This is a genomic window from Cellulosimicrobium sp. NPDC057862 (assembly GCF_042797035.1).
Taxonomy (GTDB): Bacteria; Actinomycetota; Actinomycetes; order Actinomycetales; family Cellulomonadaceae; genus Cellulosimicrobium.
Genome location: NZ_JBHVMH010000004.1, coordinates 1 through 57,671 on the forward strand (window position 1 = coordinate 1; position 57,671 = coordinate 57,671).

The following is a 57,671-nucleotide window of genomic DNA, read 5'->3' on the forward strand; positions in this document are numbered from 1 at the left end:
GATCTGGCTGGACCGGTACAACCTGGAACGACCCCACACCGGCATCGGCGGCCTACGCCCCATCGACCGCGTGAACAACGTCCCGGGTCAGTACAGCTAGCGCGCGGTGCCGTCCTGCGGGCCCGTGCCCCACGGCGGTGCCTCGCCCGCGGACGCGACCTCCTCGACGATCTCGTCCGCAGGCGCCTCGACCGCGTCCTCGACGGGACCGGCGACGTCGCTCGCGGCGGCCGTCGCGTCCGGGCCGTCCTGGGCGTGCAGCGCCCGCGTCCGCAGCAGGCTCGCGACGGTGGTGACGGCGAGCGCACCGATGATCACGACGAGCGACAGCCAGATCGGGACGGTCGGCACGGCGTCGAGGTGCTCCCCGCCGTTGAGGAACGGCAACGTGTTCTCGTGCAGCGCCTCGAGGATCAGCTTCACGCCGATGAACCCGAGGATCACCGCGAGACCGATCGGCAGGTAGACGAGCCGCTCGAGCAGGCCGCCCAGGAGGAAGTAGAGCTGGCGCAGGCCCATGAGGGCGAAGACGTTCGTCGTGAAGACGATGAACGGGTCCTGGGTGAGCCCGAAGATCGCGGGGATCGAGTCGAACGCGAAGAGCAGGTCGGTGCTGCCGATCGCGAGGAACACGATGACGAGCGGCGTGAAGACCCGCTTGCCGTCCTCGATCGTGCGCAGCCGGCCGCCGTCGTACTGCGTGCCCAGCGGCAGCACCTTCCGCAGCGCCCGCACGGCGCGGTTCTCGTGGTACTCCTCGGGCTCGTCCCCGCCGGCCACGAGCTTGATCGCCGTGTAGATGAGGAAGGCACCGAAGAGGTAGAACACCCACACGAACTGCGCGATGATCGCCGCGCCCGCGAGGATGAACGCCCCGCGCAGCACGAGCGCGACGATGATGCCCACCATCAGGACGCGCTGCTGCTGGTCTCGCGGGACCGCGAACCGCGCCATGATGATGACGAACACGAAGAGGTTGTCCACGGAGAGGCTGTACTCCGTCAGCCACCCCGCGTAGAACTCCCCGGCCGGTGCCGCACCGCCGACCGCGCCCACGATCGCCCCGAAGACGAGGGCGAGCGCGACGTAGAAGCCGACCCACAACGCGCTCTCGCGCATCGAGGGGACGTGCGGGCGACGCCCCACGACGAACAGGTCGACGAGGAGCAGCACCGCGAGCGCCGACAGCGACGCCCACTCGAACCAGACGGGAAGCTCGTGAACCATCAGCGTGAGCCCTCCGAGCTCTCGACGGAGCGCCGACGGTCGGCACGGTCCTTGGCGAGGCTCGCGACCGTGGTGATCGTGAGCACGACGACGATGAACCCGAGCGACAGCGCCGTCGAGATCTCCGGGATGGCGGTGATGTGCTCACCGCCGTTGATGAACGGCACCTCGTTCTTGTGCAGCGCGTGGATGAGCAGCTTGACCCCGATGAAGCCGAGGATCGCCGCGAGGCCGTACGCGAGGTAGACGAGGCGGTCGAGGAGGCCGTCGATGAGGAAGTAGAGCTGGCGCAGGCCGAGCAGCGAGAACGCGTTGGCGGCGAACACGAGGTAGGTCTCCTGCGTGAGCCCGAAGATCGCGGGGATCGAGTCGACCGCGAAGAGGAGGTCCGCGCTGCCGATCGCGATCATCACGATGAGCATCGGGGTGATGTAGCGCTTCCCGTCGATCTTCGTCGTCATCTTGTCCTCGACGTACGTCTCCGTCGTCGGGAACAGGCGGCGGGTCAGCTTGAGCGCACCGTTCTCGTGGAACTCCTCGTCGTGGCCCGAGCCCGCCTTGACCTGCGTCCACGCGGTGTAGAGCAGGAACGCGCCGAAGATGTAGAAGATCCAGCTGAAGTTCTCGATGAGGGCCGCGCCGAGGAAGATGAAGATCGTCCGCAGGACCAGCGCGATGGTGATGCCGATGAGCAGCACCTTCTGCTGGTAGAGCCGCGGGACGCGGAAGCTCGTCATGATGAGGACGAACACGAAGAGGTTGTCGACCGACAGGCTCTTCTCGGTGATGTAGCCGGCGAAGTACTCACCGCCGTACGTCGAGCCCCAGACCGCCCAGACGATCCCGCCGAAGGCGACCGCGACGGCGACATAGCCCGCGGACCACCAGGTGGCCTCGCGCAGGCTCGGGGCGTGGGGCGTGCGCACGTGCCCGACGTAGTCGACGGCGAGCATCGCAAGGATCACGCCGACGGTGACGAGCCAGACCCAGACGGGGACGTCCATGCAGAAACCTCCGGTACGTAGCACTGAGTACCGAAGGTCTCTTCCGCCACGCACCGCCACGCGCACCCGCACGGGACGCGGGCTGGTGGTTGCGGGACCGGTGACACCGGGCCGACGACTGCGCCGGCCGTGATGACGACATCACCGTGTGGGAATACTCCCCCTCGCTGAGGAGCCAGCATAGGCCATGGCTCCTCCTGACGTGACAACACCGTGCCACCGTGGACTGTTCCTCGGTGGCCCGTGAGCGGCGCGCCCGTCGTCTCAGCGGCGGCCCCTCAGGCGGTCGCGGCCTGCATCTGCCGCAGCTCCTTCTTGAGTCCCGAGATCTCGTCGCGCAGCCGGGCGGCGAGCTCGAACTGGAGCTCGCCCGCGGCCGCGTGCATCTGGTCGCTCAGCTCCTGGATGAGCTCGGCCAGGTCGCTCGCCGCCGCGCCGGCGAGCCGGTTGCCCGACGACGCGCCCTCCTTGGGCCCGCCGGGCACCGGTGCCTTGCCCTTCGCGCCCTTGCCCGGCTGCCGGTACCCGCCCGCCAGGAGCTCGGCCGTGTCGACGTCCTCGCGCGCGAGCATGTCCGTCACGTCGGAGATCCGCTTGCGCAGCGGCGTCGGGTCGACCCCGTGCTCCGTGTTGTACGCGATCTGGCGCTCGCGCCGGCGTTCGGTCTCCTCGATCGCCGCGGCCATCGCCGGGGTGATCTTGTCCGCGTACATGTGCACCTGCCCGGAGACGTTGCGGGCCGCGCGGCCGATCGTCTGGATGAGGGACTTGGGCGACCGCAGGAAGCCCTCCTTGTCGGCGTCGAGGATCGCGACGAGCGACACCTCGGGCAGGTCGAGGCCCTCGCGCAGGAGGTTGATCCCGACGAGGACGTCGTACTCACCGAGGCGCAGCTCGCGCAGCAGCTCGACGCGCCGCAGGGTGTCGACCTCCGAGTGCAGGTACCGCACCCGCACGTCCTTCTCGAGCAGGTAGTCGGTGAGGTCCTCCGCCATCTTCTTGGTGAGGGTCGTGACGAGGACGCGCTCGTTCCGCTCGACCCGCTCGCGGATCTCGTGCAGCAGGTCGTCGATCTGCCCCGTGGTCGGCTTGACGAGCACCTCCGGGTCGACGAGGCCGGTCGGCCGGATGATCTGCTCGACCACGCCGTCCGCCATCGAGAGCTCGTAGTCGCCGGGGGTCGCCGACAGGTAGACGGTCTGGCCGATCCGCTCGACGAACTCCTCCCAGCGCAGGGGGCGGTTGTCCATCGCGCTCGGCAGGCGGAACCCGTGGTCGACGAGGCTGCGCTTGCGCGACATGTCGCCCTCGAACATCGCGCCGATCTGCGGCACGGTCACGTGCGACTCGTCGATGACGAGGAGGAAGTCCTCCGGGAAGTAGTCCAGCAGCGTGTTCGGGGCCGATCCCGCCTCGCGGCCGTCGATGTGCCGCGAGTAGTTCTCGATCCCGGACGCGGTGCCGATCTGGCGCATCATCTCGATGTCGTACGTGGTGCGCATGCGCAGCCGCTGCGCCTCGAGCAGCTTGTTCTGCCGCTCGAGCTCGTCGAGCCGCTCGGCGAGCTCGGCCTCGATCGAGGAGATCGCGCGCTCCATGCGCTCCGGCCCCGCGACGTAGTGCGTCGCCGGGAACACGTGGATGCTCGGCTCGGACCGGATCACGTCGCCCGTGAGAGGGTGCAAGGTCTGGATGCTCTCGATCTCGTCGCCGAAGAACTCGATGCGGACCGCGAGCTCCTCGTACACCGGGATGATCTCGACCGTGTCCCCGCGCACGCGGAACGTGCCGCGCGTGAACGCCATGTCGTTGCGCGTGTACTGCATGGTCACGAACTGCCGCAGCAGGTCGTCGCGCTCGACCTGCATGCCGACGTCGAGCCGGACCATGCGGTCGACGTACTCCTGCGGCGTGCCGAGGCCGTAGATGCACGACACCGACGCGACCACGACGACGTCGCGCCGGGTGAGCAGCGAGCTGGTCGCGGAGTGCCGCAGGCGCTCGACCTCGTCGTTGATGGACGAGTCCTTCTCGATGTAGGTGTCCGTCTGCGCGATGTACGCCTCGGGCTGGTAGTAGTCGTAGTACGAGACGAAGTACTCGACCGCGTTGTTGGGCAGCAGCTCCCGGAACTCCGTCGCGAGCTGCGCCGCGAGGGTCTTGTTGGGCGCCATGACCAGCGTCGGGCGCTGGAGCTCCTCGATGAGCCACGCCGTCGTGGCCGACTTGCCCGTCCCGGTCGCGCCGAGGAGCACGACGTCCTTCTCCCCCGCGCGGATGCGCTGCGAGAGGTCCGCGATCGCCGTCGGCTGGTCGCCGGACGGCTGGTACTCGGAGATGACCTCGAACGGGGTGGTCGCACGCTGGAGATCGGTCACGGGACGCATGAGTCCACGGTACGTCGAGCCACCCACACGAACCCTTCCGCGCGCGGTCGACGCACCCCCTCGGAGCCACGACCGGAAATCACCCCGACGTAATTTGGAAGGTGTCATTCGGAACCTCTAGGGTCGCCTCGACCCTGCCGCTCCCCGACGCCCGTGGAGCAGCCTGACCGCACGGACCACGGGCGACGGAGTCCGCCAGCAGTAAGTCAGCGCCGCTAGCGAACCCTCGACCTGGAGCCGACACCATGCGCCTTCACCCCGCGCGCCCCCGCGGAATCCCCCTGCTCGCCCTCACCGCGCTCACCCTGACGACCGTCGGCCTCGCCGCGCCCGCGACCGCTGAGCCGCTGGCTGCCGCGCCGACGGTCACCGCCGACGACGTCTGCACCGCGGACCCGTCCACGCGACCGGTCGGTGTGTACGAGCTCACCGCCGTGGAGGACGCGGGCGTCGGCATCTGGGCGGGGGGCGGCCTCACCGTCACGACGGCGACAGAGCTCGAGGGCCGCGTCGTCGTGGGCGGGGACGCCGACCTCTCGGGAGCCGGGAGCCTCAACGTGGGGACCGCGGGGGGCGGCGGCTCGGCCATCACCCCGGCCGGCGGGACCGACATGCTCGTCGTCGGGGGCGACCTCGCGACCGCGACGAACACCCAGGTGGGCTTCCACGCGTCGAGCGGCGGCAACGTCGTCGTCGGGGGCGAGATCACCGGCGCGACCCCGAGCACCGAGAGCCGCAACGCCCCGGGCCGCCCGGGCACCGTCACGCAGGGCGTCGGCCGCGAGGCCGCCCTGCGCCCCTACACCGCGCTCCCCGGGCTCGTCACGGGCATCGCGACCGACGCCGCCGACGGCGCCGTCGCCGCCGCACCGGAGGGCGGCGTCCTGACGGTCGCGGCGGGCGGACGGTACACGCTCACCGCCGCCCAGGCGTCTACCCTGACCACGCTGTACGTCACCGGGAGCGGTCCGGTGCTCCTCACCGTCACCGGGTCCTCGGTGGACGTGCCGGGGCTCAAGCACGTGGAGTACGGCGGCGAGCGCGTCTACCAGAACAGCCAGTACCTCTCCGCGCACTTCCTGTGGAGCTTCCCGGACGCGACGCAGGTGACGCTCGGCACGAACGACCAGTTCCCCGGGACGGTCGTCGTGCCGCGCACGGACGCGACCCTCACCGTCGCGACGTCGACCAACGGGCGCATCCTGTCCAACGGCGCCGTGGAGTACACCGGGGGCGCCGGGATCGAGCACCACAACTACCCGTTCGCCGGACCGTGCGAGTCGACGCCGTTCGTCGAGGAGCCCAAGCCGGAGCCGTCGCCGGAGGGTCCCCACCCGGGCGAGGGCGTGACCACGCCGCCGACGACCACCGAGGAGACCCCTGCCACCGAGGAGCCGGGCGAGCCTTCCGCTGAGGCGACCCCCGCAGCCGAGACCCCGACCCCCGGCCCCGACGCGACCCCCGTGTCCGCCGAGCAAGGTGCCGGCACGCCGGAGAGCGGCCTCGCGACGACGGGCGCCTCGGTCGTCGTGCTGGCCGTGGTCGCCGCGCTGCTGCTCGCCGGAGGCGCGACGATCCTCGTCGTGGCACGCCGGCGCGCGACGCGCTGACGCTCGGGGCACGAGCACGCACCGAGGGCCCGGCAGGACGACCTGCCGGGCCCTCGGCGTCACTGCGCCCGGCTCAGCTCTCCGTGCCGCCCGCGAGGACCGGCTCGGAGGTGCCGAGGAGCGCGTGCCGCACGACTGCGGCCACGGCCGCGACCTGGTCCTCGATCGGGACCACGTCAGCGTCGGGGACGTGGACGAATCCGGCGCGCCGCCCCGGCCCGGCACCCCAGTGGTGCATGAGGGCGTAGAAGACGTCGTTGCACACATAGGTCCCCGCGGTGCTCGACACGGCCACCGGCACACCCGCCGCGCGGATCGCCGCGAGCGACGCCTTGAGCGGGAGCGTCGACCAGTACCCGACCGGCCCTCCCTCGGCGACGGGGACGTCGACCGGACGGTCGCCGACGTTGTCGGGGATGCGCGCGTCGCGCACGTTCACCGCGACCCGTTCGAGGCGCACACCCGGCGCACCGCCCGCCAGGCCGAGCGCCACGACGACGTCGGGCTCGTGCTCACGGATCGCCGCGTCGAGCACCGGCCACGCCCCGGCGAAGGTCACGGGGAGCCGGACAGCGACTACCCGCTCGCCCACGAGCTCCTCCCCGCGCTCGGCGAGTCGCGCGGCAGCCTCCCACGACGGGTTCGTGAGGGCGCCGTCGAACGGCTCGAACCCGCTGACGACGACGGTCACGCCTCGTGCTCCTCGATCTCGGCCTGGACCTCGGCGTCGACCTCGGCGCAGACCCGCACCCAGAGCTCGTCGACCTGCTCGCGCAGCGCCTCCGGCGAGCCGGAACCGTCGAGGGTCACGTCCGCCGCGGCGAGCCGCGCCGCGTCGTCCGCCTGGGCGGCGAGACGCGCACGGGCCTCGTCCTCGCTCAGCCCGCGCCCCTCGACGAGCCGGGCCACCCGCACGTCCGCAGGCGTGTGCACGACCACGACGCAGTGGAAGCGCGCGGGGTCGCCCGTCTCGACGAGGAGCGGGATGTCGTGCACGACGACGGCGCGCGGGTCGGCCGCGCCGGCCGCCGCCTCGTGCTCGGCCGCGAGCCGGCGCACCTCCGGGTGGACGATGGCGTTGAGGCGTGCGCGCGCGGCGTCGTCTCCGAACACGACGCGACCGAGCGCGGCGCGGTCGAGCGCGCCGTCGGCGTCGAGGACGCCCGGCCCGAACGCCTCGACGACCTCGTCGAGGCCGACCGTCCCGGGCGCGACCGCGTCGCGGGAGAGCGCGTCGTAGTCCACGACGACGGCGCCGAGCTCGGCGAAGCGTGCGAGCGCGACGGACTTCCCCGCCGCGATTCCTCCGGTCAGGCCGATGCGAAACATGCGCCCCATCCTGCCAGCCGGTGGGCGACCTCGCGCCGGGACCGCTCAGCCCGGTGGGAGGGCTCAGCCGTGCGCGCCGGCGCCGTCCGCCGGTCGGTCGCCGGCGCGCGCACCGTCCCGCTGCTCGCCCGCGACGGCACGCAGGAGCCGCAGGAGCTCGGCACGCTCGGCGGCGTCGAGGCGCGCGAGGAGCGTGCCGGCGCTCGACGAACGCTCCGCTCCCACCTGAGCGACGACCTCGCGCCCCTGCGGGGTGAGCTCGACGAGCGTCGCTCTGCGGTCGTGCGGGTCGGGGGTGCGTCGGACGAGCCCGGCCTGCTCGGCGTCGTCGACCTTGGACGTCACCGAGCGCGGGGCGACGTCCAGCGCGGACGCGACCGCACCGAGCCGGCAGGGCTCGTCGCAGCGGGCGAGGAACCGCAGCATCCGGTACTGGCCGGGCGTGGTTCCCGCCGGCTGGGCACGCTCGCTCGCCTCGCGTCGCACGCTCCGGAGCGCCGCGTGCAGGAGCGCGAGGAACTCTCCCGCCTCGTCCGTGGAGGCCGGGCCACCGACCACGCCCGGTGCGGGGCGCGCGCTCGCATCGCTCGTCACGAGGCCGAGCGTACCCGGCAGGACGGGGTCTTGTTGAGATCACTCATTGTGAGTTAAACTCACTATCGTTGTCGCGCGAGCGGTCCACGCGACCGAGCCCCCAGCCGGCCGCGCCGGCCGGCGCCACGCCGCCGCGGACGACCGCGCCCCTCCCCACCCTCGGAGGCCCCATGTCTTTCACCTCACCTCTCCCCGGCTCCGGCGGCGGGCGCGGCATGCGCTCGTTCCGCCAGGACTCCTCCGTCGCGTCCCGTCGGCTGCACCGCGGCACGATCCGACGCGTCCTCACGTTCGCCCGGCCCTACCGCCGCCAGCTCGCGGCCTTCCTCGTGCTCATCTCGATCGACGCCGCTGCGGGCGCGGCCACGCCGCTGCTGTTCCAGCGGATCATCGACGACGGTATCACCGCGGGCGACGTCGGCGTCGTCGTCAGCCTGTCCCTCGTCGCCGCCGGCCTGGCCGTGCTCTCGGGCGCGCTCGGCGTCGCCCAGCGCTGGTTCTCCTCGCGCATCGGCGAGGGCCTCATCGTCGACCTGCGCACGGCCGTCTTCGACCACGTGCAGCGCATGCCGCTCGCCTTCTTCAGCCGGACCCGCACCGGCGCGCTCGTCCAGCGGCTCAACGGCGACGTCCTCGGCGCGCAGCAGGCCTTCACGTCGACGCTCTCCAACGTCTTCTCGAACCTCCTCACCGTCGTGTTCGTCCTCGCCGCGATGCTCTCCATGTCCTGGCAGCTCACCCTCCTCGCCCTGACGTTGCTGCCCGCGTTCGTGCTCCCGGCCCGCTGGGTCGGCAAGCGCCTCGCCGCGATCACGCGCGAGAGCTACGAGCTCAACGCCGAGGCGGCGCAGACCATGAACGAGCGGTTCAACGTCGCGGGCGCCCACCTCGTCAAGGTCTTCGGCGACCCCGCCCGCGAGTCGTCCCGGTTCGCCGCCCAAGCCGGCCGCGTGCGCGACATCGGCGTGAAGCAGGCCATGTACGGCACGGTCTTCCGCGTCGGGCTCACCGTCGTCGCCTCCGTCGCCGTCGCGATCGTCTACGGGCTCGGCGGCGTCATGGCGATCTCGGGCTCGCTGACGGTCGGCACGGTCGTCGCGCTCACCGCCTACCTCGGGCGCCTCTACGGACCGCTGACCGCCATGTCCAACGTCCAGGTCGACGTCATGACCGCCCTCGTGAGCTTCGAGCGCGTGCTCGAGGTGCTCGACCTCGAGCCGACCGTGACGGACGCGCCCGACGCCGACGACCTCGCCGACGACCTGGAGAAGGCCGGCGCGAGCCTCGAGCTCGACGGCGTGACGTTCCGCTACCCGGGCGCCGCCGAGGTCTCCCTCGCCTCGCTCGAGTCCGTCGCCGTCGAGGGGGCCGACCCCACGACCGACACGCTGCGCGACGTCTCCTTCTCCGTCCCCGCGGGGGCGATGGTCGCGCTCGTCGGATCGTCCGGCGCGGGCAAGACGACCGTGTCGCAGCTCGTCACGCGCATGTACGACCCGACCTCGGGGCACGTGCGGATCGCTGGGCGCGACCTGCGCGAGGTCACGCAGGAGAGCCTGCACGACGCCGTCGGCGTGGTCACGCAGGAGGCCCACCTCTTCCACGACTCGATCGCCGAGAACCTCCGGTACGCCAAGCCGGACGCGACGGACGCCGAGCTCGAGGCCGCGCTGCGGCGCGCCCACGTGTGGGACGTCGTCGCGGCGCTGCCGTCAGGGATGGACACCGTCGTCGGCGACCGTGGCTACCGGATGTCCGGCGGGGAGCGTCAGCGCCTGGCCATCGCGCGCGTGTTCCTCAAGGCGCCGCGGCTCGTCGTCCTCGACGAGGCGACGGCGCACCTCGACTCCGGTTCCGAGGCCGCGGTCCAGGCCGCGCTCGCCGAGGCGCTGCGCGGACGGACGTCGCTCGTCATCGCGCACCGACTCTCGACGGTCCGCGAGGCGGACCTCATCGTCGTCCTCGACGCGGGACGCGTCGTCGAGACGGGCACGCACACCGAGCTGCTCGCTCGCGACGGCCGGTACGCCGAGCTGTACCACACCCAGTTCGCCGACTCCCCGGTGCCCGTGGCCTGACGCCGAGCATGCGGTTGCTGACCACCGAACATGGGGTTGCCGCCCGTCCTGGGTCCAGGACGGGCGGCAACCCCGTGTTCGGCGGGGCAGGGTCGGTTGCCGGGCACGGCGAAGGGCCCGCCACCCCTTCGGGTGGCGGGCCCTTCTGCGACCTGCGACGTCTCCGCCGGAACGGCGGAGGGCGTCAGGAGATCAGTTGCCGGTGAGCTTCTCGCGGAGCGCGGCGAGCGCCTCGTCCGACGCGAGCGTGCCCGTGGCCTCGGCGGCCGGGGCCGACGAGTAGGACGTGCTGCTCGAGGACGACGAGCTCGAGGAGCCCGAGTCGCCCGACGCGGCGTCGAAGTCGGCCTTGACGGCCTCGGCGACCTGCTTGCGGTGCGCCTCCCAGCGCTCGTGCGCCTTGGCGTACTCCGCCTCCCAGGCCTCGCGCTGCGTCTCGAAGCCCTCGAGCCACTCGTTGGTCTCCGGGTCGAAGCCCTCGGGGTACTTGTAGTTCCCCTGCTCGTCGTACTCGGCGGCCATGCCGTAGAGCGCGGGGTCGAAGTCGTCCGACTCCGGGTCCACGCCCTCGTTGGCCTGCTTGAGCGAGAGCGAGATGCGGCGACGCTCGAGGTCGATGTCGATGACCTTGACGAAGACCTCGTCACCGACGTTGACGACCTGCTCCGGCAGCTCGACGTGGCGCACGGCCAGCTCCGAGATGTGCACGAGGCCCTCGATGCCGTCCTCGACGCGCACGAACGCACCGAACGGGACGAGCTTGGTGACCTTGCCCGGCACGACCTGACCGATCGCGTGGGTCCGGGCGAACGTCTGCCACGGGTCCTCCTGCGTCGCCTTGAGCGACAGCGAGACGCGCTCGCGGTCGAAGTCGACGTCCAGGACCTCGACCGTGACCTCCTGGCCGACCTCGACGACCTCGGAGGGGTGGTCGATGTGCTTCCAGGAGAGCTCGGAGACGTGCACGAGACCGTCGACGCCGCCGAGGTCCACGAACGCACCGAAGTTGACGATCGAGGAGACGACACCGGGGCGCACCTGGCCCTTCTGCAGCGTCTGCAGGAAGGTGGAGCGGACCTCGGACTGCGTCTGCTCGAGCCAGGCACGGCGCGAGAGCACGACGTTGTTGCGGTTCTTGTCGAGCTCGATGATCTTCGCCTCGATCTCCTTGCCGACGTACGGCTGGAGGTCGCGGACGCGACGCATCTCCACGAGGGAGGCCGGGAGGAAGCCACGGAGGCCGATGTCGAGGATGAGACCACCCTTGACGACCTCGATGACGGTGCCGGTGACGACGCCGTCCTCCTCCTTGATCTTCTCGATCGTGCCCCAGGCGCGCTCGTACTGCGCACGCTTCTTGGACAGGATCAGACGGCCTTCCTTGTCCTCCTTCTGGAGGACGAGGGCCTCGACCGCGTCGCCGACGTTGACGACCTCACCGGGGTCCACGTCGTGCTTGATGGACAGCTCGCGGGAGGGGATGACGCCCTCGGTCTTGTAGCCGATGTCGAGGAGGACCTCGTCGCGGTCCACCTTGACGATCGTGCCTTCGACGATGTCGCCGTCGTTGAAGTACTTGATGGTCGCGTCAACGGCGGCGAGGAAGTCCTCCTCGGTGCCGATGTCGTTGACGGCAACCTGGGGTGCGGACTTCGCGGGGGTAGAGATGGTCATTGAGTTCGATGCTCCGATGCGGACAGGTGTAGTCGAGCGGGTAGGGTTCTCGGCGCGCCGCTGCCGCTGCCCCGTGGACGTCATGGTTGGCGTCGAGTTCGGGACGAAGGCAGGCGCAACGCACCGCCGTCCACCTTATCCGGGTGTCACCCCGGTGGTCAACGCGAGGACGGACGCCGCTGCGTCCTGCGCCCGGCCGCCTCAGGCGAGCACGCGCGCGACGCGGAGCAGCTCCTCGGGCACGCGCTTGGGCCGCCCGGCCACCTCCGCCAGCGACACGAGCTCCACGCGCTCCCCGCGCAGCGCCGTCATCACGCCCGACGTCCCCGCGCTCACCGCGTCGACCGCGGCGACGCCGAACCGGCTGCCGAGGATGCGGTCGGTGGGCGTCGGCTCCCCGCCGCGCTGCACGTGCCCCAGCACGGTGAGGCGCGTGTCGAACCCCGTGCGCTCCGCGATCTCCGCGCTCACGCGCTCGCCGATCGACCCCGCGACGATCTCGCCGAAGCGGCCGAGCTGCTGCGTGAACTCCATCGACGAGCCCTCGCGCGGGACGGCGCCCTCGGCGACGACGACGATCGAGAAGTTCGCGTGCGCCCGGTGCCGGTGCCGCAGGAACTTCACGAGCTGGTCGATGTCGAAGGGCTCCTCCGGCGCGAGGACGACCTCCGCGCCACCGGCGATGCCGGAGTTCACCGCGATCCAGCCGGCGTGGCGTCCCATGACCTCGACGACCATAACGCGGTTGTGGCTCTCCGCCGTGGTGTGCACGCGGTCGAGGGCCTCGGTCGCGATGTTCACCGCGGTGTGGAACCCGATGGACAGGTCGGTGCCCTCGACGTCGTTGTCGATCGTCTTGGGGATCGCGACGATCTTGACGCCCGCCTCGGCGACGCGGCTCGCGGCGTGCAGCGTGCCGTCGCCGCCGATGCAGATGAGCGCGTCGAGGTGCTCCGCCTCGACCGTCGCGAGGACGGCGTCCATGCTGCCGTCCTCCTCGCGCGGGTGGAACCGCGCCGTGCCGAGCAGCGTCCCGCCGACCGGGAGCACGTTGCGGATGTCCTGACGGCCGAGCGGGTGCACGTCACCGTCGACCACCCCGCGCCACCCGTTGCGGAAGCCGATGATGGTGTGCCCGTACTCCCCCGTCCCCTGCTTGACCACGGCCCGGATCGCCGCGTTCAGGCCGGGGCAGTCACCTCCGCCGGTGAGAAGTCCGATGCGCACCTGTTCCTCCGTCTCGTCGTCGCGTCGCGCGTCCTCGCGCGCGTGCCCGGCGTCGACGGAGGTGCCGACCTCCGCGGCACCGCGTCGCCCTCAACCCTAGTCAACCCGGCGGCGTGGGTCACCGTCCGTCCCGGTCCTCGGGCACGCCGACGACCAAGGTCCCGCGAGTCCGGGCCGTGCGGCGCGCGACGGCGCCCCGGGCACCGTCACGCCGGGAGAATGGCCGCATGAGCGCGACCCCTCCCCCCGTGCCACCTCGGACCTCCGCCCCGGACGACGTCTCCCCGCCCGGTCCGACGGCCGACGCCGGCTACCGGGAGGTGCCCCCTGCCGAGGGCGGGCGCGCCGGGCGCGGGTGGTGGGACGCGAACGCCGCCGAGTACCTGGACGAGCACGGGGCGTTCCTCGGCGCGGCGGACTTCTGCTGGTGCCCCGAGGGGCTGCGCGAGCGCGACGCCCGGCTGCTCGGCGACGTGGCGGGACTCCGCGTGCTCGAGGTCGGCGCCGGCGCGGCCCAGTGCTCGCGCTGGCTCGCCACGCAGGGGGCCCACGTGGTCGCGACGGACGTCTCCCGGGGGATGCTCGCCGCGGGGACGGCGCTCGACCGGGCCACCGGTGTCCGGGTCCCGGCGGTGCAGGCGGACGCACGCCGCCTGCCGTTCGCGGACGACGTCTTCGACGTCGCGTTCACGTCGTTCGGCGCGATCCCGTTCGTCCCCGACGCGGACGCGATCCATCGCGAGGTCGCGCGCGTCCTGCGGCCCGCTGGCACGTGGACGTTCTCGGTGACGCACCCCACGCGCTGGGCCTTCCCCGACGACCCGAGCGAGCACGGGCTGACCGCGAACCGCTCGTACTTCGACCGCAGGCCCTACGTCGAGACGGACGACGCCGGCCGTGTCGTCTACGCCGAGTACCACCGCACGCTGGGCGACCACGTGCGCGAGGTGGTCGCCGCCGGTCTCGAGGTGCTCGACGTCGTCGAGCCGGAGTGGCCCGCCGACAACTCACAGGTGTGGGGCGGGTGGGGCCCGGTGCGTGGCGCCTACCTGCCCGGGACGGCGATCTTCCGCACGCGCCGCCCGGGCTGACGCCGCGGGGTCAGTGCCCCGCGTCGTGCCACGTCGCGCCGATGCCGACCGAGACGTCGAGCGGCACGTCGAGGTCCGCCGCCGCGCCCATCTGCGTGCGCAGCACGTCCTCGACGACGTCCCGCTCGCCCGGCGCGACCTCGACCACGAGCTCGTCGTGCACCTGGAGGAGCAGGCGCGAGCGCAGGCCGCGCTCGTCGATCGCGCGCTGCACGTTGAGCATCGCGACCTTGATGATGTCGGCCGCGCTGCCCTGGATGGGCGCGTTGAGAGCCATGCGCTCCGCCATCTGGCGCCGCTGCCGGTTGTCGCTCGTCAGGTCCGGGAGGTAGCGGCGGCGGCCGAGGATCGTCGCGGTGTAGCCGGTCGCGCGCGCCTCGTCGACGACACCCGTCAGGTAGTCGCGGACGCCGCCGAAGCGCTCGAAGTAGTCGTCCATGAGCTTCTGCGCCTCGCCCACCTCGATGGTGAGCTGCTGGGACAGCCCGAAGGCGGACAGACCGTACGCCAGCCCGTACGACATCGCCTTGATCTTGGACCGCATCGCGGGCGTGACCTCGGACGCCGGCACCTCGAAGACCCGCGAGCCGACGTAGGAGTGCAGGTCCTCTCCCGAGCGGAACGCCTCGATGAGCCCCTCGTCACCGGAGAGGTGCGCCATGATGCGCATCTCGATCTGGCTGTAGTCGGCGGTCATGAGCGTCTCGTAGCCCTCGCCGACGACGAAGGCGCGCCGGATGCGCCGGCCCGCCTCGGTGCGGATCGGGATGTTCTGGAGGTTCGGGTCCGTCGAGCTGAGACGTCCCGTCGCCGCGATCGTCTGCTGGAACGTCGTGTGGATGCGGCCGTCGTCCGCGACCGACTTGAGCAGACCCTCGACGGTCTGGCGCAGGCGTGAGGCGTCGCGGTGCGCGAGCAGGTGCTCGAGGAACGGGTGCTGCGTCTTGACGAACAGGTCCGCGAGCGCCGACGCGTCGGTCGTGTACCCCGTCTTGATCTTCTTCGTCTTGGGCATGCCGAGCTGGTCGAACAGGACCTCCTGGAGCTGCTTCGGCGAGCCCAGGTTCACCTCGCGCCCGATGACCGCGTACGCCTCGGCCGCGGCCGTCGCGACGAGGTCGCCGAAGTGCTGCTCGAGCTCGCGCAGGTACTCGACGTCCGCCGCGATACCGCGCTGCTCCATGCGTGCGAGCACCTGGGAGAGCGGGAGCTCGAGGTCGGTGAGGAGCGTCGTCGCGCCGCGGTCCTCGAGCTCGCCCACGAGGACGTCGCCGAGCTGGGCGACGGCGAGCGCGCGCACCGCGTCGCGTTCCTGCTCGCCGCTGCCGTCGAGCGAGAGGTCGAGCGCGCCCTGCGCGTCGTTGCCCGCCTCGGTGTCGGGGCGCAGCTCGCGGTGCAGGTGCCGCACGACGAGGTCGCCGAGGTCGTAGCCGCGCTGGTCGGGGTGGCACAGGTAGGCCGCGAGCTCGGTGTCGAACGTGACGCCCGCGAGGTCGTAGCCACGCGCCGCGAGCTCGTGCCACGCGGCCTTCGCGCCGTGCACGACCTTCGGCCGCTCCGGGTCCGCGAGCCACGTGGCCAGCGCCTCGTCGTCGGCGCCCGCGACGTCGGCGAGCTCGAGCGCGACGGCCGCCCCGGCGTCGTCGGACACGGCGAGCCCCCACGCGTCCCCGCCGCCCGGCACCGCCTTGCCGGCCACCTCGACCCCGAGGCGCCCGGCACCGTGCTCGCCGAGCCACGCGCCGAGGCCGCCGGGCAGGACGTCGGCGAGCTCGACGTCGAACCCGGCCTCCGTCTCGACCTCGCCCTCGGGCGCGATCGCGAAGAGCCGGTCGCGCAGGACGCGGAACTCGAGCGCGTCGAGGACGCGGTGCGCGGCCTCGCGGTCCCAGGGGCGCGTCACGAGGTCGTCCGGCCCGAGAGGCAGCTCGAGGTCGCGCAGGAGCGCGTTGAGCTGCCGGTTGAGGCGGACCTGGTCGAGGTGCGCGCGCAGGTTCTCCCCCGCCTTGCCCTTGATCTCGTCCGCGTGCTCGAGCAGCCCGTCGAGGTCCCCGTACGCCGTGATCCACTTCGCGGCGGTCTTCGGACCGACGCCCGGGATGCCCGGCAGGTTGTCCGACGTCTCGCCCACGAGCGCGGCGAGGTCCGGGTAGCGCTCGGGCGGCACGCCGTACTTCTCGACGACCGCGGCGCTGTCCATGCGCGCGAGCTCGGAGACGCCCTTCTTGGGGTAGAGCACCGTGACGTCGGGGCCGACGAGCTGGAACGAGTCGCGGTCGCCCGAGCAGACGAGGACCTCCATCCCGGCGTCCGCGCCCTGCGTGGCGAGCGTCGCGAAGATGTCGTCCGCCTCGTAGCCCTCGCGCTCGAGCGTCGGGATGTGCAGCGTCTCGAGGATCTCCTTGATGAGCGGGACCTGACCGCGGAACGGCTCGGGCGAGGACTCGCGCGTGCCCTTGTAGCTCGGGAGGATCTCGGTGCGGAACGACTGGCGACCCGCGTCGAACGCGACCGCGACGTGCGTCGGCTCCTCGTCCCGCAGGAGGTTGATGAGCATCGACGTGAACCCGTACACCGCGTTCGTGTGCTGCCCCGTGGTCGTCGAGAAGTTCTCCGCCGGGAGCGCGAAGAACGCGCGGTAGGCCATGGAGTGTCCGTCGATGAGCAGGAGGCGAGGTCGCGCGGAGGTCGTCACGGGTGCCAACCTACAGTCCATGACCGACACGCACGGCCCCGACCGGGCCACCGACCCCACCGCGCCCGCGCCCTCCGCGACGGAGGCCGCCGAGGCCCCGCGCCACGCCTACGAGGCCATGGGCCTGCGCACCGCGGGCACGCTCATCGAGCGCATGGGCATCGAGCTGGAGGAGGTGAGCGCCGAGCGCGTCACCGCCCGCATGCCCGTCGCGGGCAACACCCAGCCCGCCGGGCTGCTGCACGGTGGCGCGTCGGTGGTGCTCGCCGAGACGCTCGGGTCGATCGCCGCGCAGCTCCACGGCGGGCCCGGGCGCGCCGCCGTGGGGATCGAGGTCAACGCGACGCACCACCGAGGGGTGCGCGACGGCTGGGTCCACGGGGAGGCCGTCGCGGTGCACCGGGGCCGCACGACGGCGAGCTACGAGATCGTGGTGTCCGACGACGAGGGGCGTCGCGTGTGCACGGCACGCCTCACGTGCATGATCCTCGGCCTGGACTGACCAGGACGCCTCGGCGCCCAGCGGCCGGTCCTGGCCGGCGGACCGCCGTCGCTCAGCCCGGCAGGGTCTCGCGGGCCTCGACCGGCGTCACCACGCCGCTGCGGCTGCGGTACTCCGCCTGGAACTCCCGCAGGTCGACGGGGCCGGACATCGTCTCGGTCCGGGCGCGACGGCGGCGCGCGATGAGGTCCTCGAGCGACCTGGTGCCCCGGCGGGTAGGCGTGAGGTCGGTCGCGAGGCGGCGCTGGAGCACCGCCGTCGACACGACACGGTGACCCGCGACGGGACCGAAGCCGAGCCGCGCCAGGAAGCGCTGGACGCCGCGCGAACCGGGGATCGGCACCGAGTAGACGTGCGTCGCGCCCGAGGCGGCGGCGAGGTCGGCGGTGGCGCTGAGCAGCGCGTGGCCCACGCCGCGGCGGCGCGCGTCCTCGCCGACGTAGACGGCCTCGACGTACAGGCTGGGCTCGTCCGCGAACAGGTGCGGGTCGAGCACCCGCGCCAGCACGAACCCGACGGGGCGGCCGTCGTGCAGGGCGACGAGGACGTTGCCGCCGGGCAGGGTCAGCAGCACCGACAGGTGCCGGACCAGGCGGTCCTCGTCGGGCGCGCAGATCTGGGCGCCGGACGCCGACTCGCGGCGGGCCTCCGAGCACAGCACAGCGATCCCCGGCAGGTCGTCACCGACCGCGGGCCTGACCTCCACTGCTGGGCGCACTGCGCTCCTCCTCGTTCGTACCGTGGGACCGACGGCACCGAGGGACGTGGGGCGTGAGATGGTTCCACGTCGCTCGGACGGCGCCGTCGGCCGTCGACTGAGCACTACGTGGCGACCGCGTGTCCACCGCCCCGGGAACTACTGGACGCCAGTCCAAGACGATAGCCCGCCCGGAGCGCCGTGACAAAGGTCCTGATCAGGACCCCGGCCACGGCCGATCGGTCGCCGATGCGGGCTCAGGCGCCGCCGACCTGCTCGATGACGGCGTCCGCGACCTCGCGCATGGTGAGGCGACGGTCCATCGACGTCTTCTGGATCCAGCGGAACGACTCCGGCTCCGACAGGCCCATCTTCGTCATGAGCAGGCCCTTGGCCCGGTCGACCCGCTTGCGCGTCTCGAAACGCTCCGCCAGGTCGGCGACCTCGGACTCGAGCGCCGTGATCTGCGAGTAGCGCGAGATCGCGATCTCGACCGCGGGCAGCAGGTCCGCCGGCGTGAACGGCTTGACGACGTAGGCCATGGCCCCCGCGTCGCGCGCCCGCTCGACGAGCTCCGCCTGCGAGAACGCCGTCAGCAGGACGACGGGCGCGGCGTGGGCCTTGCCGATCTGCTCAGCGGCGGAGATGCCGTCGAGCTCGGGCATCTTCACGTCCATGACGACGACGTCGGGCTTGAGCTCGAGCGCCAGCTTCACCGCCGTCGCGCCGTCGCCGGCCTCGCCGACGACGTCGAACCCGGCGTCGCGCAGCGTCTCGACCACGTCGAGGCGGATCAGGGCCTCGTCCTCGGCGACGACCGCGCGACGCGCGGGACGGCCCGACGGGGCGGGGGTCGCGGCGGGCTCGGGCTCGATCATCGGGGGCAGGTCGAGCGGCTGCTTGTCCTCGGGCTGCGCTGTCTGGTCACTCACGGGGTTCACTGTAGTGCGCCGCACCCCCTGCCGCCCCCGCGTTTCGCCCTCGGAGGAGTGTGATTCTCGTGAAGGCGCACGGGTGTGGTTCGATGGTGCACGCGCTGCGGACCGGTCGCACCGGTGCCGACGCGCACCGCCCCGGTAGCCCAACCGGCAGAGGCGTTCGGCTCAAACCCGATCCAGTGTGGGTTCGAATCCCACCCGGGGCACCCTCTACCTCCTGACCTCGTCCCGGCGTCGTGACGCGCAGGAAACCGCAGGAAACACCCTCGACACACCTCGCTCGTACCGTCCCGAGCAGGGCACGTTCCTCGCGCCCGGGACGGAGGTGACGGTGCTCGAGCACGTGGACCCGTTCGTGGGGACGGGTGCGACCGATCTCCCGACTCCGACCGGCCTCGCCGCGACGTGGTGGTCCCCCAAGCCGCTCGTCGGCAACACCCATCCCGGCGCGACGCACCCGCTCGGCATGGTGTCCGCCTGCGCCTACTCGGGCGCCTATCCCACGGGATACGGCCGCTACGACATCGGGACGGAGGGGTTGCCGGACGCGCTGTTCGACCGTCCGGTCGCCTCGGGCTTCACCCACTTCCAGCAGTCCGGCACGGGCGCGATCCGCAAGTACTACAACTACGTGCGCGTGACGCCCATGCTCGAGCCGCTCGACGCGCTCGGCCGGCACTGGGACCTGCTCGACGAGGAGGCCTCCCCCGGGTACTACGCCGCAACGCTCGGCAACGGGGTCCGGTGCGAGGTCACGGTCGGGCCCAAGAGCGCCGTCCACCGCTACACGTTTCCCGCGCACCCCGACGCGCGCCTCGTCGTCGACCTCTCGCTCGGCGGCCTGGCGATCCCGTACGGCGCGACCGTCCCGCTCCGCGCCCACCTCGCGACGCTCGGGCCGGGCACGGCCGCCGGCGAGATCGTCGTCGAGGGTGCGCCGCTCGCCGTCCACCTCGAGTGCGACGCGCACCCGTGGCGGCAGATGCTCTGGTACGACCGCCGGCTCATGCCCGGCAGCACCCGCCTGGACTTCGCGGACATCCGGCCGACGACGCTGCGCCCCTTCGGCCTCCTCTGGGCGGGCCCGACGACGGCCGGACAGGTCGTCGAGGTCAGGCTCGGCTTCTCGCTGCGCGGGCCCGAGCAGGCGCGGGCGAACCTCCGTGCTGACTGCGGACCCGGCCCCGCGGCGTTCGCTCCTCGCCGCGGGGGCACCGCGACGACCTGGGCGCAGCACCTCGACCGGGTCGAGGTCGAGTGCCCCGACCCGGCGCGCCGCACGGTCTTCGCGACGGCGCTCTACCACGCGCTGCTCAAGCCGTGCCTCGCCCCGGACGAGAGCCCGTTCTGGCCGGGCGACACACCGTTCACCTTCGACGTGTCGACGATGTGGGACATCTACCGGACCCAGCTCCCGCTCCTCACGACCCTCTGGCCGGACCGCGCCGTCGAGCTCGCGACCGCGCTCCTGCACATCTGCGAGGAGGAGGGGAACTTCCCGATCGGGTACCGGATGGCCCGCGGTGCCGACCGGTTCTCACGCCAGGCGAGCGCGCTCGCACACACGTTCCTCGCCGACCTGTGCGCCCTCGACGTCCCCGGCATCGACTGGGACTGGGCGCTCGTGCACCTGCACGACGACCTGCGCCGGACCTACGGCGAGGACTACCTCCTCCACGGCGTCACGCACCCGATCAGCCACACGCTCGACCTCGCGTTCGGCTACTGGTGCACCGCGCGCGTGGCACGCCGCGTCGGAGACCACGCGCTCGCCGAGGAGCTCGCGCTGCGGGCGCGCGGCTGGACCGCGGCGTTCGACCCCGCCACCGGGCTCCTGCGCGACTCCACCTTCTACGAGGGCGGCCGGTGGAACTACTCCTTCCGCCTGGTGCACGACATGGCGGCCAGGATCGCGCTCGCAGGCGGCGACGACGCGTTCGTCGCGCTGCTCGACCGGTTCTTCGGGTTCGGCGCCCCGCCCGTCACCCAACCCGGGGAACGGCCCGGCGCCGCCGAGATGGCCGCCGGGTACGCGCTGCACCGGTTCGAGGGCCTCAACAACGAGCCCGACATGGAGGCCCCCTGGGCCTACCACTACGCGGGCCGCCCGGACCGGACCGCCGAGGTGGTGCACGCCGCGGTCCACCAGCGCTTCAGCACGGGCCCCGGTGGCCTCCCGGGCAACGACGACTCGGGGGCGCTCAGCTCCTGGTACGTCTGGGCCTCGCTCGGCCTGTTCCCGGTCGCCGGGCAGGGGCTCTTCCTCGTCAACGCGCCCTCGTTCGCCGAGTCCCGCCTCCGCGTCCCCGGCGGGACGCTGACGATCGAGACCACCGGCTTCGTCGAGCCCGGGCCGGGCACACCACCGCAGTTCGTGCGCGCCGCGTGGCTCGACGGCCGTCCGCTCGACCGCACCTGGCTCCCCGCGACGCGCGTGCGCGGCGGCGGGCGCCTCCTCCTCGAGCTCGGTCCGCACCCCACCGACTGGGGCACCGCGCCCGAGCACCGGCCGCCGTCGTACCCCGACGGGAGCCCCGCACATCACCCGACCGACCAGACCTCGGAGACGTCATGACCACCACGCCGCGCCAGTCGCCCGCCCGCCGCCTCGTCGTCGTCGTCCGCGCCGACCCCGTGATCTGCGGGCACTCCGGCGAGGCCCGCAACCTCGCCGAGGCCGCCCTGCACCGCGGCTTCACCGAGGTGCGGATCGTCACCTGGCCCGTCGAGCGGCTCGAGGCCGCCGGGCTCCCCCTCAAGCCGCTCGACTCCGTCCTCCCGTACAGCGCGGGCATCACGGTCGAGCGGCCCGAGCCCGTCGGGGACTACAAGGTGCCCGACGGCCGGTACCTCGCCGGGCTCACGGGTCGCCTCGTCGAGCTCTTCACCGACGGCGTCCCCACGGTCTGCCTCTCGCTCTATCTCAGCCCGCACGCGACCGCCGTGTCCGACGCCGTCCGCGTGGCGCGCAGCACCGGGCTCCCGGTCGAGGTCGCCACGATCGCCGAGGCCGTCGGTTCCGACGTGACGAACGTGGTGCGCTCGTGCGTCGAGGAGGGGCGCTTCGGCGCCGCCGCGCACGTCCTGTCCGGGTACCTCGCGAGCGACCTGTGCGTCGCCGTCTCCCGGTACACGCGCGACCTCGTCGTGGCCTGCGCCCAGGAGATCGACGACCGGCACGGGACGTTCTTCGCGGAGCAGTGCGCCGAGCGCGTGCAGATCTCCTACCCGGCGATCGACACGAGCGCCTACACCGACCTCGACGCCACCATCACGCACGAGGTGCTCGTGCACCGCGGCATCGCCGACCGCCCGTACGTGCTCTTCCTGTCCCGGCTCGCGGCGGCGAAGGGCGTCGACGACCTCATCGACGGCTTCGCGTCGTCCGCCCGGGCAGCGGGTGCGCGCCTCGTCGTCGCCGGACGCGGTCCGGCGGAGGCCGACCTGCGTGCGCGCGCCGCCGCGAGCGGCGCGGCCGACCGAATCGTGTTCCTCGACGACGTCGACGACGCGACCAAGCCGCACCTCATGGCTGGCAGCGCCGCGTTCGTCCTGCCGAGCAAGCCACGCCCCGAGTTCGTCGAGACGTTCGGCATCGCGCTCGCCGAGGCGATGCTCGCGGGCGGCGGGCCCGTCATCACCACGGACACGGGCGGCATCGGCGAGGCCGTCGGGCCGCACGCGTCGATCGTCCCGACCCGCTCCCCCGCGTCGATCGCCGCGGCGCTCGACGAGGCCCTCGCCCTCGACGCCGACGCCCGGCACGCCACGGCCCAGGCGGCCCGGGCGTACGCGCTGCAGTTCGACCGGGCCGCCGTGCTCGACGCGATGCTCGCCCGCCTCGCGACGTCGCCCACGGCCCCGCACTGGGTCAGCGACCTGCGGCCGGTGCGGGTCTGAGAGCTCCAGGCCCAGGGGTGACAGGGGCGGCGTCCGACGGACCGTACCGCGCGACGAGGTCCCGGAACGACGCGGCGGCGACCGCTCGCGCGGCCGCACGGTCGCCGTCGCGCCGGTCCCCCGCCGCGGACGCGAGGGCCAGCTCGTCGGACACGAACCGCACGAGCGGGGCGGGCACCGCGCCCGCGCCCATCTCGCGGGAGACCGCCTTGAGTGCGACCAGGTCCGACGCCGCGCGCACCACGTCGTCCGGCGCCCCGCCGTCCACGAGGAGGGTCGCGAGATCCATCGGCGGCACGGCCACGTCCGGTCGCACCCGCAGCCACCGGAGCGTCGCGGCGGGCCGGACGGTGTAGAACACCTTCTTCAGCGGCACCTCCGGGACGGTCCACCACCGGTCCCGCTGCCCGAGCGCGACGTGGAGGTAGTGCCTCCGCAGCGCGTCACGGTCGACGACGTGCGCCGCGAGCGCCAGCAGCTCCGCCCGGAACTCGGCGTCGCCCCGGTACACGATCGGCGACCGCAGCCACTCCAGCAGCGTCGCGTTCCCCCGCACGAGCAGACGCACGGCCTTGAGCAGGTCCCACCCGTTCACGTCGAGCACCGCGTCCAGCGGCGTCTCGACGACGTCGCGCCGCGGCCACGGGTCCAGGTAGTCCGCCTGCGACCGCACGTACACGAACCGGCAGTCGTAGTCCGAGTCGGGCGACGGGAACCCCCACGCACGGCTCCCGCTCTCCACCGCGAGCGGGATCGCGACCCGCTCGTCGCGCTCGACGGCGTCCAGCCGCGCGTCGACCCGACGCACGACCGCAGGGTCCAGGGAGTCCGGCACGGCACGCATCCCGCGAGGGTAGGCGGACCGAGAACCTCGTGTCGTGCACTTTCCGACACGGTGCGGGTCGGAGGGTGACGTCACCCGGGAGCGGGGCCGGAGAGGAGGAGGGCGCGGGTCGTGGTGGGGGCTGGTCCGAGGGAGACTCCGGAGTGAGCTTGCGAACGCAGGAGAATCCCGACCGACGGTGCGGGAGGCCGCGAGGCACGGGCGGCCGGAGGGTAGACCCGCGCCCTCCTCCTCGGAGCGCCTCGCGAAGGCGACCGAGTGAGCCCGCCCCGGAACGCCGGACGGCGGCGCCCCCACGAGAGGGGCGCCGCCGTGCGACGTCGTGCGCGGTCTACGCCCTCAGGGGCGCTCTCGCGTCAGGCGCGCGTGTCGGAGTGGTCGCCGATCTTGTGCACGAGGATCGAGTTCGTCGTACCCGGCTGGCCCACGGGGGCGCCGGAGACGACGACCACGAGGTCGCCGACCTCGGCGAGGCCGTTGGCCTGGAGGGTCGTGTCGACCTGGCCGACCATCGCGTCGGTGTTCTCCACCTCGGGCACCTGGTACGTCTGGGTGCCCCACGTGAGCGACAGGACGTTGCGCACGTGCTCGCGCGGCGTGAAGGCGAGCAGCGGGATGGACGAGCGCAGGCGCGACATGCGGCGCGCGGAGTCGCCCGACTGCGTGAACGTCGCGAGGTACTTCGCGCCGAGGATCTCGCCGATCTCGGCGGCGGCGCGCGTGATGGCGCCACCGCGCGTGTGCGGGGTCGAGCCGAGCGGCGCGATGCGCTCGCGGCCGGCCTCCTCCGTGGCCTCGATGATGCGGGCCATGGTCTGCACCGTGAGGATCGGGTACTCGCCCACGCTGGTCTCGCCCGAGAGCATGACCGCGTCGGCGCCGTCGAGGACGGCGTTGGCGCAGTCGGACGCCTCGGCGCGCGTCGGGCGCGGCGAGTTCGTCATGGACTCGAGCACCTGCGTCGCGACGATGACGGGCTTGGCGTTACGACGCGCGAGCTCGACGATGCGCTTCTGGACGAGCGGGACCTGCTCGAGCGGGAGCTCGACCGCGAGGTCGCCGCGCGCCACCATGACGCCGTCGAACGCGTCGACGATCTCGGCGAGGTTGTCGACGGCCTGCGGCTTCTCGATCTTGGCGACGACGGGGACCGTGCGGCCCTCCTCGTCCATGATCCGCTTGACGTCCTCGAAGTCCTTCGCGGACCGCACGAAGGACAGCGCGATGATGTCCGCGCCGAGCTTGAGCGCCCAGCGCAGGTCGTCCTGGTCCTTCTCGGACAGCGCCGGCACGGAGACCGCGACGCCCGGGAGGTTCAGGCCCTTGTTGTTCGACACCGGGCCGGCGACCTCGACGCGCGTGACGACGCGCGGGCCCTCGACGGCGGTGACGCGGACGAGCACCTTGCCGTCGTCGATGAGGATCGGGTCGCCGACGCGCGCGTCGCCGGGCAGGCCCTTGTGCGTCGTGGAGACGAGCTCCTTGGTGCCGACGACGTCCTCGGTCGTGATCGTGAAGGTGTCACCCTCCTCGAGCCAGTGCTTCTCGTCGCCGCCGAAGCGGCCCAGGCGGATCTTCGGCCCCTGGAGGTCGACGAGCACCGCCACGGACCGGCCCGACTCGGCGGCGGCCTCGCGCACGCCGTGGTAGACGGCCGCGTGCTCCTCGGCGCTGCCGTGGCTGCGGTTGATCCGCGCCACGTCCATCCCGGCGTCGACGAGCGCGCGGAGCTGCTCCTTCGACTCGGTCGCGGGTCCGATGGTGCAGACGATCTTTGCTCTGCGCATATCTCCAGCCTCTAGTCTTCCGACCGGCCGGGGGCCGGTCGTCGCGGGGTGCCCCTCCCTAGGATGCCCCGCTCATCGTCCCGGCGCCGGACACCCGACGTCGGGGTGCACGTCAAGCGCGCAAGGACACGGTGTTCGCGCGCACGGGCGCGGGCAGCTCGGTCCCTCCCTGAAGGTAGGCGTCGACGGAAGCCGCCGCCGCCCGACCCTCGGCGATCGCCCACACGATCAGCGACTGCCCACGACCCGCGTCGCCGGCCACGAAGACCCCCGGCAGCGACGACGCGAAGTCGTCGCCGCGCGCCACGAGGCCGCGGCTCGTGAGGTCCGTGCCGGCCTGGGTCGTGATGGTCGCCGTCTCCGGCCCGGTGAAGCCCATCGCGACGAGCACGAGGTCCGCGGGGATCTCGCGCTCGGTGCCCTCCTTGGGCACGCGACGGCCGTCGGGCAGGTACTCGGTCTCCGCGACGCGCAGCGCGCGCACGGCTCCGTTCTCGTCACCGAGGAACTCGACGGTCGACGCGAGGAACTCGCGCTCGCCGCCCTCCTCGTGGGACGAGGACACCTCGAACACGATGGGGTCCGTCGGCCACGGCTGGGTCGCGGACCGCTCGAGCGGCGGCTGCTTGCCGATCGCGAGCGTCGTCACGCTCGCCGCGCCCTGGCGCAGCGAGGTGCCGAGGCAGTCCGACCCGGTGTCGCCGCCACCGATGACGATGACGTGCTTGCCCGTGGCCGTGATCTGGTCGGCGACCTCGCGCCCGGCCACGACGGCGTTCGCCTGGTGCAGGAAGTCCATGGCGAAGTGGATGCCGTCGAGCTCGCGGCCGGGGATCGACAGGTCGCGCGGGACGGTCGCACCCGTGGCGACCACGACGGCGTCGTACCGCGCGCGCAGGTCGTCCCACGTGATGTCGACGCCGATCTCGACGCCCGGGCGGAAGCGCGTGCCCTCGGCCTCCATCTGCGCGACGCGCCGGTCGATGTGCAGCTTCTCGAGCTTGAAGTCCGGGATGCCGTAGCGCAGGAGGCCGCCGATCGCGTCGTCCCGCTCGTACACGGCGACGGTGTGGCCGGCGCGCGTGAGCTGCTGCGCCGCGGCGAGCCCGGCGGGACCGGAACCCACGACGGCGACCGTCGACCCCGTGAGGCGCTGCGGCACCTGCGGCGTCACCAGACCGCGGGCGAACGCCTCGTCGATGATCGAGACCTCGACGTTCTTGATCGTCACGGCCGGCTGGTTGATGCCGAGCACGCAGCTCGACTCGCACGGTGCCGGGCACACGCGACCGGTGAACTCCGGGAAGTTGTTCGTCTCGTGCAGGCGGTCGATCGCGTCGGCCCACTGGTCGCGGTAGACGAGGTCGTTCCACTCGGGGATGAGGTTGCCGAGGGGGCACCCCTGGTGGCAGAACGGGATGCCGCAGTCCATGCAGCGTCCCGCCTGCTCCTTGAGGAAGACCTGGCCCTCCTCGAGGTGCGCGTGCACGTCCTTCCAGTCTCGCAGGCGCACGGCGACCGGGCGGTTGGGCGGGAGCTCGCGCTCCCGCACCTTCAGGAATCCGCGGGGGTCAGCCACGGGCCACCTCCAAGATCTGGTCCCAGACGCCCGGGGCCGCGGGGTCGAGCCCGGCCGACTCGGCCTTCTCGAGCGCCGAGCGCATGCGGGCGAAGTCGGTCGGCAGCACGCGCGTGAAGCGCTGGACGGCCGCGGGGAAGTCCTCGAGGAGCTCGGCCGCGAGCGGCGACCCCGTCTCCTCGTGGTGACGCCGCACGAGCTGCTCGACGAGCGCCACCTCGCCGTCCTCGAGCGGGCTCAGGCCGAGCTCGCCCGTTGCGAGCGCGCTCGTGTTCACGGCGCCCTCCCGCAGGTCGAGCACGTACGCGGTGCCGCCGGACATGCCGGCGCCGAAGTTGCGGCCCGTCGGACCGAGCACCAGCACCGTGCCACCGGTCATGTACTCGCACCCGTGGTCGCCCACGCCCTCGACGACGAGCGTCGCGCCCGAGTTGCGCACGCCGAACCGCTCCCCGACGCGACCGCGCAGGAAGATCTCGCCGGACGTCGCGCCGTAGCCGATGACGTTGCCCGCCACGACGTTGCTCGACCCGGTGAGGACCGCGTTGCGGTCCGGGCGCACGACGATCCGCCCGCCCGACAGGCCCTTGCCGACGTAGTCGTTCGCGTCGCCGAACAGACGCAGCGTGACGCCGCGCGGGAGGAACGCGCCGAGCGACTGGCCGGCGGACCCGGTGAGGGTCACGTCGATCGTGTCGTCGGGCAGGCCCTCGCCGCGGAACCGCTTGGTCACCTCGTGGCCGAGCATCGTGCCCACGGTGCGGTTGACGTTGCGCACCGGCAGGGAGATGCGGACCGGCTCGCGCCGCTCGAGCGCGTCCTCGGCGAGGGCGACGAGCTGGTTGTCGAGCGCCTTCTCGAGGCCGTGGTCCTGCGTCGTGGTGTTGCGCAGCGACGCACCTTCGACCGGCACCGGCCGCTCGAGCACGGGCCCGAGGTCGAGCCCCTGGGCCTTCCAGTGGTCGACCGCCTTGCGCGTGTCGAGGAGCTCGACGCGGCCGATGGCCTCCTCGATGCTCCGGAAGCCGAGGCGCGCGAGGTACTCGCGCACCTCCTCGGCGATGAACTCGAAGAAGTTCACGACGAACTCCGGCTTGCCCGTGAACCGGGCCCGGAGCTCGGGGTTCTGCGTCGCGACGCCCACCGGGCACGTGTCCAGGTGGCACACCCGCATCATGACGCAGCCCGACACGACCATGGGGGCGGTCGCGAAGCCGAACTCCTCGGCACCGAGCAGCGCCGCCACGACCACGTCGCGGCCGGTCTTCATCTGGCCGTCGACCTGGACGACGATGCGGTCGCGCAGGTTGTTGAGCACGAGCGTCTGCTGGGTCTCGGCGAGGCCGATCTCCCACGGCGTGCCCGCGTGCTTGAGCGACGTCAGCGGGCTCGCGCCCGTGCCGCCGTCGTGACCCGAGATGAGGACGACGTCCGCGTGCGCCTTGGACACGCCCGTCGCGACCGTCCCGACGCCGAACTCGGAGACGAGCTTGACGTGGATGCGCGCCGCCGGGTTCGCGTTCTTCGCGTCGTGGATGAGCTGCGCGAGGTCCTCGATCGAGTAGATGTCGTGGTGCGGCGGCGGCGAGATGAGCCCGACGCCCGGCGTCGAGTGCCGGGTCTTGGCGACCCACGGGTACACCTTGTGGCCCGGGAGCTGACCGCCCTCGCCGGGCTTGGCGCCCTGGGCGAGCTTGATCTGGATGTCGTCCGCGTTCGTCAGGTACTCGCTCGTGACGCCGAAGCGCCCCGACGCGATCTGCTTGACCTTGGAGCGGCGCTCCGGGTCGTACAGGCGCTCCGGGTCCTCGCCCCCTTCGCCGGTGTTCGACCGGCCGCCGAGGCGGTTCATCGCGACCGCGAGGGTCTCGTGCGCCTCAGCCGAGATCGACCCGTAGGACATGGCGCCCGTGTTGAAGCGCTTGACGATCTCGCTCACCGGCTCGACCTCGTCGAGCGGGACCGCGGGGCGCTCGCCCTCGCGCAGCGCGAGGAGGCCGCGCAGCGTCATGAGCCGCGAGGACTGCTCGTCCACGCGGTGCGTGTACTGCCGGAAGATGTCGAACCGGCGCTCGCGCGTGGCGTGCTGGAGACGGAAGACCGTCTCCGGGTCGAACAGGTGCTCCTCGCTGTCGCGGCGCCACTGGTACTCGCCGCCCGTCGTGAGGCGGACGTGCGGGCGGTGGTTGCCGGACTTGGGGTACGCGTCGACGTGCCGCGCCGCGACCTCGGCCGCGACGACGTCGAGCCCGATGCCGCTGAGGCGCGACGTCGTGCCCGTGAAGAACGCCTGGACGAGGTCGTGGGACAGACCCACCGCCTCGAACACCTGGGCGCCGCGGTACGAGGAGATGGTCGAGATGCCCATCTTGCTCATGACCTTGAGCACGCCCTTGCCGAGCCCCTTGATGAGGTTCGCGACGGCCTTCGCCGGGTCGACCGTGAGGTAGCCGCGCCGCGCGAGGTCCTCGACCGTCTCCATGGCGAGGTACGGGTTCACCGCGGCGGCGCCGTAGCCGATGAGCAGCGCGACGTGGTGCACCTCGCGCACGTCGCCGGCCTCGACGACGAGCGACACCTGGGTGCGCGTGTGCCGGCGCAGCAGGTGGTGGTGCACCGCGCTCGACAGGAGCAGCGACGGGATCGGGGCGTGCTCGGCGTCCGAGTCGCGGTCCGACAGCACGATGAAGCTCGCGCCGGCGGCGACGTGCGCGTCGACCTCGGCGAAGATCTCCTCGAGCCGGGCGAGCAGCGACTCGCCGCCGCCCGCGACGCGGTACAGGCCCTTGATCGTCACCGCGCGGAAGATGCCGGCGAGCTTCGGGTCCTTGTCGACGCGGATGATCTTGGCGAGCTGGTCGTTGTCGAGCACGGGGAACGGCAGCATGAGCTTGCGCGCGTGCTCGGGCGTGTCGACGAGGAGGTTCGGCTCCGGGCCGATCGCACCGCCGATGGACGTGACGAGCTCCTCGCGGATCGCGTCGAGCGGCGGGTTCGTCACCTGCGCGAACATCTGCGTGAAGTAGTCGAACAGCAGGCGCGGGCGCTTCGCCAGGACGGCGATGGGCGTGTCCGTGCCCATCGCGCCCAGCGGCTCCGCCCCCGTGTTCGCCATCGGGGTGAGGATGACCTTGAGCTCCTCCTGCGTGTACCCGAAGGCGCGCTGGCGGCGCTCGACGGACGCGGGGCTGTGCGCGACGTGCTCGCGCTCGGGGAGCTGATCGAGGTAGACCGCGTTCTCCGCGACCCACTGCGCGTACGGACGCTGCGCGGCGAGCTGGGACTTGATCTCCTCGTCCTCGATGATCCGGCCCTGGCCGGTGTCGACAAGGAACATGCGCCCCGGCTCGAGGCGGCCCTTGCGGACGATCGTCGCGGGGTCGAGGTCGAGCACGCCCGCCTCGCTCGCGAGCACGACGAGGCCGTCCTCGGTCACCCAGTAGCGCCCCGGGCGCAGGCCGTTGCGGTCCAGGACCGCCCCGATGAGGGTGCCGTCCGTGAAGTTCAGGCACGCCGGCCCGTCCCACGGCTCCATGAGCGTCGAGTGGTACTCGTAGAACGCGCGGAGCTCCGGGTCCATGTCGGCGTGGTTCTCCCACGCCTCCGGGATCATCATGAGCACGGCGTGCGGCAGCGAGCGGCCGGACAGGTGCAGGAGCTCGAGCACCTCGTCGAAGCTCGCCGAGTCGCTCGACCCCTCCGAGCACACGGGCAGGAGCGGCGCGAGGTCGCCGACGGCGTCGCTCGCGAGGGTACCCTCGCGCGCCGCCATCCAGTTGCGGTTGCCGCGCACCGTGTTGATCTCGCCGTTGTGCGCGATCATCCGGAACGGCTGCGCGAGCGGCCACGACGGGAACGTGTTCGTCGAGAACCGCGAGTGCACGAGCGCGATCTCGCTCGCGTACCGCGGGTCGGACAGGTCCGGGAAGAACGGCTCGAGCTGCGCCGTCGTGAGCATGCCCTTGTACGTGAGGGTCCGTGCCGAGAGCGAGGCGAAGAACAGGCCGAGCTCGTTCTCAGCCCGCTTGCGCAGGCGGTACGTGCGGCGGTCGAGCTCCACCCCGGACAGCTCGCGCGCGGGGTCCGCGACGACGACCTGGCGGAACAGCGGCATGGACGCGCGGGCGCTCGGGCCGACGAGGTCGGCGGTCACGGGCACGTCGCGCCACGCGAGGACCTCGAGCTTCTCCTCGGCCGCGATCGCCTCGACGCTGCGGGCCGCCTCCGCGGCCGCGCCGGCGTCCTGCGGGAGGAAGGCCATGCCGATGGCGTAGTGCCCGGCGGGCGGGAGCTCCGCGTCGACCACGTCGCGCACGAACGCGTCGGGGATCTGCGTGAGGATCCCGGCGCCGTCGCCGCTGTTCTCCTCGGCGCCGACGGCGCCGCGGTGGTCGAGGTTGAGCAGGGCCGTCAGGCCCGCGTCAACGATGTCGCGTCCGGGCGTGCCGCGGAGCGTCGCCACGAAGGCGACGCCGCACGCGTCGTGCTCGGCGGCGGGGTCGTACAGACCGGATGCCGTGGGAGGGGCGGACAGGGCGGGTGCCCGGTGCGCGTCCCGATACTGCGGCGTGGTCATCAACACCGTCCTCACAGGCGCCCGACCGAGACGGCCGGGCTGGTTCCAGCTGGGGGATTCGGGACGTCGTCGGCCCTATGGACATGACAGAACCCACCGGGCGGTCGCCCGGCGGATTCGCCTATGAATGACGGATGCTCAGCGACCGGGGTCTGGTCGCGCGGCATCTGCCTGCTCGGACTCCTCCGAGTCGTCGGAGTCCTCGGTCGTCGAGGGGTCCTCGTCGTCGGTCGACTCCTCGACCGGCTCCTCGGACCCCGTGGTGGACGCCTCGTCCGGAGCGTCGAGGGACACCGTCTCCTCGCGCCCGGGGTGGCGACGCCCGACAACGATAAACGCAATCAACGCACCGACGCCGACCAGGATCGAGGTCCAGACGTTCAGCCGGAGGCCGAGGACGAGCTCTGCCTCGTCGATGCGCAGCATCTCGATCCACACACGACCGAGCGTGTAGACGAAGACGTAGAGCCAGAATACCCGACCATGACCCAGCCGGAACCGACGGTCCAGGTAGATCAGGAGCAGGGCAGCACCGATGTTCCAGACCATCTCGTAGAGGAACGTCGGGTGGAACAAGGTGCCCGGCGGATAGCCCGCCGCGGCGGCCACGGAGTCGTCGACGCGCAGCCCCCAGGGCAGCGTCGTGGGCCCGCCGAAGAGCTCCTGGTTGAACCAGTTGCCGAGGCGGCCCACGGCCTGCGCGAGCAGCAGCCCGGGCGCGAGGGCGTCGGCGAACGCGGGGAAGCTCACGCGCTGGCGGCGGCACCCGATGTACGCGCCGACCGCACCGAGCGCGACCGCGCCCCAGATGCCGAGGCCGCCCTCCCACACGTAGAGGGCGCGGACCGGGTCGCCGTTCGGACCCCAGTACGGGTCCGGGGTCGAGAAGACGTGGTAGAGCCGACCGCCCACGATGCCGAACGGGACGGCCCAGAAGGCGATCTCGAGGACGTCGTCCGCCTCTCCCCCGCGCTCCACCCAGCGGCGGCGCGTGAGCCACAGGGCCACGGCGATGCCCGCGAGGATCGCGAGCGCGTACGCCCGGATCGGGAACGGCCCGACGTACCACGTGTGCTGCGGGGGGCTCGGGATCGCCGCGGGCAGGGCGCCCGCGGCCTCCACGAGCTGCCCGACGGCGAGCGCGGCGCTCATGCGACCACCTCTCCGGACGTCGTCGTGGCGGCCGGGACGTCGTCGCCGGCCCCTTCCCGCCCCGAGCGCACGCCCGCGGCAAGCCCCGCCGCGACGGTCTTCAGAGCGGCGATCCGCTCGTCCCACGGCGCGTCGGCCAGCAGGGGGCGGACGAACGCGGAGCCGACGATGACGCCGTCGGCGTAGCGCCCGACCTCGGCGGCCTGCTCGCCGTTGGACACGCCGAGCCCGACGCACACGAGGTCGGCCCCGGCCGCGCGCGTGTCTGCCACCAGCCGTGCCGCCTGCGGCCCGACGGCCGCCCGCACGCCCGTGACGCCCATCGTCGAGGCCGCGTAGACGAACCCGCGCGACGCGCGCGCCGTGAGCCGCAGCCGCTCGGCGGTCGAGCTCGGCGCGACAAGGAAGACGCGGTCCAGGCCGTGCGCCTCCGAGGCGTCCAACCAGGCGCGGCCCTCGTCGGGGATGAGGTCCGGCGTGATGAGTCCGGCGCCCCCGACGGCGGCGAGGTCGCGCGCGAACGCGTCGACGCCGTAGCGCAGGACCGGGTTCCAGTAGGTCATGACGAGCACGGGCACCCGCCCGCCCGTCCGCTCCGTGACGGCCGCCACGACGCGGAAGACGTCAGCGACGCGCACTCCGGCGTCGAGCGCGGTCTGGGCCGCGGCCTGGATGACCGGGCCGTCCATCACCGGGTCGGTGTACGGGATGCCGAGCTCCAGCACGTCCACGCCCGACTCGACGAGCGCGAGCGCCGCCTCGATCGAGCGATCCACGGTCGGGAAGCCGACCGGCAGGTAGCCCACGAGCCCGGCGCGGCCCTCCGCGCGGAGCTCGAGCAGGCGACGCGCCGTGAGCGACGTCGTCCCCGCGGTCGGCGCCCCGGGGGCGTCCTTGGTCTGTGCCGCGCTCACAGCTGTCCCTCCGTGCCCGTCGCCGTCTCGGCGATCGCGTCGTCGTCCACGAGGTCGAACCACCGGGCGGCGGTCGCGACGTCCTTGTCCCCGCGCCCCGAGAGGTTCACCAGGATCACGTGGTCCGTGCGGCCGGCCTCGGCAGCCCGGCGGCCGACCCGCAGCGCGCCCGCGAGCGCGTGCGCCGACTCGATCGCGGGGATGATGCCCTCCGTGCGGCACAGCAGGCGGAACGCCTCCATGGCCTCGGTGTCGGTCACGGGCTCGTAGGTCGCGCGACCGAGGTCGTGCAGCCACGAGTGCGCCGGGCCGACGCTCGGGTAGTCCAGCCCCGCCGAGACGGAGTGGCTGGGGAGGGTCTGGCCGTCGTCGTCCTGGAGCAGGTACGAGCGCGCGCCGTGCAGGACGCCCGGGGCGCCGCCGCTGAAGCGGGCCGCGTGCCGACCGGTCTCCACGCCCTCGCCCCCGGCCTCGAAGCCGTAGAGCTCGACCGCGTCGTCGTCGAGGAACGCGTTGAACAGGCCGAGCGCGTTGGACCCGCCGCCGACGCACGCCGCGAGCGCGTCCGGCAGGCGACCGATGCGGTCGAGGATCTGCGTGCGCGCCTCCTCACCGATGACGCGGTGGAACTCGCGCACCATCTCGGGGAACGGGTGCGGGCCGGTCACGGTGCCGAGGAGGTAGTGGGTCGTGTCGACGTTCGCGACCCAGTCGCGCAGCGCCTCGTTGATCGCGTCCTTGAGCGTGCGCTGCCCGATCGTCACGGGGACGACCTCCGCACCGAGCAGGCGCATGCGGGCCACGTTGAGCGCCTGGCGCTGCGTGTCCTCCTCGCCCATGTACACGACGCACTCGAGGTCGAGCAGGGCCGCGGCCGTCGCCGTCGCGACGCCGTGCTGGCCCGCCCCGGTCTCGGCGATCACGCGCGTCTTGCCCATGCGCTTGACGAGCAGCGCCTGGCCGAGCACGTTGTTGATCTTGTGCGAGCCGGTGTGGTTGAGGTCCTCGCGCTTGAGGAAGACGCGCGAGCCGCCCGCGTGCTGGGCGAAGCGCGGCACCTCCGTGAGCGGGCTCGGACGCCCGGTGTACTCGCGCTGGAGACGCGCGAGCTCGTTCACGAACGCCGGGTCGTCGAGCGCCTTGCGGTACTCGGTCTCCAGCTCGTCCAGCGCGGCGATGAGCGCCTCGGGGACGAACCGTCCGCCGAACTCGCCGAAGTAGGGACCCTCCTGGGTCGCGAGGGAGCGCGTCAGGTCGGCGCGCACGGAGTGCTCGGTGCTCCGGGAGGTGGTCGAAGGTGTCGAGTCGGGCACGGGGCCGGTCCTCCTGCGTGGTGGGGTGTGCTGGGCCGGGGCGCGGCGCCTGCGGCGTGACGGACGGTGCCGTCGTGCCTCAGGGCCGCACGGACCACAGCGACGGGTGCGAACCGGCCGCGACGAGGTCCGCGACGGACGAGCGCGGGGCGTCGTCGGTCACGAGCGCCTCGCCGACGAGCACCGCGTGCGCACCGGAGCGGGCGTAGTCCATGACGTCGTGCGGGCCGCGGACGCCGGACTCGGCGACGCGGACGACCTCGTCCGGGATGGCGGGCGCGAGACGCGCGAACGTCGTGCGGTCCACGTCGAGGGTCTTGAGGTCGCGCGAGTTCACGCCCACGACGCGCGCACCGGCGTCGAGCGCCCGTGAGACCTCGTCCAGCGTGTGCACCTCGACGAGCGCGGTCATGCCGAGCGAGTGGACGCGCTCGACGAGCGACGTGAGGACCGTCTGCTCGAGCGCGGCGACGATGAGGAGGACGATGTCGGCGCCGTGCGCCCGCGCCTCCCACACCTGGTACGGCGTCACGACGAAGTCCTTGCGGAGCACGGGCACGTCGACACGGGCGCGCACGGCGTCGAGGTCGGCGAGGCTCCCGTTGAACCGCCGCTGCTCGGTGAGCACGGAGATCGCGGCGGCGCCGCCCTTCTCGTACTCCCCCGCGAGCTCGGCCGGGTCGGAGATCGCGGCGAGCGCGCCCTTGCTGGGGCTCGAGCGCTTCACCTCGGCGATGACCGCGACGGCGTCGTCCGCCTTGAGGCGGCTCACGACCTCCAGCGCGCCGTGGACGCGGGACGCACGTTCCTTCAGCTCGTCGAGCGAGGTCGCCGCCTGACGTACCGCGAGGTCCTCGCGCACGCCCGCGACGATGTCGTCCAGAACCGTCATCGTCCCACCACTCCCCGTGTCGTCCCGCCCCCCGGCCGGGCCGGTCGGCCATCGTGCACCCACAGGTTCGGGCCGACCCGTTGACAGGGAGGTACCTGCCATCGTAGAGCCGACCCCGAGTGACGATGACCACGGCCCAGCCCCCGAGACGGTCGCCGCGGCGTCGCCCGACCGCCTCAACCCGCGACCGGGCCGAGCCACGGGACGAGGGCGGGCACGTTCCGCAGGACGCCGAACAGCACGAGGACACCCAGCGAGGCCCACGCGAGCCAGGCCGGGAGGCGGGGAGCCGGGCGCCCGCGCCAGGCCCGGACGAGCCACGTGCCCCACAGCGCGACGAGCAGCGGCGCGACGACGACCCACAGGGGGTTCATGGACCAGGCCGCGGCGAGGTCGAGGTGCACGAGGTCATGGGTGGCGCGCAGGCCGCCGCACCCCGGGCACGCGAGGCCGGTCAGCGCGAGCAGGGGGCACGTGACGTAGTGCCCCGGGCGGTTCGGGTCGACGGTACCGACGTAGGCCGTCGCCGCCGCGACGAGCGCGCCGACCGCGAGGGGTGCCTGCGCCGCGCGCGGGACCCGTCGACGTCGCACGGCCTCGGACGTCACGTGCGCACCCGTCAGTACTGGTCCGGGATCGTGCCGACCCAGGCGAAGAAGGCAGGGAAGAAGAGGAGGAGCAGGAGGACACCGACGACCGACAGCCCGATCGCGACCCAGCCGAGGATGATCCCCGCCGTCGCCATGCCGTCGTTGTCCGCCTGCCCCTCTGCGACCGCGCGCTTCGCGGCGTTGCCGACGATCACCGCCGGGATGCCCGTGAAGAAGCCGCAGCTCAGCACGAACGCGGCGATCCCCAGCACCAGCGACCAGATGGCCAGGCCGTTCTTGGGGTAGTACGGCGGCGCTCCGTAGGCGCCGGCCGGGTACTGCTGGCCGGGGTACTGCTGGCCCGGGTACTGCTGGCCGGGATACTCCTGGCCGGGGTACTGCCCGGCGGGGTACTGCGGCTGCGCCGCGTAGGGCATCCCCGCGGGGTCGCCCGTCGGGGGCTGCGGGCCGCCGGGCGCCGACGAGCCGTACGGCGCCTGCGACCCGTCCGGCGGGCCTGCGGGGTCGTACGGGCCGGGTCCCGGCGGCTGCGTCACCGCGTGGCCCGCTTCTGGCCGTAGCCCGCGTTCCGCAGCACGAGCCCGCCGATCAGCGCGACGGCCACGACGCCCATGCCGACCCAGAACAGCCAGACGGCGGCGACGACCACCCCGATCGCGGCCACGAGGGCCCCGACCATGATGCCGATCATCGTGAACCAGGCGGCGACGGTGTGGCCGTGGTTGGTGGGCGGAGCCGCGGGCGGCAGGTAGGCGATCTCGGTGGTCTGCTGGTTCTCGGCCATGAGGGTCGTGCCTTTCGTCAAGATGTGGTCAGAGCCTATCGGACCGGGCCGGTGCCCGTCCCCCGCGCGGTCGAGCGCCGCGGCGACGCGAGAGGGGTGTCCGCGCTGCTCAGCGGTCCGTGGGGTCCTCGCCGCGGGACAGCGCGTCCCACGCGTCGTGGTCGGTGAGGTCGTCGGGCGAGGCGGGCTCCGTGGCACCGGACGGGTCCGAGGGTCCTTCGGGCGCCGTCGTCCCCGCTGCCGCCGAGGCGGCGGGAGGCGTCGCGCCGGTCGCGCGCTCGTGCCGCGTCGACGCGCCGGCCCACGACCGCGAGCCGACGGCGACCCACACCACAGCGAGCACCGTGAGGACGCCGAGCGTCGCGGCGAGCCAGGGCGCGACGGTCAGGTCGACCGGTGCGGTGAGCTCCGTGACGCCCGTCGCGTCCGCGACGGCCGACCGCGCGCTCGGCTCCGGGTCGAGCGCGACGCCGAGCGCGGAGACGGTCGCGACGACGCCGCTCGCGGCGGCGACGGCGAGCACGACCCACCGGCCCACGCGGCCGACGAGCCCCAGCGCGAGCGCGGCGGCGACGAGCACGAGCGCCGACGCGCTCACCCCGGGCGCAGCCGACGTCCCGGCGACGGTCACCTCGACCTGCGGGTCGAGCGCCGTCGCGCCGGTCGTGCTCAGCCAGGTCGGCATGGCCGTCGCGAGGGTCGCACCCCCGAGCAGGAGCAGGACCCAGATCGCGGTGCGCCGGCTCGGCCCGGCCGGGCGGCTCACGCGAGCCCCCGCAGCCGCGCGGCGACCTGGACGGCCCGGACCGCGGCGGCGGCCTTGTTGCGCGACTCCGCGTACTCGAGCGCCGGCACCGAGTCGGCGACGATACCGCCGCCGGCCTGGACGCTCGCCCGACCGTCGCGGATCAGCGCGGTCCGGATCGCGATGGCCATGTCCATGTTCCCGTCGAAGTCGAAGTACCCCGCGGTCCCACCGTAGATCCCGCGCGACGCGGGCTCGAGCTCGTCGATGAGGGCGATCGCGCGGGGCTTGGGCGCACCCGAGAGCGTGCCGGCGGGGAACGTCGCGCGGAAGGCGTCGAGCGCGGTCGCGCCGTCGCGCAGCGTCCCGACGACCGTCGAGCACAGGTGCATGATGTGGCTGAACCGCTTGGTCGCCATGAACTCGACGACCTCGACCGACGTCGGCTCGCACACCTTGACGAGGTCGTTGCGCGACAGGTCCACGAGCATGATGTGCTCGGCGAGCTCCTTGGGGTCCTGGAGGAGCTCCTCCCCGAGCGCCACGTCCTCCTCCGGCGTCGCGCCGCGCGGGCGCGAGCCGGCGATCGGGAACGTCGTGACCCGGCCGTCCTCGACCTTCACGAGGGTCTCCGGGCTGGACCCGACGACCGCGAAGTCCCGTCCGTCCGCGTCCGTGAGCTGGAAGTAGTACATGTACGGGCTCGGGTTGATCGTCCGCAGCGCGCGGTACACGTCGAGCGGGTCCGCCGGGCAGTCGAGGTCCAGGCGCTGGGACAGCACCACCTGGAACACCTCGCCCTCGCGGATCGCGTCCTTGCCGGCGACGACCGACGCCTCGAACTCCTCGCGTGTCGAGCGGAACTCGAGCGCGGGCTCGGCGACGTCCGGCGCCACGACCGACGCGACGTGCGCGCCGCCGGCGACCAGCCGGGCCTGCATCGTGTCCAGCCGCGCCACGGCGTCCGCGTAGGCCTCGTCGACGCGCTCGTCCGTGTCGTCGAAGTTGATCGCGTTGGCGACGAGCCACACGCTGCCCTCCGCGTGGTCGACGACCGCGAGGTCCGTCGCGAGGCACAACGTCAGCTCGGGCACGCCCAGCTCGTCGGGCGCGTCCGACGGCAGGGTCGGCTCCCAGTGCCGGATGACGTCCCAGCCGATCGCGCCCGCGAGCCCGCCGGTGAGCGGCGGCAGGCCTTCGACCGCCGGCGTCCGGAGCACGTCGAGCGTCGCCTCGAGCACCTCCACGACGTCTCCCTCCAGCGGGACGCCCGCGGGCACGTCGCCGGACCACACCGCCCGGCCGTCCCGCGCCGTGAGCGTCGCTCGGGAGGCCACCCCGACGAACGAGTACCGCGCCCAGCGGCCGTCCGACTCCGCAGACTCCAGGACGAACGTGCCCGGCCGGCCCTGCGCCAGCGTGCGGTACAGACCGACGGGCGTGACGTCGTCGGCGAGCAGGCGCCGGACCACCGGGACTACCCGTCGGGACGTGGCCTGCGCGCGGAAGCCGTCGAGCACGGGCCACGTCTCGCCCCACGCGGGACCGCCCGCGGGGACGGTGGTGGTCTCGGCCGGGTCGACGGTCGCGCTCACTGGTTCTCCTCCTCAGGATCGGGGTCGGGCGTGGTCGAGGGGTCGGCGGTGCCGGGCGGCAGGTCGCCGACGACGGCGCCCAGGTCTCCCCCGGCCTCGAAGCAGGTGCGCGTGCCGGTGTGGCACGCGGCCCCGACCTGGTGGACGCGCACGAGCAGCGCGTCCCCGTCGCAGTCGAGGGCGACCGAGCGCACGACCTGCACGTGGCCCGAGGTGTCGCCCTTGCGCCAGTACTCCTGGCGGGACCGGCTCCAGAACGTGACGCGTCCTGTCGTCAGCGTCCGGTGGAGCGCCTCGTCGTCCATCCAGCCGAGCATGAGCACGTCACCCGTGTCGTGCTGCTGGACGATCGCGGCGACCAGGCCTGCGTCGTCGCGCTTGAGCCGGGCGGCGATCTCGGGGTCGAGCGCGGTGCGGTTCGACGTGTCGGTCGTGGGGCCGGTCGTGGAGTCGGGCACCCGAGAATCCTGCCAGACGCCGGGGCGACCTCGGTCCCCCGTCTCGCCGCCGTCCCGCCACCGTCTCGAGCCGTCGCACCAGGTCCGCACGCGCCTCAGCGGGTCTGGGAGACCCAGGCGTCGTGCATGCGGGCGTAGACGCCGCCGGCGCGCGCGAGGTCGTCGTGGTGGCCGACCTCGACGACGTGGCCCGCGTCCACCACGACGACGAGGTCGGCCGCCTCGGCCGTGGAGAGCCGGTGGGCGATGGTCAGGGTGGAGCGGCCCGCGGTGAGGGACGCGAGCGCCCGGGCGATGCGGACCTCGGTGGCGGGGTCGACGGCGGACGTCGCCTCGTCGAGGACGAGCAGGTCGGCCTCGGCGAGGTAGGCCCGCACCAGTGCGACGAGCTGCCGCTCCCCCGCGGAGAGCGACTCGCCGCGCTGACCGACCGGGGAGTCGAGACCGTCCGGCAGGTCCGCGACCCAGTCGGTGAGCCCGAGCCGCTCGACGGCGGCCTCGATCCGGGCACGGCGAGCGGCGTCGGGTTCCTGCTCGGCGGCGCCGCGCAGCCCGTACGCCACGTTGTCGGCGAGCGTGCCGTCGAAGAGGAAGCCCTCCTGGGGCACGAGCACGACGCGCTCGCGCAACGACGCGACGGCGAGGTCGCGCAGGTCGGTGCCGTCGAGCAGCACGCGCCCCGCGGTCGGGTCCATGAGCCGGGTGACGAGCTTGGCGATCGTCGTCTTCCCGGAGCCGGTCGCGCCCACCACGGCGACGGACGCCCGCGCCGGGAGGTCGAGGTCGACGTCGTGCAGCACCTCGGGACCGCCGGGGTAGGCGAACCGCACGCCCTCGAGCCGCACGTGGGCGGGCCCGCGGGGGCTGCGCGCGCCGTCGGCGCCCTTGTCGACGACCTCGACGGGCGTCTCCAGCACCGCGAGGACGCGTCGCCAGCCGGCGACGGCGTTCTGGAGCTCGTTGAGGATCTCGGTCGCCATCTGCACGGGGCCCGTGAAGAGCTGGACGAGGAAGAGGAACGCGAGGAGCTGGCCGACCGAGATGTCGCCCGCCACCCCGAGGTAGGACCCGACCACGACGACCACGGCGAGCACGAGGTTCGCCACGAGCACGCCGCTCGAGAAGACGACGGCGACGAGCTTCTGCGCCCGGACCATCGCCCGCCGCGTCGCGTCGACGGCGGCGTCGATGCGACGCGCGGTGCGGGCGCCCGCGCCGTACGCGCGGATGGTCTCGGCGCCGACGATCGACTCGGAGATCGCGCCGAGCATGCCCCCGACGCGCGCCCGAACCTGCGTGTACGCGTCGTTGACGCGCGCCTGCGCGGGGCGCAGGACGAGGAACAGCGGGACGAAGCACGCCCAGACCACGAGCGTGAGCTGCCACGAGTAGACGGCCATGAGGACCGTCGCGACGCCGATCTGCAGCACCGAGACGAGCAGCATGATGCCGCCCCACTGGACGAAGAGCGAGATGGTGTCGACGTCGCTCGTCACGCGCGAGACGAGCGACCCGCGCCGCTCGGTGTTCTGCGTGAGCACGGAGAGGTCGTGCACGTGCCGGAACGCCCGCACGCGCAGACCGGCGAGGCCGGCCTCGGTCGAGCGGAACAGCCGGACGTTGACGAAGGCCGAGCAGAGGCCCGCGAGGACGATGACGACCGCGGCCGCGCCGACGAGCACGGCGACGCGCGTCGTGTCCGGGCCGCCGTCGGCGAGCACGCCGGTGTCGACGGTCTGCTGGACGGTCACCGGGACGACGACGCGGCCCAGCGCGGCCGCGACCGCGAGCCCGAGCGTGATCCAGATCCCGTCGAGGATCTGCGGCGAGACCTGGACGCCTCGGCGCAGGGTGGCGAGGACGCCCAGCGAGCTCGCGGAGGCGATACGGGCCTCGGCCGCCCGGCCCGGCGCGCCAGCCGGCGCCGACCGCTCCGTGGTGGTGGTCCGGCTCACTCCTCCAGCGCCCCCGTCTCGACGTGCCGCACGACGTCGTCCTCCTCGAACTCTTCCCGCCGCTCGAGGTCGTCGCCCCGACGGTCCTCGTCGTGCCCGTCACGGCCGTCCTCGGCCGCCTCCCGCGCGGTGTCGTCGGTGGCGTCGGCGCGTTCTTGCTCGCGCCGCTCGGCCTCGCGCGCGTACGCGGTCGCGAGCTCGCGGTACCCTGCGTCGCGCGCGAGCAGCTCGTCGTGCGTCCCGACGTCGACCACACGGCCGGACTCCACGTGCACGACGACGTCCGCGAGCGCGACGCTCGACATGCGGTACGCCACCATGACGACGGTCGGGCGGTCCGCCCCCTCGCGGGCGAGGCCCGCGAGGATCTGCTGCTCGACGCGCGGGTCGACCGCGGACGTCGCGTCGTCGAGGACGAGCAGGCGCGGACGGCGCACCAGGGCGCGCGCGATGGCGAGCCGCTGGCGCTGGCCGCCGGACAGGTTCGCCCCGCGCTCCCCGAGCGGCGCGTCCAGGCCTTCCGGCAGTCGCGCGACGACGTCGTCCACGCGCGCCAGGCGCAGCGCCTCCCAGACCTGGTCGTCGTCCGGGCCCGGGTCGCCGTCGTCGACGAGCGTGACGTTCGCCCGCACGGAGTCCTCGAAGACGAAGGCCTGCTGGGCCACGAGGGCGACCTGGGACGTCAGGTCGGTCTCGCGCACCTCGCGCACGTCGGTGCCGTCGAGCACGACGCGTCCGCGCGTGGGGTCGGAGAGCCGGGCGAGCAGCGACACGAGCGTCGTCTTGCCCGCGCCCGTGGGGCCGACGACCGCGACCGTGGTCCCGGGATCGACCTGGAGGTCGATCCCGTCGAGCAGGGTGATCACGCGTCCGCCCGCGCGGACGTCCACGCCGACGCCCTCGAGGTGCACGCCCAGTCCCGAGCCCCCACCGGGGAGCCCGCCGGTTCCGGGGCGCAGCACCCCGCCGGCGTCGACGACGCGGCTGATGCGCTCGTAGCCGACGAGCGCGCGAGGGAGCTCGCCGAGCACCCACCCGAACGCCCGGACGGGCACGGCCATGACCGTGAGGAGGTAGGCGGCCGTGACGATGTCGCCCGCCGCGACGCCGCCCGAGGTGAGCCGGACGGTCCCGACGGCCAGCACGAGGAGCGTGCCGAGCGACGGGAGCAGCTCGATGACCGGGTCGAAGAACGCGCGGACGACACCGACCCGGACGTTTGCGGCGCGCAGCTCGTCCGTGCGCTCGGCGAAGCGACGCTCCTCGCGGTCCGCGGTCCCGAGCGACGTGACGAGCAGTGCGGCCTCGAAGCTCTCGTGCGCGACGTCCGACACCTCGGCCCGGAGCTGCTGCGCGCGCGTGATCGCGGGCGACATGTAGCGCTGGAACACGATGTTCACAGCGATCGCGACCGGGATGACGACGAGCGCGGCGCACGCGAGCCAGACGTCCACGCGGAAGAGCATCACCGCGGCGACGCCGATCATGACGACGACACCGAGCGCGAACGGGAGCGGGTTGAACACGCCCGTCGCCGCCTCGACGTCGGAGTTCGCGTTGGAGAGGAGCTGCCCGGCGGGGTGCGAGCGGTGCCACGACATGGGCAGGCGCAGGTACTGGCGCGTCACGGCTGTGCGGTGCCGGGCCTGGAGCGCGGCGTACCCGTTGCCCGCGAAGATGCGGCGCGCGGCCACGCTCGCCGCGAGCGAGACCGCGATGCCGGCGAGGACGAGCCCCGCGACCCAGATGCGGCCGCGCGCGGCCTCGTCGCCGGCGAGCGCCGGGACGACGACCTCGTCCGTCGCGGTGCCGATCGCGCTGCTCACGGCGACGGTGAGCGCCCCGAAGAGCGCGGAGGACCCGATGGCCAGCGCGTACGTGCGCGGCTCGTCGCGGATGCCGCGGCCCATGAGGGCGAGCGACCGGCGTACGCGCGACCCGGTCAGGGCGTGCGGCCGCCTGACGGTCGGCTCGTCGGGGAGCTGGTCCCGGGGCGGGTCGGGCCGGTCCGTCGGGGCCGGCAGGTCGGTCGGGGCGGGCTGGGCGTCGGCGCCGGTGGGGCGCGTCCTGCTGCCGGGCACGGGACGGTCCTCGTCTTTCGTTCAGGGGGTTGCACGATCCTCTCATGCACCCCTGACACGCCCCGACGGATCTCCGTCACCCGGCCGCGGCCCTGCGGGGACGGCGGTCACGCGGGAGGGTGCCTCAACGCACCTCGACGCCCTGAGCGCGCATCGCGTCCTTGACCTGGGCGACCGTCAGGGCCCCGAAGTGGAAGACGCTCGCCGCGAGGACCGCGTCGGCCCCGGCGCGGGCGGCGGCCACGAAGTGCTCGGGCGTCCCCGCCCCGCCGCTCGCGACGAGCGGGACCCGGACCTCGGAGCGCACCGCCGCGAGCATCTCGAGGTCGAAGCCCGCGGTCGTGCCGTCGGCGTCCATGGAGTTGAGGAGGATCTCGCCGGCCCCGAGCCCCGCGGCGCGCGCGGCCCACTCCACGGCGTCGATGCCCGTCCCCCGGCGCCCGCCGTGGGTCGTGACCTCGTACCCGGACTCCGTGCGGACGTCGCCCGTCGTGCGCCGCGCGTCGACGGACAGCACGAGCACCTGGCTGCCGAAGCGGTCGGCGATCTCGGCGATGAGCTCGGGGCGGGCGATCGCCGCCGTGTTGACCCCCACCTTGTCCGCACCGGCGCGCAGGAGGCGGTCCACGTCTTCCGCCGAGCGCACGCCGCCGCCGACGGTGAGCGGGACGAAGACCTGCTCGGCGGTGCGCCGCACGACGTCGTACGTCGTCTCCCGGTTCCCCGAGGACGCCGAGACGTCGAGGAACGTCAGCTCGTCCGCGCCCTCGGCGTCGTACCGGGAGGCGAGCTCGACGGGGTCGCCCGCGTCGCGCAGGTTCTCGAAGTTCACGCCCTTGACGACGCGACCCGCGTCGACGTCGAGGCAGGGGATCACGCGGATCGCGACGGTCATGAGGACTCTCCTTGGTCGGCCGGCGCGTCGCCGGTCGTGTCGGTGCCGGCGCCGTCGGTGCCGCCCTCGGCGGCCTCCTCCGCGGTCACCGGGAACTGTGCGTCGAGGATGTCCACGACGTAGACGAGGGTCTCGCCCGCGAGCGGGTTGGCCGTCTCGCCGTAGGCGAGGTCCGGCGGGACGACGAGCAGCACCTGGCTGCCGACCGACTGCTCGAGGAGGCCCTGCTCCCACCCCTCGATGACCTCCCCGATCCCGATCATGATCGACAGCGGCGCGGTGCCGTCCGGCCAGGTCGAGTCGAAGACCTCGCCGTCGGACCAGCGCACGCCCGTGTACCGGACCGTGACGACCTGACCGACCTCGACCTGGCGACCGTCGCCGCGGATCAGCGGCTGCACGACGAGCCCCGCGGGCGCGGCCGTCTCGGGCGGCACCGTGACGCTCGGCGCACCGTCCTCGGCGAGGGTCACGGTCGGCAGGCCCTCGACGGGTGCGACCGCCTCGCCCGTCGCACGGGTCGGGAGCACGTCCACGACCAGCGCGACGGGGACGCCGTCGTCCTCCTCGAGCCGCAGGAGGCGCGCACCCACCCGCTGGCCGCGCAGGAGGTCGCGCAGGTCGCGCCCGATCGACTCGTCCGTCAGCGCCCGCCAGCGCGGGGCGTCGGTGTACGTGTTCTGGAGGACCGTCCCGTCGCTCACGTCCTGCGCGTAGAGGTTGAGGAGGAGCGGACCGCCGTCGACGAGCTCGGCCCCCGCGCCAGGCCACACGACCTCCGAGGTCGCCTCGGGGACGTCCAGCGGTGCGCGGTACTGGAGCTCCGGCGGTGCGCCCGACGAGCCGATCACCGAGAGGTCGGTGTTCAGCGGCGTCGGGGTCGCGTCCTCCGGCTCCGTGCACGCGGCGAGGACGAGTGTCGCGACGAGCGCCACGAGCAGCGCGAGAGCCGCCCGGACCGCGGACGCACGACGACGGACGGGCCGCGCGCCCCGCACGGGGCGCCCGGCCGCGAGGGCCAGGTTCGTCACATCACGTCCCGCGTCACATCGACTCGATGAGGCGTTCCACGCGCTCGTCGACGTTCCGGAACGGGTCCTTGCACAGGACCGTGCGCTGCGCCTGGTCGTTGAGCTTGAGGTGCACCCAGTCGACCGTGTAGTCCCGGCGCGCCTCCTGCGCGGCACGCACGAAGTCGCCGCGCAGCTTGGCGCGCGTCGTCTGCGGCGGGACCGCCGTCGACTCGAACACCTCGAGGTCCGTCGTGACGCGCTCGACCATGCCGCGCGCGGCGAGGAGGTTGTAGAGCCCCTCGGTGCGCGAGATGTCGTGGTACGCGAGGTCCAGGCGCGCGATCCGCGGGTCGTCGAGCTCGAGCCCGTGCTTGGCCTGGTAGCGCTGGATCAGCCGGTACTTGATGACCCAGTCGAGCTCGCGGTCGACCAGCGAGAGGTCGCCCGTCTCGAGCGCGCGCAGCCCTCGCTCCCACAGGTCGAGGACCTGCTTGACGACCGGCGTCGGCGAGACGTCCTGCTCGACGAACTCCTTGACGCGCTGGAGGTACTCGCCCTGGAGGTCGATCGCGGTGACCGTGCGACCGCTCGCGAGCTGGACGGGCTGCTTGCCGGTCATGTCGTGGCTGATCTCGCGGATCGACCGGATCGGGTTCTCGAGCGCCAGGTCGCGCATGGGCACGCCCGCCTCGACCATGCGCAGGATGAGGTCGGTCGAGCCGACCTTGAGCATCGTCGTCGTCTCCGCCATGGACGAGTCGCCGACGATGACGTGCAGGCGTCGGTAGCTCTCGGCGTCGGCGTGGGGCTCGTCGCGCGTGTTGATGATCGGGCGGGACCGCGTCGTCGCGCTGGAGACCGCCTCCCAGATGTGGTCGGCGCGCTGCGACAGGCAGTACACCGCGCCGCGCGGGGTTGCGAGGACCTTGCCCGCGCCCGTGAGCACCTGGCGGGTGATGAGGAACGGGACGAGCACGTCGGACAGGCGCGAGAAGTCGCCCTGGCGGCGCACGAGGTAGTTCTCGTGGCACCCGTACGAGTTGCCCGCCGAGTCGGTGTTGTTCTTGAAGAGGTGGATCCGCCCGGGCAGGCCCTCGTGCTCGAGGCGCTGCTGCGCGTCCGCGACGAGGCCCTCGAGGATCCGTTCCCCGCCGCGGTCGTACGCGACGAGCTGGTGCACGTCGTCGCACTCGGCCGTCGCGTACTCGGGGTGCGAGCCGACGTCGAGGTACAGGCGAGACCCGTTGCGCAGGAACACGTTGGACGAGCGCCCCCACGCGACCACCTTGCGGAACAGGTAGCGCGCCACCTCGTCCGCCGACAGCCCCCGGCCGTCGTCGGACGCGCACGTCACGCCGTACTCCGTCTCCAGCCCGAAGATCCTGCGGTCCATCGCGGTCCTACCCCTCGTCCGTCGCGGGGCCGGTGCCTGTCGCGCCGCCCGTGCCGTCGGTCGCGGCGTCGGCGGCCGCCGTCGGCCCGTCGCCGTCCGCGAGGAGGTCCTCGAGCGCGCTCCCCGAGATCCGGCGGAACGCGCGCCGCGGACGGGTGCGGTCCAGGACCGCGACCTCGAGCTGCGCGGCCGGGATGGTCCGCACCTCCTCCCCGTCGCCGCCCGCACCGAGCGCGCGCACGGCGAGCCGCAGCACGTCGGCCAGGCCGAGACCGGGCTCCCACGCGTCCTGGAGCACGCGACCGAGCTGGTCGGCCTGCCCTCCCATGACGACGACGCCCTGCTCGTCGGCGACGGAGCCGTCGTAGGAGATCCGGTAGAGCTGGTCCTGCACCGCGGTACGCCCGACCTCCGCGACGACGAGCTCGACCTCGAGCGGCTTGGACTCCGTGGTGAACACCGTGCCGAGCGTCTGGGCGTACGCGTTCGCGAGCCCGCGCGCGTTGACGTCGGTGCGGTCGTAGGAGTAGCCCCGCAGGTCCGCGTAGCGCACGCCCGCGACCCGCAGGTTCTCGAACTCGTTGTACTTGCCGACCGCGGCGAACGCGATGCGGTCGTAGATCTCCGAGATCTTGTGCAGCGCGCGCGACGGGTTCTCCGTGGCGAACGCGATCCCGTCCTCGTACGCGAGGACGACGACGGACCGGCCGCGCGCGATGCCCTTGCGCGCGAAGTCCGCCCGGTCCTTCATGAGCTGCTCGGGCGAGACGTAGAAGGGCATGTTCACTCGGCGTCACCTCCCGACGCGGGGCCCTGCGACAGGTCCTGCGGCTGGTCGTGGGGCACGGCCTCGGCGTTCGTGACGGCGGGGCGGCGGCGCGGCACACCCGTGCCGGACCGCTCGGCCACGATCTGCTCGACGACGGCCGCGAGCTCGTCGTCGGGGACGCGCTCGTACCCGGCCTGCGTCACGACCGCGACGACGGGCCAGATGCGACGCACCGGGTCGGGGCCGCCCGTGGCCGAGTCGTCGTCGGCGGCGTCGTACAGGGCCTCGACCGCGACCCGCACCGAGGCCTCACGGTCGAGCTCGGTGCGCCAGAGCTTCTTCAACGAGCTCCGCGCGAACACCGACCCGGAGCCCACCGAGTGGTAGGCGCGCTCCTCGTACCGGCCGCCGGTCACGTCATAGGAGAAGATGCGTCCGCCGCCGCGGTCGAGGTCGAACCCGGCGAACAGCGGGACCACCGCGAGCCCCTGCATCGCGAGGCCGAGGTTCTGCCGGATCATCGTCGACAGGCGGTTGGCCTTGCCGTCCAGCGAGAGCAGGGAGCCCTCGATCTTCTCGTAGTGCTCGAGCTCGAGCTGGAACAGGCGCACGAGCTCGACGGCGATGCCCGCGGTCCCCGCGATCCCGACCGCCGAGAACTCGTCGGCCGGGAAGACCTTCTCGATCTCGCGGTTCGCGATCATCGAGCCCATCGTCGCGCGGCGGTCGCCGGCCATGACGACGCCGCCCGCGACGCCCTCGGCGCCGAACGTGAGCGCCACGATCGTCGTCGCGTGCGGCGCGTCGGGCGCGACGCCCGCGGACGTGTGCCCGGCGGCGCGGCGCGACGGCAGGAGGTCGGGCGCGTGCCCGGAGAGGAAGTCCAGGAAGGACGACGACCCGGGGGTCGTGAACGCGTCGGGCAGGCGCCCTGGCTGGTCCGTGCTCATCGGGTTGCCGTCACCCTTCCTACTCGCCGCCCTTCTGGACGAAGCCCCGGACGAAGGACTCCGCGTTCGTCTCCAGCACCTCGTCGATCTCCTCGAGGAGCGCGTCGACCTCCGCGTCGCGCGACTGCGCCTGCGGCGCGACCGGGACCTCGGGGCCCTCGGGCTCGTCGTCGGGACGTCGGTCCTCGTGCGACGCGTGGGTGCGTTCGGTACCCGCCATGGCTGCCTCCTCGTCCGTCGGCACGGTCCCGCGCCGACGCTCTGTCCGTTCCAACCCGGTCGGGGCTCGCGCCCTTCCCGGCCCTGCTCGCACGCGGCGCCCGTTCCGCGAGGGGCGGGGCGCCGTCGTACGTCCAGCCTAGTCGCCGCCGCTCACGACGGGCCTGCCAGACCCGCCAGGAGCGCCGCCGCGTCCGGGCTTGCCTCGAGCAGCGCGCCGATGTGCGCCCGCGTCCCCCGCAGCGGGTCCATCATCGGGACCCGCTGGAGCGACGGCGCGCCGGGCACGTCGAAGATCACGGAGTCCCAGCTCGCGGCAGAGACCTGGTCGCCGTAGCGCGCCATCACCTCGCCGCGGAAGAACGCCCGCGTGTCCTCCGGGGCGTGGTGCACGGCGGCGCCGACCTCGCGCTCCGTGACGACCCGGTCGACCGCGCCCGCCGCGAGGAGCCGGTGGTAGATGCCGCGCTCGGGGCGCACGTCGGACCACTGGAGGTCCATCGCCGCCAGCCGCGGGTGGCCCCACTCGAGGCCGTCGCGCTCGCGCAGGCGGTCGAGGAGCCGCAGCTTCGCGACCCACTCGACGTCGCGCGCGCACGCGTCGCGGTCCGTCCCGAGGCGGTCGAGCACGGAGGCCCACCGGGCGAGCACGTCGCGCGTCGGGGCGTCGACCCCCTCGGCGCCGGCGAGCCGCTCGGACGCCTCCGCGGCCACCGCGAGGTACTCGCGCTGCACCTCCAGCGCGGTCAGCTCGCGCCCGTCGGCGAGGGTCAGGCGTGCGGTGAGGTCGAGGTCGCGGCTGACCCGCTGCACGTCCCCGACCGGGTCTGCCAGCCGCAGCGCGGCCAGCCGCGCCCGCACCTGCGGCCCCAGCTCCTCGAGGTGCTCGACGACGAACAGCACGAGCGACGTCGTGCCCGTCTTGAGGTACGTCGCGGTCTCGAGCATGTTCGCGTCGCCGATGATGAGGTGCAGCCGGCGCCAGCGCTGCCGGTCGGCGTGGGGCTCGTCGCGCGTGTTGACGATCGGGCGGCGCAGCGTGGTCTCCAGCCCGACCTCGGCCTCGACGTAGTCCGCGCGCTGCGAGATCTGGAAGCCGTGCTCCTCACCGGTCGGGCCGAGGCCGACGCGGCCCGAGCCGGCGAAGACCTGCCGGGTCACGAGGAACGGGGTGAGCATCTCCACGAGCACCCCGAACGGGACGTCCCGGTCCACGAGGAAGTTCTCGTGCGTGCCGTAGCTCGCGCCCTTGCCGTCGACGTTGTTCTTGTAGAGCACGACGGACCCGCCCGGCACCTGGTCCAGCTCGCGCGACGCCGCGAGCATCACCCGCTCCCCCGCCACGTCCCAGCACACGACGTCGTGCGGCACCGTGACCTCGGGAGACGAGTACTCCGGGTGCGCGTGGTCGACGTAGAGCCGGGCACCGTTCGTGAGGATGACGTTCGCCGCGCTCGGGTCGTCGTACTCCTCCGTCGTGGGCCGCGCGACCTCCTGGAACGAGGCCTCGGTCTGCTCCCCCGCGCCGGGCTCCGCCACCGGCCCCGACGGCGCGGGCCGGGACGGGTCGTCGGTGAGCAGCGACGGGTGGGCCGAGGCCCGCGGGACGTGGAAGCCCCGCGCGTCCTGGAGCGGGTCCTCGTCGTCGTAGTCCCAGCGCGCCCGGCCGCGCGCTCCGTCGCTGCGCGCGGCGAGCGCCCGATAGGTGGTGACGACCTGGCTCGACATCAGCATCGGGTTCGCCATCGGCTTCCCCGGCTGCAGGACGCCGTACTCGGTCTCGATCCCCATGACCCGTCGAACGCTCACGCGCTCACCCTATGTCGGTCCGCCGACGGCGCGCGGTCCGTGTCCACCGACGACGGAGCCCTCCCACGGAGCGGCGAGACCCCGCCGGTGCGGCGGCCCGCGCGTGCAGGTCGCCGCCCGGACGGGGTCTCGGGGCGTCGGTCGGGTGGTCCTACAGGTACTGGCCGGTGTTGGTCACCGTGTCGATGGTGCGCGGGGAGCCGCCCTCGCCCTTCTTCTGGACGATCGTGCGGATGAAGACGATGCGCTCGCCCTTCTTGCCGCTGATGCGCGCCCAGTCGTCCGGGTTGGTGGTGTTGGGCAGGTCCTCGTTCTCCTTGAACTCGTCGACGCACGCCGAGAGGAGGTGGTCGACGCGGATGCCGCGCTGGCCGGTGGCGAGGAAGTCCTTGATCGCGGACTTCTTGGCCCGGTCGACGACGTTCTGGATCATCGCGCCGGAGTTGAAGTCCTTGAAGTACAGGACCTCCTTGTCGCCGCTCGCGTAGGTGACCTCGAGGAACTGGTTCTCGTCCTCCTCGGAGTACATGCGCTCGACCACGGACCGGATCATCGCGTCGAGGGCCTCGCGCTGGTTGCCGCCGTGCTCGGCGAGATCGGCCGCGTGGATCGGCAGGTCCTCGGTGAGGTACTTGGCGAAGATCTCCTTCGCCCCCTCGGCGTCGGGCCGCTCGATCTTGATCTTCACGTCGAGGCGGCCCGGCCGCAGGATCGCGGGGTCGATCATGTCCTCGCGGTTCGAGGCGCCGATGACGATGACGTTGTCGAGCCGCTCGACGCCGTCGATCTCGGCGAGGAGCTGGGGCACGATCGTCGTCTCGACGTCGGACGACAAGCCGGTGCCGCGCGTGCGGAACAGCGACTCCATCTCGTCGAAGAACACGACGACCGGGGTGCCCTGCGACGCCTTCTCGCGCGCCCGGGCGAAGATCAGGCGGATGTGCCGCTCGGTCTCGCCGACGTACTTGTTGAGCAGCTCGGGGCCCTTGACGTTGAGGAAGTAGCTGCGCGCCGCGCCCGAGCCCGCCTCGACCTCCTCGCCGCGCGCCCGCGCGACGGTGTGCGCGAGCGAGTTCGCGACGGCCTTGGCGATGAGCGTCTTGCCGCACCCGGGCGGGCCGTACAGGAGGACGCCCTTGGGCGGGTGCAGCCCGTGCTCGCGGAAGAGGTCCGGGTGCGTGAACGGGAGCTCCACCGCGTCGCGGATCTGCTCGATCTGCGGGCCGAGGCCGCCGATGTCCTCGTACTCGATGTCCGGGACCTCCTCGAGGACGAGCTCCTCGACCTCGGACTTGGGGATCACCTCGAACACGAACCCGCTGCGCGTGTCGATCGTCAGCGAGTCCCCGACGCGCAGCGACGTGTGCGCGACAGAGCCGGCGAGGCGCACCACGCGCTCCTCGTCGGCGCGGCCGACGACGAGCACGCGGTCGGCGTCGAGGATCTCCTTCGCGGTGACGATCTCGCCCGTGCGCTCGTACCCGCCCGCCGCGACGACGGTCATCGCCTCGTTGAGCTTGACCTCCTGGCCGGGGCGAAGCCGTTCCACGTCGAGGCTCGGGCTGGCTCCGACGTGCATCTTGCGCCCCGCGGCGGACACGTCGACCGACCCGTCTGGGTGCGCGGCGAGGAACACCGCGTACGTGCCGGGGGGCTTGGCGAGGTCGTCGATCTGCCTCTTGAGGTCGAGGATCTGGTCCCGCGCAGCTCTCAGCGCCTCGGCGAGCCTCTCGTTCTTCGCGGACAGCAGCGCGAGCTCTCGCGCGCTGCTCTGCGGGGCCTCGTCGCTACGGCCGAATGTCTCGCTCATCGGGTGTTCCCCTCTCGCCGGCGGCTCGCCCGACCGCGTGCTGGACGGCGGACGGCGGACCCGCGAGGGCACCCGTGCCGACCACCGTCCGGCGGTCGGGTGTAGACCTTAGGCACAATCCTCGCCCGAGCACACGGACGACACCCAGCGTGAGACGACCGGGTCCCGATCGTTACCGGACCGTCATGCCTCCGACACGTCGGACGAGTGCTCGTCCTGCGAGGAGCCCGGGGTGGCGGCCTGCTCCGGGCCCTGGCCGACGTCGCGCCGCACGCGGCGGATCTTCTTCTCCGAGACCGGACGCTCGCCGAGCTCCTCGGGCGACCACTGCTCGGCGTCGGTGGGGTACGCGCCCTTGGCGGGGCGGCGCTTGCGCTCCGGCGGCGCGACGCCGTCGGCCAGCCGGCGAGCGGTGAGCAGGAAGCCCGTGTGCCCGATCATGCGGTGCTGCGGGCGCACGGCGAGGCCCTCGAGGTGCCAGCCGCGCACCATGGACTCCCAGGCGACCGGCTCGGCGTAGCGCCCGTCGGCACGCAGGTCCTCCGCGAGGCGCGAGAGCTGCGTCGTCGTGGCCACGTAGCAGACGAGCACGCCGCCGGGGACGAGCGCGCGGGCGACGACGTCGAGGTTCTCCCACGGCGCGAGCATGTCGAGCACGACGCGGTCCACGGTGCCGTCCTCGGCGACGGTCGGCAGGACGTCGGCGAGGTCGCCGACGGACAGCGTCCAGGCGGGGTGCGCGCCCCCGAAGAAGGTCTCGACGTTGCCGCGCGCGATGGCCGCGAAGTCGTCGCGGCGCTCGATCGAGTGCAGCTCGCCCGCGTCGCCGACGGCGCGCAGGAGCGACATGGTCAGCGCGCCCGACCCGACGCCCGCCTCGACGACGCGCGCGCCGGGGAAGATGTCCGCCATCGCGACGATCTGCCCCGCGTCCTTGGGGTAGACGACCGCCGCGCCGCGCGGCATGGACAGCACGTAGTCCGCGAGCAGCGGGCGCAGCGCGAGGTACTCGATCTCGGCCGTGTTGCGGATCACGCTCCCCTCGGGCTGCCCGATGAGGTCGTCGTGGCGCAGGTAGCCCTTGTGCGTGTGGAAGGTCGCGCCCGGCGCGAGCGTGATGGTGTGCAGGCGTCCGCGGGGATCCGTGAGCTGCACCTTGTCGCCCACGCGCAGCGGGCCGCGGCGCTCGTCCGCGCCCGTGGCCACCGGGCGGTCCGGGGTGGTGCCCGCGGGCGCGGGAGCGCCGTCCGGTCCGGAGGGCATCGTCTGGGGGCCGGGCGTGGCGGCGGGCTCGGAGGTCACGGGCGACCATCCTACGGGCCGGTCGGCCACGCCCCGCGGCAGGCCGCCGGACCGCCCGCCCGGGCGCGCGGTCAGGCCCAGGTCAGCGACCGCGCTGCGCGTCCCGCAGCGCGCTCACGACGCGGGCGACCTCGAGCGCCCCGACGACCCGGCCGCCGTCGGTCACGGCGACGACCGCGGCGTCCCGGCCGACCCGCGCGAGCACGGCGAGCATGTCCTGGCCCTGGAGGTGCGCGTCGATCGTCGCGCCCGCGGGCAGCGGGACCGCGACGGCGCCCACGGGCGTCGTCTCGGCGGCGTCCGGCGGCACGGCAGCAGCGGCGGCGGGGTCCGCGTACCCGACGGGTCGTCCCGTCCCGTCGACGAGGACGGCGAGCACGTGCGGGCCGCCCGCGAGCGCCACCGCGTGGCCCACGGCCCCGACGCTCGCCGTCGACGGCACCGCGACGGCCGGCCGGGCGAGCCCGCGGACGGACAGCCCGGAGACCGCCTCGCGCGAACGCCCCACCGTGATCGCCTGCCCGGCGCCGCTCCAGAGGAAGGCGCCGATGAGCGCCGCCCACGCGACGGTCCACAGGTCCGGCTGCCGCCCGAGGGTGAGCGGCCACACGAGGGCCCACGCGACGACGCCCACGGCGACGGCGCGCCCGACCCAGCCCGCCGCGACCGTGCCCTTGGTGCGCGAGCCCGTCGCGGCCCACACGGCCGACTCGAGGATCTGGCCGCCGTCGAGCGGCAGGCCGGGCAGGAGGTTGAAGAACCCGGCGAACGCGTTGGCGAACGCCCCCGCGTAGAGCAGCAGGGCGGGCACGGTGAACGTGGGCTGGGCCAGGAACGCCACCCAGAACACGACCGCGAGCGCCAGGTTGGTCAGTGGCCCGACCACGGAGATGAGGAACCCGTCGAGCGGCCGCGCCGACGTCCCGGAGTACGCCGTGTGGCCGCCCCACAGCGTCACCGCGAGCTCCGTGACGTGCTGGCCCCGGGCGCGCGCGACGAGCGCGTGCGCCACCTCGTGCAGGAACACGGACGCGAAGAGCAGGAGCACGAACGCGAACGAGACGAGGTACACCTCGGCGCCGAGGTGCGGGGCGAGGTTGTCCACGGTCGGCTTGAAGAGGACCGTGAGGATCACGGCGGCGAGGAACCACGACGGCGTGAGGATCACGGGAGCGCCGGCCACCCGGCCGATGACCCACCCCTTCGTGCGCGGGCCTGCCGGCGCGGGCGTGCGGGGGGCTCGGGGCTCTGGTCCGTCCACCCCGGAAGCCTATGCGGTCGCGAGCTCTCCTCGACGACGGCGCACGAGCGGGCCGGCGGTCAACCGACCGATCGGAGGACGCCCGCGAGCTCCTCGCGCGAGTGGATCCCGAGCCTCGTGTACACCTTGCGCAGGTGGTACTCGACCGTCTTGGGACTCAGGAAGAGCGCGGCCGCGGTCTCCCGGGTCGTCCGCCCGTCCACGAGCAGGAGGCAGACCTGCAGCTCCTGCGGCGTGAGGGCGCCGCGCCCGACGCCCTCGCGAGGCGCCACCTTCTCCCCGGTCGCCTCGAGCTCGGTCCGGGCGTTCGCCGCCCACCGGACGGCGCCGAGGTCGTCGAAGCCGGTCAGCGCGGCCCGCAGGTGCACCCGAGCGTCCACGCGTCGGCCGACCCGGCGCAGCCGCATCCCGTACGCGAGCTGCGTCCTGGCGCGCTCGAAGAGGTCACGGGTCTGACCGTGGCGGCCGAGAGCCGACTCGAAGTGGACCGCGAACGCGTCCTCGGGCGCGACGAGGCCGAGCGCCCGGTCGGCACGTCCCCGGGTCCAGGGCCTGCCGCTCGCCCCGGCGGCGGCGGCGAACCGGGTGGCGACCTCGTGGGCCGCGGCGACGCGGCCCGTCCGCAGGAGCGCGTCGACCAGCTCCGGTCCGGGGTGCAGGTCGGGGTCGCGGACGCCGAGCTGCTCGAGCCGGGCGGCGAGGTCGAGGAACCGGGTCGCCGCCTCGTCCGAGCCTCCCTCCGACAGGGCCAGGTCGCCCAGGGCCAGCTCGCACCAGATCTCGCCGAAGTGCATCGACCGGTCGCGGCAGAGCACCGACGCGTCCGCCGCGTGCTCGCGGCACGCGGCGCTCCGGCCCGCGCGGGACTCGAGCCAGGCGAGACCCGCGAGCGCCATGGCGAGCGCCCCGCCCTGGCCGGTCTCCCGCGCCAGCCGGGCGCTCTCGTCGTAGTTGGCCGCGGCCCGGTCCCACGCGCTCGTCGTCGCCTGGTCCCGTGCCACGTGGAAGAGCACGTCGGGCAGTGCGCCCACGCCGACGCGCGTGCGGACCTCGTCGACGAGCGCGCGCAGCTCGGCGCCGGAGCGGGCGTCGCGCAGGAACAGCGGCGCGAGCATCAGCCAGGGCAGGGCGGCGGGGTGCACGAGCGGGTCGACGTCGGCCAGCAGGACGACGGCGTCACGCAGCCGGGAGGTGCTGTCACGCCCCAGCAGCACGCCCGTCGCCCCGGACGCGGCGAGCCCGACCCCGCGGCTCACCGGGTCGGTCACGTCGGGCAGTACGGCCGCGACCCGCTCCTCGACACGGCGCAGCGCGCTCGTGTCGACCAGGTACATGCAGGCGCGCGTGGCCTCGGCGAGGAGGAGGACGCGCTCGTCGACCGGCGCGAGGTCGGCGGCCCGCTCGAGCAGGTCGAGACCGTCGCGCACGGAGCCCGAGCGCACGGCGATCGTGGCGCGCAGCTCGGCGCCAGGGGCGGAGGGCGGCGCGCCCGGCGGCTCCGCCTCGTCCAGCAGCGCGAGGGCATGGTCCGGGAGGCCGCCGGACCATGCCGCGCGTGCGGACGCGACGAGCCGCGACCGGGCCGCCTCGGGGGCCGGGCTCAGCCGTGCGGCGCGCTCGAGCGCCGTCGACGCGACCGTGTACGCCGTGCGTTCCGCCGCTCGCGCCGCGAGCGCGTCGAGGAGCGCCGCGACGTCCTCGTCGAGCCGTGACGTCGCCGCCGCGAGGTGCCAGGCGTACCGGTCCACGTCGACGTCCTGGAGCTCGGCCGCGAGCCCCCGGTGCACCGTGCGCCGGAGCCCTTCGGCGGAGGCGCCGTAGACCACCGAGCGCAGCAGCGGGTGCCGGAACGTGATCCGTCCCTCGTGGGCCGTGAGCAGCCCCGCCCGGGTCGGGCCGTCCAGCCCGGCCGGGTCGAGGTCGAGCCGCCGGCAGATGGCGCGGGTCAGGCGGAGGTCGCCGCCCGACAGCGCCGCGACGAGGGTCACGGCGCGCTCGGGCGCCGTGAGGG

General features: G+C 73.3%; 44 protein-coding genes and 1 tRNA gene (1 of these 45 running past the window's edge). 7 read left to right on the forward strand and 38 right to left on the reverse strand.

The features are described from left to right. Positions 1-96 precede the first annotated feature (96 nt). The 3 genes from ACFVN3_RS07205 to uvrB form a co-directional block, all read right to left on the reverse strand. On the reverse strand, positions 97-1,227 hold the full coding sequence (locus ACFVN3_RS07205; RefSeq protein WP_378232082.1) for a TerC family protein: 1,131 nt from the start codon (positions 1,225-1,227) through the stop codon (positions 97-99). Then, positions 1,227-2,231: a TerC family protein gene (locus tag ACFVN3_RS07210; protein ID WP_378232084.1), complete on the reverse strand. Its 1,005-nt coding sequence runs from the start codon at positions 2,229-2,231 to the stop codon at positions 1,227-1,229. Before ACFVN3_RS07210 ends, ACFVN3_RS07205 begins: the two co-directional genes overlap by 1 nt. Positions 2,232-2,509: 278 nt before the next feature. After that, a complete protein-coding gene (uvrB, locus tag ACFVN3_RS07215; RefSeq protein WP_378216403.1) occupies positions 2,510-4,618 on the reverse strand; it encodes an excinuclease ABC subunit UvrB in 2,109 nt (702 codons plus the stop codon). A gap of 245 nt (positions 4,619-4,863) precedes the next feature. On the opposite strand from uvrB, the gene ACFVN3_RS07220 reads away from it, so the two are divergent. Further along, positions 4,864-6,228 carry a choice-of-anchor A family protein gene (locus ACFVN3_RS07220; RefSeq protein WP_378232086.1) on the forward strand — a complete coding sequence of 455 codons (1,365 nt, stop codon included), beginning with the start codon at positions 4,864-4,866 and terminating at the stop codon, positions 6,226-6,228. 73 nt (positions 6,229-6,301) lie between these two features. Here ACFVN3_RS07220 and ACFVN3_RS07225 read toward each other — a convergent pair whose 3' ends face one another. The 3 genes from ACFVN3_RS07225 to ACFVN3_RS07235 all read right to left on the reverse strand — a co-directional run bounded on the left by ACFVN3_RS07225 (position 6,302) and on the right by ACFVN3_RS07235 (position 8,151). Continuing rightward, the gene (locus ACFVN3_RS07225; protein ID WP_378232088.1) at positions 6,302-6,919 is read right to left on the reverse strand and encodes a pyroglutamyl-peptidase I; all 618 of its coding nucleotides are present in this window, start codon (positions 6,917-6,919) and stop codon (positions 6,302-6,304) included. After that, positions 6,916-7,557, reverse strand: a complete 642-nt coding sequence (gene coaE / locus ACFVN3_RS07230; protein ID WP_378232090.1) for a dephospho-CoA kinase — start codon at positions 7,555-7,557, stop codon at positions 6,916-6,918. The genes ACFVN3_RS07225 and coaE overlap by 4 nt, the downstream gene beginning before the upstream one ends. 63 nt (positions 7,558-7,620) lie before the next feature. Further along, positions 7,621-8,151: a MarR family winged helix-turn-helix transcriptional regulator gene (locus ACFVN3_RS07235; RefSeq protein WP_378232092.1), complete on the reverse strand. Its 531-nt coding sequence runs from the start codon at positions 8,149-8,151 to the stop codon at positions 7,621-7,623. Positions 8,152-8,321: 170 nt separating this feature from the next. On the opposite strand from ACFVN3_RS07235, the gene ACFVN3_RS07240 reads away from it, so the two are divergent. Beyond that, complete coding sequence (locus ACFVN3_RS07240; protein WP_378232094.1) at positions 8,322-10,229, forward strand: ABC transporter ATP-binding protein; 1,908 nt, start codon at positions 8,322-8,324, stop codon at positions 10,227-10,229. Positions 10,230-10,421: 192 nt separating this feature from the next. On the opposite strand, the gene rpsA is transcribed toward ACFVN3_RS07240, so the two are convergent. Then, entirely contained in the window at positions 10,422-11,903 is a 1,482-nt protein-coding gene (gene rpsA, locus ACFVN3_RS07245; RefSeq protein ID WP_375823766.1) for a 30S ribosomal protein S1, read from the reverse strand. A gap of 201 nt (positions 11,904-12,104) precedes the next feature. Continuing rightward, positions 12,105-13,130, reverse strand: a complete 1,026-nt coding sequence (locus ACFVN3_RS07250) for a 6-phosphofructokinase (protein ID WP_053370761.1) — start codon at positions 13,128-13,130, stop codon at positions 12,105-12,107. Between the two features lie 227 nt (positions 13,131-13,357). Between ACFVN3_RS07250 and ACFVN3_RS07255 the strand changes: the two genes are divergently transcribed. After that, positions 13,358-14,221, forward strand: a complete 864-nt coding sequence (locus ACFVN3_RS07255) for a class I SAM-dependent methyltransferase (protein WP_378232097.1) — start codon at positions 13,358-13,360, stop codon at positions 14,219-14,221. A 10-nt stretch (positions 14,222-14,231) separates the two neighbouring features. Here ACFVN3_RS07255 and polA read toward each other — a convergent pair whose 3' ends face one another. Next, a complete protein-coding gene (polA, locus tag ACFVN3_RS07260; protein WP_378232099.1) occupies positions 14,232-16,937 on the reverse strand; it encodes a DNA polymerase I in 2,706 nt (901 codons plus the stop codon). Positions 16,938-17,034: 97 nt separating this feature from the next. Between polA and ACFVN3_RS07265 the strand changes: the two genes are divergently transcribed. Beyond that, a complete protein-coding gene (locus ACFVN3_RS07265) occupies positions 17,035-17,418 on the forward strand; it encodes a hotdog fold thioesterase (protein ID WP_378232348.1) in 384 nt (127 codons plus the stop codon). A 52-nt stretch (positions 17,419-17,470) separates the two neighbouring features. On the opposite strand, the gene ACFVN3_RS07270 is transcribed toward ACFVN3_RS07265, so the two are convergent. Both ACFVN3_RS07270 and ACFVN3_RS07275 read right to left on the reverse strand, forming a co-directional pair. After that, on the reverse strand, positions 17,471-18,136 hold the full coding sequence (locus ACFVN3_RS07270) for a GNAT family N-acetyltransferase (protein ID WP_378232101.1): 666 nt from the start codon (positions 18,134-18,136) through the stop codon (positions 17,471-17,473). A 236-nt stretch (positions 18,137-18,372) separates the two neighbouring features. Then, complete coding sequence (locus tag ACFVN3_RS07275; RefSeq protein WP_053370758.1) at positions 18,373-18,993, reverse strand: ANTAR domain-containing response regulator; 621 nt, start codon at positions 18,991-18,993, stop codon at positions 18,373-18,375. A gap of 192 nt (positions 18,994-19,185) precedes the next feature. Here ACFVN3_RS07275 and ACFVN3_RS07280 point away from each other — a divergent pair. The 3 genes from ACFVN3_RS07280 (at position 19,186) to ACFVN3_RS07290 (ending at position 22,953) form a co-directional block, all read left to right on the forward strand. Continuing rightward, positions 19,186-19,259 (forward strand) — tRNA-Leu (locus ACFVN3_RS07280). A gap of 125 nt (positions 19,260-19,384) precedes the next feature. Beyond that, positions 19,385-21,628: a glycoside hydrolase domain-containing protein gene (locus tag ACFVN3_RS07285; RefSeq protein WP_378232103.1), complete on the forward strand. Its 2,244-nt coding sequence runs from the start codon at positions 19,385-19,387 to the stop codon at positions 21,626-21,628. Next, entirely contained in the window at positions 21,625-22,953 is a 1,329-nt protein-coding gene (locus ACFVN3_RS07290) for a glycosyltransferase (RefSeq protein WP_378232105.1), read from the forward strand. Before ACFVN3_RS07285 ends, ACFVN3_RS07290 begins: the two co-directional genes overlap by 4 nt. On the opposite strand, the gene ACFVN3_RS07295 is transcribed toward ACFVN3_RS07290, so the two are convergent. The 27 genes from ACFVN3_RS07295 to ACFVN3_RS07425 form a co-directional block, all read right to left on the reverse strand. Beyond that, entirely contained in the window at positions 22,925-23,797 is an 873-nt protein-coding gene (locus tag ACFVN3_RS07295; RefSeq protein WP_378232106.1) for a DNA polymerase beta superfamily protein, read from the reverse strand. The two genes, ACFVN3_RS07290 and ACFVN3_RS07295, sit on opposite strands and share 29 nt — an antisense overlap. 356 nt (positions 23,798-24,153) lie before the next feature. Further along, positions 24,154-25,584, reverse strand: coding sequence for a pyruvate kinase (pyk, locus tag ACFVN3_RS07300; RefSeq protein ID WP_047232839.1), 1,431 nt, complete (start codon positions 25,582-25,584; stop codon positions 24,154-24,156). 112 nt (positions 25,585-25,696) lie between these two features. After that, positions 25,697-27,163, reverse strand: coding sequence for a glutamate synthase subunit beta (locus ACFVN3_RS07305; protein ID WP_378232108.1), 1,467 nt, complete (start codon positions 27,161-27,163; stop codon positions 25,697-25,699). Further along, entirely contained in the window at positions 27,156-31,739 is a 4,584-nt protein-coding gene (gltB, locus tag ACFVN3_RS07310) for a glutamate synthase large subunit (RefSeq protein ID WP_378232109.1), read from the reverse strand. Before gltB ends, ACFVN3_RS07305 begins: the two co-directional genes overlap by 8 nt. Positions 31,740-31,877: 138 nt before the next feature. Further along, positions 31,878-32,891 carry a prolipoprotein diacylglyceryl transferase gene (lgt, locus tag ACFVN3_RS07315; protein ID WP_378232110.1) on the reverse strand — a complete coding sequence of 338 codons (1,014 nt, stop codon included), beginning with the start codon at positions 32,889-32,891 and terminating at the stop codon, positions 31,878-31,880. Beyond that, positions 32,888-33,805 carry a tryptophan synthase subunit alpha gene (trpA, locus tag ACFVN3_RS07320; protein ID WP_378232111.1) on the reverse strand — a complete coding sequence of 306 codons (918 nt, stop codon included), beginning with the start codon at positions 33,803-33,805 and terminating at the stop codon, positions 32,888-32,890. Before trpA ends, lgt begins: the two co-directional genes overlap by 4 nt. Continuing rightward, complete coding sequence (trpB, locus tag ACFVN3_RS07325) at positions 33,802-35,070, reverse strand: tryptophan synthase subunit beta (RefSeq protein WP_378232350.1); 1,269 nt, start codon at positions 35,068-35,070, stop codon at positions 33,802-33,804. Before trpB ends, trpA begins: the two co-directional genes overlap by 4 nt. A 127-nt stretch (positions 35,071-35,197) precedes the next feature. Continuing rightward, entirely contained in the window at positions 35,198-36,010 is an 813-nt protein-coding gene (gene trpC / locus ACFVN3_RS07330; RefSeq protein WP_378232112.1) for an indole-3-glycerol phosphate synthase TrpC, read from the reverse strand. A gap of 176 nt (positions 36,011-36,186) precedes the next feature. Next, on the reverse strand, positions 36,187-36,618 hold the full coding sequence (locus tag ACFVN3_RS07335) for a DUF2752 domain-containing protein (protein WP_378232113.1): 432 nt from the start codon (positions 36,616-36,618) through the stop codon (positions 36,187-36,189). An 11-nt stretch (positions 36,619-36,629) separates the two neighbouring features. Then, entirely contained in the window at positions 36,630-37,157 is a 528-nt protein-coding gene (locus ACFVN3_RS07340) for a DUF4190 domain-containing protein (protein ID WP_378232114.1), read from the reverse strand. Continuing rightward, positions 37,154-37,426, reverse strand: a complete 273-nt coding sequence (locus ACFVN3_RS07345) for an HGxxPAAW family protein (protein WP_378232115.1) — start codon at positions 37,424-37,426, stop codon at positions 37,154-37,156. The genes ACFVN3_RS07340 and ACFVN3_RS07345 overlap by 4 nt, the downstream gene beginning before the upstream one ends. Positions 37,427-37,514: 88 nt before the next feature. Beyond that, a complete protein-coding gene (locus ACFVN3_RS07350; RefSeq protein ID WP_378232117.1) occupies positions 37,515-38,171 on the reverse strand; it encodes a Trp biosynthesis-associated membrane protein in 657 nt (218 codons plus the stop codon). Next, entirely contained in the window at positions 38,168-39,745 is a 1,578-nt protein-coding gene (locus ACFVN3_RS07355) for an anthranilate synthase component I (protein WP_378232119.1), read from the reverse strand. Before ACFVN3_RS07355 ends, ACFVN3_RS07350 begins: the two co-directional genes overlap by 4 nt. Next, positions 39,742-40,203, reverse strand: coding sequence for a phosphoribosyl-AMP cyclohydrolase (hisI, locus tag ACFVN3_RS07360; RefSeq protein ID WP_378232120.1), 462 nt, complete (start codon positions 40,201-40,203; stop codon positions 39,742-39,744). The genes ACFVN3_RS07355 and hisI overlap by 4 nt, the downstream gene beginning before the upstream one ends. Before the next feature lie 95 nt (positions 40,204-40,298). Continuing rightward, complete coding sequence (locus ACFVN3_RS07365; protein WP_378232352.1) at positions 40,299-42,089, reverse strand: ABC transporter ATP-binding protein; 1,791 nt, start codon at positions 42,087-42,089, stop codon at positions 40,299-40,301. 65 nt (positions 42,090-42,154) lie between these two features. Then, positions 42,155-44,068 (reverse strand): ABC transporter ATP-binding protein, encoded by a 1,914-nt coding sequence (locus tag ACFVN3_RS07370; RefSeq protein ID WP_378232353.1) that lies wholly within the window; start codon positions 44,066-44,068, stop codon positions 42,155-42,157. 295 nt (positions 44,069-44,363) lie between these two features. Further along, complete coding sequence (hisF, locus tag ACFVN3_RS07375; protein ID WP_047232850.1) at positions 44,364-45,134, reverse strand: imidazole glycerol phosphate synthase subunit HisF; 771 nt, start codon at positions 45,132-45,134, stop codon at positions 44,364-44,366. After that, positions 45,131-46,165: an FKBP-type peptidyl-prolyl cis-trans isomerase gene (locus tag ACFVN3_RS07380; RefSeq protein WP_378232121.1), complete on the reverse strand. Its 1,035-nt coding sequence runs from the start codon at positions 46,163-46,165 to the stop codon at positions 45,131-45,133. The genes hisF and ACFVN3_RS07380 overlap by 4 nt, the downstream gene beginning before the upstream one ends. Positions 46,166-46,178: 13 nt before the next feature. Then, positions 46,179-47,540: a Pup--protein ligase gene (gene pafA / locus ACFVN3_RS07385; RefSeq protein ID WP_141387680.1), complete on the reverse strand. Its 1,362-nt coding sequence runs from the start codon at positions 47,538-47,540 to the stop codon at positions 46,179-46,181. A gap of 7 nt (positions 47,541-47,547) precedes the next feature. Then, entirely contained in the window at positions 47,548-48,327 is a 780-nt protein-coding gene (gene prcA, locus ACFVN3_RS07390) for a proteasome subunit alpha (protein ID WP_378232122.1), read from the reverse strand. Beyond that, the gene (gene prcB, locus ACFVN3_RS07395) at positions 48,324-49,259 is read right to left on the reverse strand and encodes a proteasome subunit beta (protein WP_378232123.1); all 936 of its coding nucleotides are present in this window, start codon (positions 49,257-49,259) and stop codon (positions 48,324-48,326) included. Before prcB ends, prcA begins: the two co-directional genes overlap by 4 nt. A 19-nt stretch (positions 49,260-49,278) precedes the next feature. After that, positions 49,279-49,479, reverse strand: a complete 201-nt coding sequence (locus tag ACFVN3_RS07400; RefSeq protein WP_047232853.1) for a ubiquitin-like protein Pup — start codon at positions 49,477-49,479, stop codon at positions 49,279-49,281. A gap of 152 nt (positions 49,480-49,631) precedes the next feature. Beyond that, positions 49,632-51,269 carry a depupylase/deamidase Dop gene (gene dop / locus ACFVN3_RS07405; RefSeq protein ID WP_378232354.1) on the reverse strand — a complete coding sequence of 546 codons (1,638 nt, stop codon included), beginning with the start codon at positions 51,267-51,269 and terminating at the stop codon, positions 49,632-49,634. A 169-nt stretch (positions 51,270-51,438) separates the two neighbouring features. Next, positions 51,439-53,097 (reverse strand): proteasome ATPase, encoded by a 1,659-nt coding sequence (gene arc / locus ACFVN3_RS07410; protein ID WP_378232124.1) that lies wholly within the window; start codon positions 53,095-53,097, stop codon positions 51,439-51,441. Between the two features lie 183 nt (positions 53,098-53,280). Then, positions 53,281-54,360 carry a tRNA (adenine-N1)-methyltransferase gene (locus ACFVN3_RS07415; RefSeq protein WP_378232355.1) on the reverse strand — a complete coding sequence of 360 codons (1,080 nt, stop codon included), beginning with the start codon at positions 54,358-54,360 and terminating at the stop codon, positions 53,281-53,283. Between the two features lie 121 nt (positions 54,361-54,481). Then, positions 54,482-55,660, reverse strand: coding sequence for a site-2 protease family protein (locus ACFVN3_RS07420; RefSeq protein ID WP_378232125.1), 1,179 nt, complete (start codon positions 55,658-55,660; stop codon positions 54,482-54,484). Between the two features lie 59 nt (positions 55,661-55,719). Continuing rightward, positions 55,720-57,671, reverse strand: partial view of an AAA family ATPase gene (locus tag ACFVN3_RS07425; protein ID WP_378232127.1) — the 3' portion only. 1,039 nt of this gene lie beyond the right edge of the window; only the last 1,952 of its 2,991 coding nucleotides appear in the window; its start codon lies beyond the right edge, outside the window — the gene reads right to left on this strand; it ends in the stop codon at positions 55,720-55,722.

Coding starts and splice junctions, on each gene's coding strand:
- ACFVN3_RS07205 (WP_378232082.1), bottom strand. CDS start 1,227: ATGGTTCACGAGCTTCCCGTCTGGTTCGAGTGGGCGTCGCTGTCGGCG.
- ACFVN3_RS07210 (WP_378232084.1), bottom strand. CDS start 2,231: ATGGACGTCCCCGTCTGGGTCTGGCTCGTCACCGTCGGCGTGATCCTT.
- uvrB (WP_378216403.1), bottom strand. CDS start 4,618: ATGCGTCCCGTGACCGATCTCCAGCGTGCGACCACCCCGTTCGAGGTC.
- ACFVN3_RS07220 (WP_378232086.1), top strand. CDS start 4,864: ATGCGCCTTCACCCCGCGCGCCCCCGCGGAATCCCCCTGCTCGCCCTC.
- coaE (WP_378232090.1), bottom strand. CDS start 7,557: ATGTTTCGCATCGGCCTGACCGGAGGAATCGCGGCGGGGAAGTCCGTC.
- ACFVN3_RS07240 (WP_378232094.1), top strand. CDS start 8,322: ATGTCTTTCACCTCACCTCTCCCCGGCTCCGGCGGCGGGCGCGGCATG.
- rpsA (WP_375823766.1), bottom strand. CDS start 11,903: ATGACCATCTCTACCCCCGCGAAGTCCGCACCCCAGGTTGCCGTCAAC.
- ACFVN3_RS07255 (WP_378232097.1), top strand. CDS start 13,358: ATGAGCGCGACCCCTCCCCCCGTGCCACCTCGGACCTCCGCCCCGGAC.
- polA (WP_378232099.1), bottom strand. CDS start 16,937: ATGGACTGTAGGTTGGCACCCGTGACGACCTCCGCGCGACCTCGCCTC.
- ACFVN3_RS07265 (WP_378232348.1), top strand. CDS start 17,035: ATGGGCCTGCGCACCGCGGGCACGCTCATCGAGCGCATGGGCATCGAG.
- ACFVN3_RS07275 (WP_053370758.1), bottom strand. CDS start 18,993: ATGATCGAGCCCGAGCCCGCCGCGACCCCCGCCCCGTCGGGCCGTCCC.
- ACFVN3_RS07290 (WP_378232105.1), top strand. CDS start 21,625: ATGACCACCACGCCGCGCCAGTCGCCCGCCCGCCGCCTCGTCGTCGTC.
- ACFVN3_RS07295 (WP_378232106.1), bottom strand. CDS start 23,797: ATGCGTGCCGTGCCGGACTCCCTGGACCCTGCGGTCGTGCGTCGGGTC.
- pyk (WP_047232839.1), bottom strand. CDS start 25,584: ATGCGCAGAGCAAAGATCGTCTGCACCATCGGACCCGCGACCGAGTCG.
- gltB (WP_378232109.1), bottom strand. CDS start 31,739: ATGACCACGCCGCAGTATCGGGACGCGCACCGGGCACCCGCCCTGTCC.
- lgt (WP_378232110.1), bottom strand. CDS start 32,891: ATGAGCGCCGCGCTCGCCGTCGGGCAGCTCGTGGAGGCCGCGGGCGCC.
- trpC (WP_378232112.1), bottom strand. CDS start 36,010: ATGACGGTTCTGGACGACATCGTCGCGGGCGTGCGCGAGGACCTCGCG.
- ACFVN3_RS07370 (WP_378232353.1), bottom strand. CDS start 44,068: ATGGGCCGCGGCATCCGCGACGAGCCGCGCACGTACGCGCTGGCCATC.
- hisF (WP_047232850.1), bottom strand. CDS start 45,134: ATGACCGTCGCGATCCGCGTGATCCCCTGCCTCGACGTCGACGCGGGT.
- pafA (WP_141387680.1), bottom strand. CDS start 47,540: ATGGACCGCAGGATCTTCGGGCTGGAGACGGAGTACGGCGTGACGTGC.
- prcB (WP_378232123.1), bottom strand. CDS start 49,259: ATGAGCACGGACCAGCCAGGGCGCCTGCCCGACGCGTTCACGACCCCC.
- ACFVN3_RS07400 (WP_047232853.1), bottom strand. CDS start 49,479: ATGGCGGGTACCGAACGCACCCACGCGTCGCACGAGGACCGACGTCCC.
- dop (WP_378232354.1), bottom strand. CDS start 51,269: ATGGGGATCGAGACCGAGTACGGCGTCCTGCAGCCGGGGAAGCCGATG.
- arc (WP_378232124.1), bottom strand. CDS start 53,097: ATGAGCGAGACATTCGGCCGTAGCGACGAGGCCCCGCAGAGCAGCGCG.
- ACFVN3_RS07415 (WP_378232355.1), bottom strand. CDS start 54,360: ATGCCCTCCGGACCGGACGGCGCTCCCGCGCCCGCGGGCACCACCCCG.